Source organism: Paenibacillus fonticola DSM 21315, from assembly GCF_000381905.1.
Lineage (GTDB): Bacteria > Bacillota > Bacilli > Paenibacillales > Paenibacillaceae > Fontibacillus > Fontibacillus fonticola.
On the sequence record NZ_KB907267.1, the window covers coordinates 57407 to 109703 of the forward strand.

The 52297-nt window shown below is 46.4% G+C and carries 48 protein-coding genes and 1 pseudogene (1 of these 49 only partly in view); 40 read left to right on the top strand and 9 right to left on the bottom strand.

The window, feature by feature from the left end; all coding sequences use genetic code 11:
• The 5 genes from G358_RS0120985 to G358_RS0121005 form a co-directional block, all read left to right on the top strand.
• Positions 1–42 carry the final stretch of an ATP-binding protein gene (locus G358_RS0120985; protein ID WP_019639225.1) on the top strand. The gene continues 1254 nt to the left of window position 1, outside the view, so only the last 42 of its 1296 coding nucleotides appear in the window; its start codon lies off the left edge, out of view; the stop codon is at positions 40–42.
• 122 nt (positions 43–164) lie between these two features.
• Entirely contained in the window at positions 165–2216 is a 2052-nt protein-coding gene (locus G358_RS0120990) for a serine hydrolase domain-containing protein (protein WP_026342392.1), read from the top strand.
• Between the two features lie 338 nt (positions 2217–2554).
• Positions 2555–5926 carry an S-layer homology domain-containing protein gene (locus G358_RS31860; protein WP_019639227.1) on the top strand — a complete coding sequence of 1124 codons (3372 nt, stop codon included), beginning with the start codon at positions 2555–2557 and terminating at the stop codon, positions 5924–5926.
• A gap of 174 nt (positions 5927–6100) precedes the next feature.
• Entirely contained in the window at positions 6101–6919 is an 819-nt protein-coding gene (locus G358_RS0121000) for an alpha/beta hydrolase (protein WP_019639228.1), read from the top strand.
• Between the two features lie 136 nt (positions 6920–7055).
• Positions 7056–7553, top strand: a complete 498-nt coding sequence (locus tag G358_RS0121005) for a GNAT family N-acetyltransferase (protein WP_026342393.1) — start codon at positions 7056–7058, stop codon at positions 7551–7553.
• A gap of 177 nt (positions 7554–7730) precedes the next feature.
• On the opposite strand, the gene G358_RS0121010 is transcribed toward G358_RS0121005, so the two are convergent.
• Together G358_RS0121010 and G358_RS0121015 are read right to left on the bottom strand one after the other, a co-directional pair.
• Positions 7731–8165: a MarR family winged helix-turn-helix transcriptional regulator gene (locus G358_RS0121010; RefSeq protein ID WP_019639230.1), complete on the bottom strand. Its 435-nt coding sequence runs from the start codon at positions 8163–8165 to the stop codon at positions 7731–7733.
• Between the two features lie 5 nt (positions 8166–8170).
• On the bottom strand, positions 8171–9127 hold the full coding sequence (locus G358_RS0121015; protein WP_019639231.1) for a quinone oxidoreductase family protein: 957 nt from the start codon (positions 9125–9127) through the stop codon (positions 8171–8173).
• Between the two features lie 208 nt (positions 9128–9335).
• Here G358_RS0121015 and G358_RS0121020 point away from each other — a divergent pair, with 208 nt between their 5' ends.
• The 6 genes from G358_RS0121020 (at position 9336) to G358_RS30625 (ending at position 12873) form a co-directional block, all read left to right on the top strand.
• The gene (locus G358_RS0121020) at positions 9336–9818 is read left to right on the top strand and encodes a DUF2975 domain-containing protein (protein WP_019639232.1); all 483 of its coding nucleotides are present in this window, start codon (positions 9336–9338) and stop codon (positions 9816–9818) included.
• Positions 9819–9828: 10 nt separating this feature from the next.
• A complete protein-coding gene (locus G358_RS0121025; protein WP_019639233.1) occupies positions 9829–10050 on the top strand; it encodes a helix-turn-helix domain-containing protein in 222 nt (73 codons plus the stop codon).
• Positions 10051–10349: 299 nt separating this feature from the next.
• Positions 10350–11378 (top strand): serine hydrolase domain-containing protein, encoded by a 1029-nt coding sequence (locus G358_RS0121030; RefSeq protein ID WP_019639234.1) that lies wholly within the window; start codon positions 10350–10352, stop codon positions 11376–11378.
• Positions 11379–11470: 92 nt separating this feature from the next.
• On the top strand, positions 11471–11740 hold the full coding sequence (locus G358_RS0121035) for a hypothetical protein (protein WP_019639235.1): 270 nt from the start codon (positions 11471–11473) through the stop codon (positions 11738–11740).
• Between the two features lie 13 nt (positions 11741–11753).
• Positions 11754–12263 (top strand): hypothetical protein, encoded by a 510-nt coding sequence (locus G358_RS0121040; protein WP_019639236.1) that lies wholly within the window; start codon positions 11754–11756, stop codon positions 12261–12263.
• Between the two features lie 61 nt (positions 12264–12324).
• Positions 12325–12873: a GNAT family N-acetyltransferase gene (locus tag G358_RS30625; RefSeq protein WP_019639237.1), complete on the top strand. Its 549-nt coding sequence runs from the start codon at positions 12325–12327 to the stop codon at positions 12871–12873.
• A 94-nt stretch (positions 12874–12967) separates the two neighbouring features.
• Here the strand turns inward: G358_RS30625 and G358_RS0121050 are convergent, their stop codons facing one another.
• Both G358_RS0121050 and G358_RS0121055 read right to left on the bottom strand, forming a co-directional pair.
• Positions 12968–13702 carry a GTP cyclohydrolase II gene (locus tag G358_RS0121050; RefSeq protein ID WP_019639238.1) on the bottom strand — a complete coding sequence of 245 codons (735 nt, stop codon included), beginning with the start codon at positions 13700–13702 and terminating at the stop codon, positions 12968–12970.
• Positions 13703–13734: 32 nt separating this feature from the next.
• Positions 13735–14829, bottom strand: a complete 1095-nt coding sequence (locus G358_RS0121055; RefSeq protein ID WP_019639239.1) for an LLM class flavin-dependent oxidoreductase — start codon at positions 14827–14829, stop codon at positions 13735–13737.
• A gap of 353 nt (positions 14830–15182) precedes the next feature.
• On the opposite strand from G358_RS0121055, the gene G358_RS0121060 reads away from it, so the two are divergent.
• The 8 genes from G358_RS0121060 (at position 15183) to G358_RS0121095 (ending at position 22934) form a co-directional block, all read left to right on the top strand.
• On the top strand, positions 15183–15857 hold the full coding sequence (locus G358_RS0121060) for a response regulator transcription factor (protein WP_019639240.1): 675 nt from the start codon (positions 15183–15185) through the stop codon (positions 15855–15857).
• The gene (locus G358_RS0121065; RefSeq protein ID WP_019639241.1) at positions 15854–17680 is read left to right on the top strand and encodes a sensor histidine kinase; all 1827 of its coding nucleotides are present in this window, start codon (positions 15854–15856) and stop codon (positions 17678–17680) included. Before G358_RS0121060 ends, G358_RS0121065 begins: the two co-directional genes overlap by 4 nt.
• Before the next feature lie 120 nt (positions 17681–17800).
• Positions 17801–18487: a GDSL-type esterase/lipase family protein gene (locus G358_RS0121070; RefSeq protein WP_019639242.1), complete on the top strand. Its 687-nt coding sequence runs from the start codon at positions 17801–17803 to the stop codon at positions 18485–18487.
• Between the two features lie 19 nt (positions 18488–18506).
• Positions 18507–19913 (top strand): MBOAT family O-acyltransferase, encoded by a 1407-nt coding sequence (locus tag G358_RS0121075; protein WP_019639243.1) that lies wholly within the window; start codon positions 18507–18509, stop codon positions 19911–19913.
• Between the two features lie 13 nt (positions 19914–19926).
• Positions 19927–21075: a DHHW family protein gene (locus G358_RS0121080; protein ID WP_019639244.1), complete on the top strand. Its 1149-nt coding sequence runs from the start codon at positions 19927–19929 to the stop codon at positions 21073–21075.
• On the top strand, positions 21072–21545 hold the full coding sequence (locus G358_RS0121085) for a DUF4358 domain-containing protein (RefSeq protein ID WP_019639245.1): 474 nt from the start codon (positions 21072–21074) through the stop codon (positions 21543–21545). Before G358_RS0121080 ends, G358_RS0121085 begins: the two co-directional genes overlap by 4 nt.
• A 328-nt stretch (positions 21546–21873) precedes the next feature.
• Positions 21874–22194 carry a hypothetical protein gene (locus tag G358_RS0121090; RefSeq protein ID WP_019639246.1) on the top strand — a complete coding sequence of 107 codons (321 nt, stop codon included), beginning with the start codon at positions 21874–21876 and terminating at the stop codon, positions 22192–22194.
• The gene (locus tag G358_RS0121095) at positions 22191–22934 is read left to right on the top strand and encodes an ATP-grasp domain-containing protein (RefSeq protein ID WP_019639247.1); all 744 of its coding nucleotides are present in this window, start codon (positions 22191–22193) and stop codon (positions 22932–22934) included. Before G358_RS0121090 ends, G358_RS0121095 begins: the two co-directional genes overlap by 4 nt.
• 96 nt (positions 22935–23030) lie before the next feature.
• On the opposite strand, the pseudogene G358_RS0121100 reads toward G358_RS0121095, so the two are convergent.
• Positions 23031–23402 (bottom strand): annotated as a pseudogene (locus G358_RS0121100) (glycosyl hydrolase family 8); the annotation flags it as partial.
• A gap of 614 nt (positions 23403–24016) precedes the next feature.
• Between G358_RS0121100 and G358_RS0121105 the strand changes: the two are divergent.
• Positions 24017–24709, top strand: a complete 693-nt coding sequence (locus G358_RS0121105) for a hypothetical protein (protein WP_019639249.1) — start codon at positions 24017–24019, stop codon at positions 24707–24709.
• Positions 24710–24777: 68 nt separating this feature from the next.
• Here G358_RS0121105 and G358_RS0121110 read toward each other — a convergent pair whose 3' ends face one another.
• Positions 24778–25920, bottom strand: coding sequence for a family 8 glycosyl hydrolase (locus G358_RS0121110; RefSeq protein ID WP_019639250.1), 1143 nt, complete (start codon positions 25918–25920; stop codon positions 24778–24780).
• Between the two features lie 289 nt (positions 25921–26209).
• On the opposite strand from G358_RS0121110, the gene G358_RS34065 reads away from it, so the two are divergent.
• The 3 genes from G358_RS34065 (at position 26210) to G358_RS30630 (ending at position 27786) form a co-directional block, all read left to right on the top strand.
• A complete protein-coding gene (locus G358_RS34065) occupies positions 26210–26305 on the top strand; it encodes a putative holin-like toxin (RefSeq protein ID WP_019639251.1) in 96 nt (31 codons plus the stop codon).
• 223 nt (positions 26306–26528) lie between these two features.
• Positions 26529–27335, top strand: a complete 807-nt coding sequence (locus G358_RS0121120) for a hypothetical protein (protein WP_019639252.1) — start codon at positions 26529–26531, stop codon at positions 27333–27335.
• Between the two features lie 28 nt (positions 27336–27363).
• Positions 27364–27786 carry an SMI1/KNR4 family protein gene (locus G358_RS30630; protein WP_157274439.1) on the top strand — a complete coding sequence of 141 codons (423 nt, stop codon included), beginning with the start codon at positions 27364–27366 and terminating at the stop codon, positions 27784–27786.
• 46 nt (positions 27787–27832) lie between these two features.
• On the opposite strand, the gene G358_RS0121130 is transcribed toward G358_RS30630, so the two are convergent.
• Positions 27833–28312: a hypothetical protein gene (locus G358_RS0121130; protein WP_019639254.1), complete on the bottom strand. Its 480-nt coding sequence runs from the start codon at positions 28310–28312 to the stop codon at positions 27833–27835.
• A gap of 329 nt (positions 28313–28641) precedes the next feature.
• Between G358_RS0121130 and G358_RS0121135 the strand changes: the two genes are divergently transcribed.
• The 4 genes from G358_RS0121135 (at position 28642) to G358_RS0121150 (ending at position 33583) form a co-directional block, all read left to right on the top strand.
• Complete coding sequence (locus G358_RS0121135) at positions 28642–29184, top strand: DinB family protein (protein WP_019639255.1); 543 nt, start codon at positions 28642–28644, stop codon at positions 29182–29184.
• Positions 29185–29611: 427 nt separating this feature from the next.
• Positions 29612–31153, top strand: a complete 1542-nt coding sequence (locus G358_RS34070) for a hypothetical protein (RefSeq protein WP_019639256.1) — start codon at positions 29612–29614, stop codon at positions 31151–31153.
• Positions 31154–31171: 18 nt separating this feature from the next.
• Positions 31172–32335, top strand: coding sequence for an ankyrin repeat domain-containing protein (locus G358_RS0121145; protein ID WP_019639257.1), 1164 nt, complete (start codon positions 31172–31174; stop codon positions 32333–32335).
• 6 nt (positions 32336–32341) lie between these two features.
• Positions 32342–33583, top strand: coding sequence for a Zn-dependent hydrolase (locus G358_RS0121150; RefSeq protein WP_019639258.1), 1242 nt, complete (start codon positions 32342–32344; stop codon positions 33581–33583).
• Positions 33584–33657: 74 nt separating this feature from the next.
• Here the strand turns inward: G358_RS0121150 and G358_RS0121155 are convergent, their stop codons facing one another.
• Both G358_RS0121155 and G358_RS0121160 read right to left on the bottom strand, forming a co-directional pair.
• On the bottom strand, positions 33658–35268 hold the full coding sequence (locus tag G358_RS0121155; RefSeq protein ID WP_019639259.1) for a response regulator: 1611 nt from the start codon (positions 35266–35268) through the stop codon (positions 33658–33660).
• A gap of 39 nt (positions 35269–35307) precedes the next feature.
• A complete protein-coding gene (locus G358_RS0121160) occupies positions 35308–37131 on the bottom strand; it encodes a sensor histidine kinase (protein WP_033404296.1) in 1824 nt (607 codons plus the stop codon).
• Positions 37132–37381: 250 nt separating this feature from the next.
• Here G358_RS0121160 and G358_RS0121165 point away from each other — a divergent pair, with 250 nt between their 5' ends.
• From G358_RS0121165 to G358_RS0121225, 13 genes are all read left to right on the top strand, one after another.
• Positions 37382–38722, top strand: a complete 1341-nt coding sequence (locus G358_RS0121165; protein WP_019639261.1) for an ABC transporter substrate-binding protein — start codon at positions 37382–37384, stop codon at positions 38720–38722.
• A 137-nt stretch (positions 38723–38859) separates the two neighbouring features.
• A complete protein-coding gene (locus G358_RS0121170) occupies positions 38860–39798 on the top strand; it encodes a carbohydrate ABC transporter permease (protein ID WP_019639262.1) in 939 nt (312 codons plus the stop codon).
• 13 nt (positions 39799–39811) lie between these two features.
• Positions 39812–40651: a carbohydrate ABC transporter permease gene (locus tag G358_RS0121175; RefSeq protein WP_019639263.1), complete on the top strand. Its 840-nt coding sequence runs from the start codon at positions 39812–39814 to the stop codon at positions 40649–40651.
• A gap of 176 nt (positions 40652–40827) precedes the next feature.
• On the top strand, positions 40828–42687 hold the full coding sequence (locus G358_RS0121180; protein ID WP_019639264.1) for a DUF2264 domain-containing protein: 1860 nt from the start codon (positions 40828–40830) through the stop codon (positions 42685–42687).
• Between the two features lie 119 nt (positions 42688–42806).
• Positions 42807–44642 (top strand): heparinase II/III family protein, encoded by a 1836-nt coding sequence (locus G358_RS0121185; RefSeq protein ID WP_019639265.1) that lies wholly within the window; start codon positions 42807–42809, stop codon positions 44640–44642.
• 82 nt (positions 44643–44724) lie between these two features.
• The gene (locus G358_RS0121190) at positions 44725–45855 is read left to right on the top strand and encodes a glycoside hydrolase family 88 protein (protein WP_019639266.1); all 1131 of its coding nucleotides are present in this window, start codon (positions 44725–44727) and stop codon (positions 45853–45855) included.
• Between the two features lie 768 nt (positions 45856–46623).
• Positions 46624–46830: a hypothetical protein gene (locus tag G358_RS0121195; RefSeq protein ID WP_019639267.1), complete on the top strand. Its 207-nt coding sequence runs from the start codon at positions 46624–46626 to the stop codon at positions 46828–46830.
• Between the two features lie 28 nt (positions 46831–46858).
• A complete protein-coding gene (locus tag G358_RS31865; protein ID WP_019639268.1) occupies positions 46859–47644 on the top strand; it encodes a hypothetical protein in 786 nt (261 codons plus the stop codon).
• A gap of 265 nt (positions 47645–47909) precedes the next feature.
• Positions 47910–48560: a hypothetical protein gene (locus tag G358_RS0121205; RefSeq protein WP_019639269.1), complete on the top strand. Its 651-nt coding sequence runs from the start codon at positions 47910–47912 to the stop codon at positions 48558–48560.
• 25 nt (positions 48561–48585) lie between these two features.
• On the top strand, positions 48586–49341 hold the full coding sequence (locus G358_RS0121210) for a class I SAM-dependent methyltransferase (RefSeq protein ID WP_019639270.1): 756 nt from the start codon (positions 48586–48588) through the stop codon (positions 49339–49341).
• Positions 49342–49435: 94 nt separating this feature from the next.
• On the top strand, positions 49436–50035 hold the full coding sequence (locus G358_RS0121215) for a M24 family metallopeptidase (protein ID WP_276203571.1): 600 nt from the start codon (positions 49436–49438) through the stop codon (positions 50033–50035).
• A 56-nt stretch (positions 50036–50091) separates the two neighbouring features.
• Positions 50092–50553 (top strand): GNAT family N-acetyltransferase, encoded by a 462-nt coding sequence (locus G358_RS0121220; RefSeq protein ID WP_019639272.1) that lies wholly within the window; start codon positions 50092–50094, stop codon positions 50551–50553.
• Between the two features lie 34 nt (positions 50554–50587).
• Entirely contained in the window at positions 50588–51583 is a 996-nt protein-coding gene (locus G358_RS0121225) for a hypothetical protein (protein ID WP_019639273.1), read from the top strand.
• The last annotated feature ends 714 nt before the right edge of the window (positions 51584–52297 follow it).

Below are 52297 nucleotides of genomic sequence, written 5' to 3' on the forward strand. Positions count from 1 at the left end.
CATAATATGGTTTTCATCCCATTTGAGAAGAACAATCCTTAAACTACATGTTGTTTAGGGATTGTTTTTTTCGTTTCAGGGTGTTTTTCTGTATGAACTCCTTTGCCGTAGTACGATTCATTCAGTAATACAATCTGATCATGGAAGAGGGGAGCTAAGGGATGATGAAAAAAATAATTACCGTATGCCTTGCCGCTATGCTTTTTGTAATACCAAGTCCCCATACGTTGGCACAAAATAATAAAGTTTCACTGAAGGAAAAGGCTCACAGCCTAGCTTCTGAGCTCGTGGCCAGTTATGGTGTAAGTGGGTTGCAGTATGCCATCATGGATCATGGATCCATTGTTTTATCCGATAGTGCTGGTGTATATGATAAAGCTACCAATTCACCAGTAACCAAAGATACGATGTTCGGTATAGGCTCGATAAGCAAGATTTATGTAACTGCAGCAACGATGATGCTCGTGGATTCGGGGCAAGTTGATATTGATCAGCCGCTTACCGTCTATATCAAGGATTTTAAAATGGCAGATGAAAGATATAAAGAAATTACGCCACGTATGTTGATGAATCATTCTTCAGGACTTTACGGTAGTCACTATGGAAATAGTATGCTGTTTGATGACAATGATACACAAAATCATGATGAATTATTGAGAAGATTGCAGTCTGAAAATTTGAAATCAGACCCAGGTGAATATTCCGTCTATTGTAATGATGGTTTTCAACTGCTTGAAATATTGATTGAACGAGTGAGCGGCGTAAGCTATAGTGAATTCCTTGAAAAATACATTAGCACCCCATTGAATTTAAGCTCTACCAAAACTCCGCTCGATGATTTTGATCGGCAAAAACTCGCAAAAACTTATTTTCCTACGATGGATCATGCTTTGCCCGTTGAGAATGCGAATATTTTTGGGGCAGGAGGCCTATACTCCACTGCGGAAGAATTAACTAAGTTTGCAGATGTATTAATAGGTAACCGAACAGATATTTTATCTGAACAATCCGTAAAGTCCATGCAAAATCATGAGTATAAAAAAGGATTGTGGGTTGCTGAAGAGGCGAACATCTTTAACTACGGTTTAGGGTGGGACGCCGTTCGTTTGACACCGTTTAATGAATATGGAATTACGGCATTAAACAAAGGTGGGGATACCGTTTCATATCACTCTGACTTAACTACAATACCGGAATATAATATCTCAATAGCTGTGCTTTCATCCGGTGGAGCTTCAATTTACAACAGCGCTTTTACAAATAATATCTTATTGGAGTACTTAAAAGATAAAGGGATTATTAAAGACATCCTGCCGAATAAAACATTTGAAGCCCCTGTTAAAGTGGAAATGCCATCTGATTTACTCGCACACTCTGGGCTATACGGTATGGTAGGTGAAACTATCCATGTCGAAATTAAGAACGGCGAAATCGACTTGCCTGCATTCATAGGAGGGCTTGTTCCACCGCAACAATATGTGTATACGGGCGATGGGCAATTCAAAAGTAAAGATGGTAGTGCAGTCATAAGTTTTGAGCAGCAAAAGAATGGAGTTACCTACATTAAGCTCAGCACATACTTGAATTTTCCAGGAGTAGGCCAGTTGCTTATGGTGACCTATGAATATCAAAAGCTGGACCCTAACCCGCTCCAGGAGGCCACGAGAAAGGCCTGGGAAAATAGGAACGGAAAAAAATACTACGCTCTGGATGAAAAGATCACTTCTATGTTCTATCTGTCACAAGAGATATTAACAAAGAATATATCCGTTGATTTGGAATATGGATACGCCACAGGCACGAAAATTATGGATGAGAACAAAGCAGTCAATGTGGTCAAGATTCCTATTATGAATGGAAGAGATGCATTTGATTTAAATTTCTATAAAGAGGGACACGCGGAATATTTAGTGATCGAAGGATTCTCCTATATTAGCGAGGATGCTGTAAAACCCATCTATGGAGGGAAATCGTCCACTTGCACCATACCATCTAATGGCCGTGCCGTATGGTTTAAGATCGATGAACAATCAGCCAATAAGACAATGACCGTGGATATTCCAGAAGGAGGAGGCTTTGCCGTTTATGATGCAAAGGGTATCCCCGTCAATTTCTCTATTGCCAGCATGAGCAATTCAGTCGTACTGCCAGAAGGTGGGCTAATCGTTTTTGGCGGAAATGCAGGGGAAGTATTTAAAATCAATTTATCGCTGTAAAGTTAGTCTATAGTGGAAAAGGTGACGAAAAACGTCTAAAACAACCCGACCTAAGATTAAGAACGATCTTAGGTCGGGTTTTTTTTGTAAGTACGGTCAAAAGGGGGAGTGGGATACAAGATCGATCCCGATCAAATTTATATTTTCTATCTCCGATCAGCGGAGCTGCTTAGGTTCTATCTTCAATCGCCTAAATGCTCACCCCCATAAATGCCTCCACCCCCCATCTCAACCCCTTAGCTCCAGTCGACAGGCAGGGTTGATCACGAAATCGCAGGAAATGTGTATAATCGCCTGGAAGGTGCTATTAAAAAATAAAAGAGGAGGATCTGTATGAGATGAATTTGAGGGATAACAAGGTCTGGATTTTGACGTTGGCGATCTGGCTCGGCTTTACGGGACTGCTCCCTGCCACGATCATAAAGGCCGCCGAATTGCCGTTCGCTCAAGGAACGGGTTATGGGCCAGGAGCTTATGATTACGAGGCGGCGCAGCCGACAGCTTTTAATTGGGCGAGGCAGTCCAGGTTTGTGGGAAGCCCGGATCACGATGTGAAGTGGTCGTTTGCAGCAGAGGGAGAAGTATATTCAACCCCTGCCATCGGGGCAGACGGTACGCTGTATGTCGGGTCGTATGATGGAAAGCTGTATGCGCTGAATTCGAAAACGGGCAAGCTAAAATGGGCCTTTGAGACAGCTTGGGCCATCGCCTCATCGCCTGCAATCGGAGCAGACGGCACGATCTATATCGGTTCTGGGGATGGAAAGCTGTATGCACTGGATCCGAATGCGCCAAATGATGACGAACGTGAGAAGTGGTCGTTTGCCACAGGGAATCGGATATATTCTTCTCCTGCGATTGGACAGGACGGCACCATTTATATTAGTTCATATGATGGGAAATTGTACGCGTTAGATCCTGATGCTGACGATGATAAACGGGAGTTGTGGTCTTATGAAATTGGTGGCCAATTAGATTCTTCACCTGCGGTCGGAGCAGATGGCACGATCTATGTTGGCTCCGGGGATGGAATCTTCTATGCGTTGGACCCCGGTGCGGAGGATGACACCCAGAGGTTGAAGTGGTCGTTTGAACCAGAGACGGCAGAGGATTGTTTGTGGATGATGGATGGACCGTGTTCGTTCTACTCATCGCCCGCGATCGGAGCAAACGGCGACGTGATCTATGTCGGTTCGGATGATGGATACGTGTATGCATTGGATCCAAATGCCGATGATGATGAAGATCGGTTGAAGTGGTCCTATGAAACATGGGGATCGATATCCTCATCGCCTGCGATTGGGAAAGACGGTACGGTTTATGTGGGTTCATCGGATGGATTGTTATATGCGCTGGATCCTGATGCTGTGGATGATAACAACCGGGAAAAATGGTCGTTCGATACATCGGTGAAGAATTGGAATATGATCGTCTCATCACCTGTAGTGGGAGCAGACGGCACGGTCTATATTGCTTCGATAGGCTGGTATGGGGATGGAACGTTATTTGCGCTGGATTCGCATGCTCAGGGTGAGAACGAACGGGTGAAATGGTCTTTTGCCACAACCCGAGAAATACGTTCATCCCCTGTGATCGGCCCGGATGGCACGGTTTATATCGGTTCTGATGATGATAAGCTCTATGCCCTTGGAACGCGGCTGCCGATTGCTGCTCCAGATGGGGTTGCCGCCGATGCCGGCGAGAATGAAGTAAAGCTGACATGGGAAGCAGTTGACGGGGCTGTCGGCTATAGGCTCTATTACTACCAGGGAACAGCCGCTCCTGTTCAGTCCGATCAATGGGAGCTTGTCAACGAGGACGAGCTTATTACCGGAACCGATTATTCTGTGAAAAACCTGACAGCGGGTCAGTTGTACTGGTTTACAGTACAGGCAATTGACAAGGATGGAACGGAAAGCGACCGGTCGGAGCAGGCCTCTGGAACACCTTACGCGAACATAGCGGAAGTAATAGCCCTCGCGCCAGTTCAGGTTGCCAAAGGTACACAGCTTGCGGAATTGTATTGGCCTGCTGAGGTGCAGGTTCGGCTGACTGATGGTTCTGAGGCCGATGTGCCTGTCAGCTGGGATTTGGTGAACACAGACTATGACCCAGGACAGGTTGGAGCTTATCCCATCATAGGAGAGCTGCGGCTCCCAAGGCACATTCGTAATCCAAATAACTTGAATGCGGAGCTGACGGTGAGCGTGATGCCGGGCAACGATGCGAAGCTGCGCAATCTGCAAATCAACGGGGAGCCGCTGCAAGGTTTCAAATCTGAAATTTATACCTATAACCTGCGTTTTCCTTATCCGACAGAGCAGATTACGGTGACGGCCGCAACATACGAACTGGAAGCGGCTGTTGAGATCGTCGGAGGAAATCTACAGTGGTTGCAGGTGGGAGGCAACCTGATTGAAATTATCGTCACTGCGGAAAATGGAGACACACAACGATACACGCTCTCTGTAATCAGAGAACCGGATGCGGCAGCCCCCGTCTGGCCGCCAGGCAGCGAGCTGATCGTCTCGGACATTACACAGACAAGCGTGAAACTAACGTGGCCTGCGGCACAGGATCATTTCGAAGTTGTCGGATATCGTCTGTACCTGAATGACGGGATACAGGCGGATCAAGTAAGCAGCAAATATAAATACTCGGTAACGGAAAGCGTCTATACGTATACGATGACAGGTCTTGCCCCAGATACGAGCTATCGCTTTACCGTCAAAGCTTATGATGCTGCGGGGAATGATAGTGAGCCTGGATTAAGCAAGACAGCCGTAACACTTCGGCATTCCTCCTCCGGCGACGGAGATTCGTATAGGGGTTCGGGAGGAGGCAGCTCGTATTTATCCCGGAACGCCAACTTGAAGTCGCTGGAAGTATGGGTGGACGATAAGCGCCTCTCCTTAACACCGGCATTTAGAGCAGATATATTGTCTTATACAATTAAGACGGAAGCGAAGCAAATCGAGTTGAAAATCTCCGCCGAGTACTCTAAGACTAAAGTGACATGGCAGGATCAAACGTTAGGTGATGGTATTAAAATTGACTTGCAGGAAGGGGAGAACGTCATTCCGCTGCAAGTCAAGGCAGAGGACGGGACCCTCAAGACGTATACACTTACTATTGAGCGAAAATCACCCCAATCCGCTGAACCTGAAACGTCGCCAATATCGTTTAACGACATCGCCGGACACTGGGCGGAAAGCTATATCCAACGTGCAGCGTCGAAAGGCATCGTTAGCGGTTATCCAGACGGCTCGTTCGAACCAAACCGCCCGCTTACCCGCGTCGAGTTTGCAGTTATGCTGGCAGGTGCCTTGAAATTGGAAGGCGAAGCAGCTGCACTGGCATTCACCGATCATGATCAAATCGGCGAATGGGCGAATCAAGGCGTTGCGCAGGTGCTGCAGGCAGGCATCATCAAAGGTTATGAAGATGGCAGCTTCCGTCCGAACACTCACATCACCCGTGCGGAAATGGCGGCGATGATCACACGAGCACTCCAACTGCAGCCTGACACAGATGTGTCAACAAGCTTTGCTGATGACGGTGCGATTCCTCAGTGGGCGAAAGGCGCGGTAGAAGCAATCCGTGAACTTGGCCTCGTGGCCGGCCGCGGCGAGAACCATTTTGTACCGAACGACACGGCGACCCGTGTGGAAGCGACGGTGATCGTGCTCAAAATGCTGGAGCTGCAATAAAATGTATATGGATAATTCCTCCTTTATTGGGTGTTGTCCCCGCTCGATTATTAGATGTATAATCATGGAAGAAGCTTAATCATCAAATGACCTAGCCTAAGATAAAAGTTATCTAGGCTAGGTCATTTTCGTACTTTCCCTTTTGTAATCGTGACGAGGAAGAGTAGGGGAGATATGAATAATGATAACGATCACCTAAAAGGAATGATGCTGCGAATGGAAGAGGTACTTGTTCTTACATATAAAAAATCAGAAGTCTATAACAATCTTAGACTATATGTGCGGAAGCCAAAGCTGCCCAAAAGCGATGCTTCCTGTATCATTTTTTTTCACGGAGCAGGGTTCAGTAATAATAAAGTAAATGCTGGTCAATTTCAGCACCATGCTGCTCATTTTTCATCCTTGGGCATATTGACCATTCGTGCGGAATATCGTCCTTTAGAACTTGAAGGGTTGTTTTCCCCTATAGAAAGTTTGAAGAACGCCAAATCGGCAATTCGATGGGTTAGGGAGAATTCGGAACTTCTAGGTATTGACCGAAACAAGGTCATAGCTGCGGGTGCTTCAGCCGGGGGATATCTATGTCTGTGCACTGCCATGATTTCCGGGTTTAACGATCCAGCCGACAATTTATTTACGGATCCCGCGCCCAATGCGATGATTGTATTCAATGGCGGAGTGAACTCTGAAGCGCTAATTGATCTTTTTCCAAATGAGAAAGAACAGTTGATCCAGGCTTCACCAATTGAAGTGGTGAGAGAAGGATTACCTCCTAGCTTATTTTTTCATGGAGCGGAGGATAGGAACATTCCCTATGAAGATATAAAGAGCTTTAATAATAAGATGAAATCGAAGGGGAATTTCTCGCGGCTGATAAAATTTGAGGGGTTAGGACATGGCTTTTTTAACTATGGGAACTATGATAATGAACCCTATCAAAAAACATTGCTGGATACAGAAGAATTTCTAAGAGAAGTTAACTTTTGGAGATGACTGCTGAACTGCCTTAATTAATAAAAACCTGATCGTAATGTAGAGAGGGATCACATGAAAAAATTTAGATTTAATCATAGATAGGGAATAAATGCAAAAATTTCTTTAATGTGATTAGGAGGGGACCTATATTTTAATCCTTAGAGAAATTGTTCTTGAAGATAGTATTTCATTTCTGGAATTAAATAAACAACTGGATTGGGAAAGTACTTACTTGCTGTTTGAACCGAACGAAAGGATGACAACAGCCGAACAGCAGGAAAATATGGTTTCCCATTTCATTCGTTCTGAAAATTCTACTATAATTTTGGCTGAAGTAGATGACCAATTAGTCGGGCATATCACCGTCGTAGGAGGCAATACGAATCGTATAAAGCATCGGGCGCACATTGTAGTTGGTATTTTGGAGAGATTTAGCGGGCAAGGGATTGGCCGCAAGCTGTTTGAGCAAGTGGAACGTTGGAGAGAAACAACATGTGTTACGAGACTGGAACTGACTGTAATGGCTAATAATGAACGTGCTATTGGTCTTTATAAGAAGGTGGGGTTCCAGGTCGAAGGAATTAAGGAGCACTCCATCAAAATAAATAATGAATATATAGATGAATCCTACATGGCAAAGGTCTACAAATGAGGGATTATCCTTAATGAAGAGATTTATTCTTTCAGCATGAATATAGCGCCAGCTTTCAGTTCACGCTCTGGTAGCGGGTTCGAAAGTATGGCGCTTTTTTTTGTTTAGTGATTTTAATATAGATTATTTATTGTTTAAGCCCCACAGGCTCGACTTAGGGTTAGGGTCAACATACCATTAGTCGAATTTGCTCAATGAATCAAACAAGCGCTTTAAATTATTTAATAAGTGAGTTTTTTCCTCTGGTGTCCAATCGGCCAATGCTTCTCGCATGATGCGTTGACGGGTGAGGTTAATAACGGAGTTGACCTCCTTTCCATAATTCGTCAATTCAGATACACGAATGCGAGAGTCTTCATTGGATGGATAAGTACGAACCAACCCGGCTGTCTCCAACTTATCAATTTGGCGGCTTACACTGGAGTAGTTTTTCCCTAGCATTGCAGCCAAATCGCCAACACTAGTCGATTCGAGATGCCCGATGCCAACGAAAACACGAAACGCAGCAGCCTCCAAATTAACGCCGGCATTAGCAATCATTTTCTTATCACGATCAGGCCGATTGATAATAGAAACCAAATCAATTACCGCTTTAAATATTTTATCTTCCATGCATATTATTTTACCATTACAACGGGCCGAGGTGTCAATGGAGCTTGCCAAGCAGCTTCGATATCTTCTAACGCAAACTTCATCGTGGCAATTTTTAACTTCCCCTTGGAGGCCAGTTCAAGAACGTTTTTAGCAGATGACAACATATCAGACATTGAAACACTTCTGCCACCGCTGCCTAGAAGTTCGATTGTGGATGCGCGAAGTATGGATGAGGGGATAGCGATGGATTCTTGCCCGGACGAAGTTCCAATACTTACAAAGCGAGTTGTCCGACCTGCACTACTGTGAGGGATCGCTGACATGATAGCGAGGGCGCTATCGCCCCAAAGGTAATCCAATATAACATCAACACCTCCGGCAATAACTGGCTTTAAAGCGTCCTCAAACACTTTCTTTCCGTTGTGGGCTGTCATATCAAAGGCAATGATTTCATCCGCTCCAAGGGCTTGCAATTTTGACTCGTTGCGTCCAGTCGCAATGATCTTCTTTGCTCCTAAATACTTGGCGATCTGAACGGCCAAGCTGCCGGATGCTCCAGTGGCGCCATTTATCAACACAGTTTGGCCGGATTCAAAGTGAGCCCGATATACCAATGCAGCCCATGATGACATGGCTGGGTTGGCGATTGCGGCGGCTGTTGCATTATCGATATTTTCCGGTAAAGGGATTATCATATTTTTGTTCGCAATAGTTTGTTCAGCTAAGCTGCCATATGGCGCAGTGGGAAGTGCAAAGTAAACGCGAGATCCATCCTCCAAAGTGCCAACACCGTCTATACCGGCTATGATCGGGAAATTAATGTCTGATGAGTAGTGCATGCCCATCGAACGGAACTTACTGAGTTTACTCAATGCTACTGCCGAAACGTTAATGATAACATCTCCGTCCGATGCAGCTGGTGGATCAAATTGGCCAAATACGGGGGTGGCCCCCATTTCCTTTACGATTGCTGCTTTCATAGTAAGTAACCTCTCCTCCATAAAAATAATGTGTGCATATTGCACATAATACAGTATAGCATGGATATGTGCAAAATGCACATAATTTACGGGGTTATAGTTAGTGTGCATATAACAATAAAAAGATCACCCAAAATAATAAAAAATTATTGTAAAACGATAAATAATGTGTTAAATTCAAAAAGAATAATTAAGTGAGGTGCTTTTTATGGAACGAGGATCAACACTCTTTTTAAAAATTGCTGTTATACTTATTGGAATCCCAGTTCTTGCTTTGTTCATATTTTTGGTGCCGGAGATAGCGAATTTTGCAGCAGAATTGTATCCGGATATTGCTTATATGAAATATTTCGTTTTCGTGGATTTGTATGCAACGGCGATACCTTTTTACTTTGCTCTGTATCAAGCTTTTAAACTTCTAAGCTATATTGACAAAAACAAAGCATTCTCGAAATTATCCGTTAAGGCTTTAATGAACATAAAGTACTGTGCAATCACAATTAGCAGCTTGTTTGTGCTAGGCATGCCGCTCTTCTATATCATGGCGGAGATAGACGACGCCCCAGGGATCATACTCATCGGATTGGTGTTGATTTTTGCTTCATTGGTGATTGCCGTTTTTGCTGCTGTTCTCCAAAGACTTTTACAAGAAGCTATTCATATAAAATCAGAAAATGATTTAACGGTCTGAGGTGGATAACATGGCAATTATAATCAATATTGATGTGATGCTGGCGAAAAGGAAAATGAGCGTAACAGAACTTTCAGAGAGGGTTGGAATCACAATGGCTAATCTTTCTATATTGAAAAATGGAAAGGCAAAAGCAATCAGGTTTTCCACTTTAGAGGCGATTTGCAAAGCATTAGAATGCCAGCCTGGAGACATTTTAGAATACAAAAGTGACGGAGACACTCAAGAATAACATTGTATTTCACGCAGCGGGCTATCGCCTTTTGGTTTCAGGATGTATAATCGTGGAAGAAGCTCAGACAACCAACGCTCCAGCCTAAGATTAGAGCTATCTAAGGCTGGGGCGTTTTGTGTTTAAGAAGGGCATAGTTTAAGGAGGTTTTATACAGAGAGGAATTGAATGACCCGACCTAAGATAGGAGCTAGCTAAGTTACGGCGCGTCATAGATGCGGGCACGTTACCTAAAAGCAGTGCGAATTAAAGGGTCAACTCATCTGCTATTATATAAGCAAAGAAAGGAAGTGCAGTAAATGAAAGTCTTTCCAGCAATTGAAAATACAATACGAGAGCATAATGAATCACAGCCTTTTTCCGGAGCGGTTTTAGTCCAAAAAGAAGGGAATACTTTTGCACAAGGGTATGGATATGCAAATCGTTCCGAACGAATACAAAATAGTTCTTATACAAGGTTTGGAATAGCATCTGGCTGTAAAATTTTCACTTCTATTGCTATATGTCAGTTGGTCCAAGAAGGCGTATTGTCTTTTGATTCCTATTTAAAAGACTGTTTAGATATTTCATTTCCTAATTTTGATGCCGGAATTACAATACATCATTTATTAACCCATACTTCGGGAATACCAGATTATTTTGATGAGGAGTTCATGCATGATTTTGAGCAACTTTGGGAGGACCTGCCCATGTACTCCATTCAATCACCAAAAGATTTCCTGCCTTTGTTTCAGAATAATCCAATGAAGTTTTCTCCTGGGGAAAGATTCTCATACAATAATGCAGGTTTCATTGTCCTAGGATTAGTAGTGGAGCAGAAAACAGGATTGGAATTTACAGAATACGTTGAGAAAAATATATTTCAACGCTGCAGAATGCGGGATTCAGGTTATTTTAGAATGGATCAACTACCTGAGCGAACAGCTGTCGGGTATATAGACAATGAGGATAACACTTGGAAGAGTAATATATATTCAGTTCCAATCAAAGGCGGACCTGACGGAGGAGCATTTACGACAGTGCATGATTTGGGCCGGTTTTGGGAGGCTTTGTTGAATCATCAATTGTTGTCCCCAGAATATACTAAAATATTGTTGACTCCACATGCACAGGTTTACGATCAGACATACTATGGGTACGGTGTTTGGATGTTGATGCAAAGTGATACCATTTTTAAATACTATGTAGTGGGCAGTGACCCGGGGGTCCTTATGGAATCATCCGTATATCCCGAAAACAATATACATGCACATATTATCGGTAATATGAATCATGGTGCTAGTACCATCGCGCGTAAAATTGATGAAATAATTCATAAGGAAGCATGAAAAGTATAGATGCCGCCTAAGATAAGCGCTATCTATGGTGGGCGTCTTTCGTCAAACTTAAATAGAGACTATATAAGGAGTGGGAGCTGTAAATGTTTGAAATTGAAGTTAATGATACTTTTAAAATAACCGGAAGAGGATTTGTTGTTGTAGGGGAAATCATAAAAAATGAAACCACATTAAAAAACGGAGATATTCTAATTAATAGAGAAGATAACGAACAAAAGATATATGTAAATGCAGTTGAAATGACAAGTTACGGAGCAAGATTAAGAAAGGATTTAAGAAGCATGGGATTTTTAACGGAAATTTCCGAAGAAGCAGCAAAATCATTGATCGGAAAAAGACTCTATAAGGAATAGGAACGAATTGAAAATGAAATTTAAAAATCAACATCGAATGCTGGTAAGCTTTGGTGCGTACTTTTTAGTCGTATGTCCAAATTGTAGCGGGAAAGCCAAGGTCATTTCATTAGGAGCACCATCTCCATACATAACCGGTATAACCAGAAGGTTTTTTTGTTCGGAATGCGGATCGCATAAAGAATTTGTTCCTAGGAAAAATTGCTATAACGAAGCCGTAATTCGTTACAGTAAAAATTGGGAAGAGGGCTATATAAATATTGGCGGTCCATTTGATTGGTTTTTTGGTTATTCGCTATATTTGCAAATCCCCTGCTGTGGTCAAACTTTATGGGCTTACAACCTTGAGCATTTAGAGTATGTGGAAAGTTATGTTGCAGCGGAATTAAGAGAAGATCATCCCTATTATTTGAGCGTGGAAAGCAGACTGCCGGCCTGGATGAAATCTGCCAAAAATCGTCATGATGTTCTTAAAGCTATTGGGAAATTAAAAATAAAAGAATCTGGACTAATAAAGTCATAAACTGTGAGGGAATGTAGAAATATTTTGGCGTTCAAAATTGTAGAGGAAAGGTGTGGAAAATATGGAGGCTGCTATTTTTTTGAGATCAGAAAGGCTGACATACAGACAAACCACCGTTAGTGATTTAGAGCAGATTGTAGCGGTAGAGAACGATGCGGAGAACATTGCCTATATTATTCCTTGGTCAAAAGAACAACATGCAGCAGTGTTAAGCGATTCCGATAAGAAACATATTGTCATAGAGGATGAACATATGAGCTGGGTTGGGTATGTCATCTTGGCAGGCTTGGATAGTCCGCATCATAGTGTTGAACTGGTCCGGATTGTGATATCAAAGAAAAATAAAGGTTATGGAAGAGAAGCAATCAAGGCGATGTTGAAATATATCATTGAAGACCTCCAGGCTCATCGCATCTGGCTGGATGTAAAGGAATATAACGAGAGAGCGAAACAGCTTTATTTATCCCTTGGATTTAAACAGGAGGGAATATTAAGAGAATGCATTAAGAACGGTGATAAGTACGAGTCTCTGATCGTGATGTCGTTGTTGCAGCAGGAGGTTACACATGCACTTGGAAATAAGAAGACCAGTGCTGGAAGATCGCACTAGTGTATCTTACACGCTCAGTGCAAAATAAGCAGCACGCCCTTTACGAGGCGTGCTGCTTGTTTATAGTTATGGTTGCAGCAGGAATAATCTATCCCTATTCCTCCAAATGTCCTGAGCGCTGCACCTTGGTCTGTAAATAGAACTCGTTGAATGCTGACTCGCCACCCCAAATCGGTTCTCTTCCAGATAAGGTTAGGCCAGCTTTTTGCAGGGCTTCGAGCTTCTTCGGATTATTCGTCATGAGCGTCACTGGCTTGGTGCGAAGAGTCCGCAGCACGCTTAGCGCATCGGTGTAGTTTCTGGAATCGTCGACGAATCCGAGACTCAAGTTAGCTTCAACCGTGTCGTATCCGTTCTCTTGCAGCACGTAGGCCATTGCTTTGCTGAACAATCCAATGCCGCGCCCTTCATGGTTGGCCAAGTAGAATAGTGCACCTGTACCGTGCTCCACGATATTTTTCATCGATTTTTTCAGCTGGTAGCCGCAATCGCATTTTTGACTGCCGAAGATATCGCCTGTGTGGCAGATCGAATGCATGCGAATCAGCGCTTCGTCAGCGTTTTTGAAGTCGCCGTACACGAGCACGCTCGATTGCTGATATTCGGCTAAGCTTGCGGATGACAGCTGGTCGATAATTTCTTGAAAGTTATCTGTAACTTGGCAACGGCTTAGCCAGCAGTACCATTGGAAAATGACCGTTTCCCCGTCCAGGTCGACGGGCAGCTTGATCGGTCCAACGAGGTAAATGCCGCCTTCCTCGGTTTGGATTAATTGAATTTTATCTTTTAAAATATCCAATGCTTTAGGTTCTAGCTTCGTATCCGACATCGAATCATTCCTTTATCGCATAATGTTATAGGTCAGACGCTTGGCTCTGCGGCTGCTTTGCTTGTTTGTCGGCGAACGACCGGGGCAACCTTTGTCGCAAGCAATTCTATGCTTCGTGCAACATTAGAAAAGGGGATGCCGCCCACGTCAAGTTGCAACATGAACCGTTGATGGCCAAACAGCTCGTATTGGTGCATAATTTTGTCGATGATTAATTGCGGATCACCTACGAATAGGGCCGTTTCCGGGCTGGTCATTTGTTCGAAATCCTTGCGAGACAGCGTTACGCTGGTTCTTCCAAGCTGACGATCTACATATTGCCGATAATTGGCGTAGTAGGGGAAATACTCGTCTTTGGCCTGCTGCGTTGTAGTGGAAATGTAACCATGCCCTGTAATGGCGACCTTCAGATCGGATGGCTTGTGGCCTGCTGTGTTTCCAGCTGCGCGGTATGCTTCCACCAAAGCTTGAAAACGATTTGGAGCACCGCCAAGGATCGCCAGAGCCATGCCCGTTCCCAGTTTTCCTGCTCGTTCTGCGCTGACAAGGGAGCCTCCTGAACCAATCCACATAGGAATTTGCGGTTGGACGGGGCGTGGGGCAATTTCCGCTTCCTGGAGGGGAGCACGAAACTTGCCTTGCCAAGAGACATTCTTCTGTTGATTTAATTTCTGGAACAGTTGAAAGTTCTCCATGAACAGCTCATCATAGTCATTCAGGTCATAGCCGAACAGAGGAAAAGACTCCAGGAAAGCGCCGCGCCCAGCTATAATTTCAGCCCGTCCATTCGATAATAAGTCTAGCGTGGAGTACTCTTCAAATAGGCGCACAGGGTCCGTTGTCGTCAGGACCGTCGTAGCGCTAGTTAATTTGATTTGCTTTGTAGCTTGCGCAATGGCTGCCAAAATAACCGATGTTGCCGATGCGGCATAATCCAGACGATGGTGTTCACCGACTCCAAATATATCTAGTCCCGCCTCATCGGCCAGCTTCGCCGCCTGGATTATGTCCTGCAGCCGCTGCCGGCTGCTAATGATTTCACCATGATGTGGATCAGGAACAAGATCGCCGAGGGTATAAACTCCAATTTCCATTCCTTGATGTTTATTCTGCATGCTGTCGTTCATTGCTGAAACTCCTTCATTAAGGATTACCGTGTATTCGAATTGTTTGCAATCCATGGTTTGTTAATGCAAAAACTTATAATTCTATAATAATATAAAGAGCTTAATATAGGAACTAACAATTATAAAGTGACATTCCATGCGTAATTTAAGGAATGAGATGTATAATTGTGGAAGGGGATTTAATTGAAATAGGGAATATGGAAGAGTTGCAATTAGCGCTCAAATCCGTGAGCGAATAGAAGCCTGGTTGGAAAATTTAGATTTTACGGTAAAAGGAGCCTTGTATAGAATAAGGTTGTAGTTCAACTTACATTTTAAAGACAATCTAGAGAGATGGATAAGAGGTAGTTAAAATGCCGAAAAGGATACTTATCGTAGAGGATCATCAGATATTAAGGGAAATTACGAAGGAATATTTGACGGATGAAGGTTATGAAGTGCTGGAGGCGAGCGACGGCCATCAAGCGATGGCGTTGTTCCAAGAGCATGAGGTGCATTTGGTTATCCTGGATATTATGCTGCCGGAATTGGACGGATGGTCAGTATGCCGGCGAATTCGCAAAGCCTCGAATGTGCCGATTCTGATGCTGACGGCCCGTTCGGACGAGGAGGATACGCTGCTTGGATTCGAGCTTGGGGCGGACGATTATGTGATTAAACCATGCAGTCCTCCCATCCTGCTGGCCCGCTCCAAGCGGCTGCTAGAGAATCGGAGAACGCCCGGGCAGGGGGAGACGTTATCCGGCGGCGGGATTACGATCGAATTGCCGTCCCGGACCGTTTTGGCGGGGGGAGAGTACTGCAGTCTAACACACACGGAATTCGAAATATTAACTTACTTAATGAAAAATAAAAGCATCATCCTCACCCGGGAGCAGCTCATCACCAAAATTTGGGGCTACGATTTCGATGGCGACGATCGTACGCTTAGCAGTCATATCCGCAATTTGCGCTCCAAGCTTGGAGGGCATGCCAAGCACATCGTCACCGTTGTTCGCTCAGGGTATAAATTCGAGGAACAGCCATGAGAAGCCGCATTGTATTCAAGCTGTTTCTGCTTACGACGGGGCTGTGCCTGATTGTGATCGCGAGTTTGATTTTCGGACAAACCGTGTTCTTCAAGCAGTTTTACGTGCAACAAAAGACGGAAAAGGTGCAGGAAGCTCTTCGCTCCTACCGGCAGGATGCGCTGGTCCAGGCTGGGGATCCCCACTCCGAAGTCAGGAAGGAGCAGGAGTTCTATGCAAATACGAACGCTTGGCTCGCTGTATTGGACCATCGGGGCTACTTGAAATATGCAGATGATTATGAGATGGAGGTCCGGTTGGAGCACTCGGATGCTAACCCCGATCTGTCGGGCAAAACGCTCCTCGTGCCATTGTATACGGTGATGGATGTGGAGGATGCCAGTGCTGATAACCCGTTGTTCCCCGATTCATTTATCAAAGAGGGGCAGCAGATTGCCATGGAAGGGATCATGTTTGAGGGCCAATTGTATCCGCAGCGGATCGGGAGAAGCACATCCAACCTCAGAGAGGAGGGCCGACTGGAGAATCGGCAGCTAGTCGCCAAAGAATATGAGGTTGTTCCGAGATTTGCCAGCCCGACGGAGTATCATGAGCACTACCCCAGTGAGCTCGTTCGCGGAACCATTACGCAGGTCCGGATGCCGCAAGGCGAGCAAGTATCCCGCTATACGAACCGTCTATTACTTAACCGGGTGAAGGATTTTCAGGCGGATCTGCTGTATGGGGACCTCACGGAGCAGACGAGTACCGTAATGGATTACGTGGAGAACGAAATTCATTACAAAATATTTGTAGAGCGCATAGTCGACCAGGCGGGCAATCCTGCCTACCTGTTTGCAGTAACATCGCTGCAGCCCGTGAGTGAAGCCGCAGGCGTCTTAAGACATTATTATGGCTATATTGTAGTTGGCACCTTGCTGCTCGTTGTACTGGCCTCCCTTTATTTTTCCCGTAGAATCGCCGCTCCCTTGCTTCGAATGGATGCGATGACGCAAAAAATGGCCAGGCTGGACTTCTCGGAGAAGATCCCTGTCCGGACCGAGGACGAGATCGGCAGCCTGTCGCGGAATATCAATCGGCTCTCGGATATGCTGCACGAGCATATAGACCGGCTGGAGCAGGATATTGAGCGGGAAAAACGGTTGGAGCAAACACGAAAGGAATTCATAGCGGGAGTGTCGCATGAGCTGAAAACTCCGCTTAGCGTAATGGAAGGCTGCCTTTATATTTTGAAGGACAAAGTGGATAGTCCGAGGCGGGACTATTATTTTGCGGCGATGGAAGATGAAGTGCAGAAGATGAACCTGCTGGTCAACGATATGCTGGAGCTGGCGAGATATGAATCCGGTACGTATAAGATGACGATGGATTCATTCCGGATGGATGAGGCTCTGGAACGGATTTGCGCGAAGCTGGCGCCGGATATCGGAGCCAGGCAGATCCGTCTGCACACCCATCTTGCCCCCGTTGAAGTCGTGGCCAATCGGCATCGGATTGAGCAGGTGATCGTCAATTTCCTGACGAATGCCATACGCTATACACCGGAGGCGGGAGAGATCATGATCTCTGCGGCCGAAGAGGAGAATACCGTTAAGGTCTTCGTTGAAAACAATGGTGTTCATATTCCCCCTGAACAGTTGGAGAGGATATGGGATCGATTCTATCGTGGCGAGCAGTCCCGTCATCGTTCAACGGGCGGAACAGGATTGGGCCTTGCAATCTCCAGACAGATTCTCGAATTGCATGGTGCACCGTACGGGGTAAGGAATACGGAGCAGGGCGTCTTGTTTTATTTTGAATTGAAGAAAGCAAAGAAAGCGTAGAACTTGGATTCTGCGCTTTTTTTTATGGATGTATACTTCATCTGCATCTCATCTGCATTTGATCTTGATCTCTCACTATTATTCTAAATAAAAAACAGGATATAGGAGAGGAATTCAAACATGTCAAAAAATAAAATGATAATCATGCTGATCGGAATCATTACATTGCTCTTAGCGGCGTGCGGGAACCAGAACGGTAGTCGGAACATCGCTTCTTTAACGCTTAATGAAGGGGATAACCCCACAGCCTCACAGCAGGATTCATACAAAAACCTGTTCCAACGGAGCGTTTTTCTCGGAGATTCGATTACGGAAGGCTTGTCCTACCATGATGTACTGAACGAGGAGAATGTGCTTGCCGGAGCAGGGAAGACGGCTCAATTCGCGCTGGAGGATGTGGAGGAGCTGGTGAAGCGAAAGCCGGAGCATATTTTTATTCAGCTAGGCTCAGATGATATTTTGTGGCCAACCGACAACCCGAAGGAATATTCGCTATCGTATTACGCTCAATTGATCGATGAGATCGCGGGTAAACTTCCAGACGCGGCGATTACGTTATTATCGGTGACCCCAGTCACAGCGGAAGCGGAGAGCTCCGAGCCCCGTTACCTGAATATTGGCGAGTACAATGAGGGAGTGAAAGAACTGGCTGCTGAGAAACAGGTCGGCTTCGTCGATCTGTCACCGATTGTGGCCGATCATACCGAGCTGTACGATACGGACGGCATTCATTTCCAGGCAGAGTATTATCCGATCCTGCTCGATTTTTTGAAGGATAAGCTGGTTCATGGGATAAACACAAAGTAATGGTGTAGGGGGAGAAGCGTTGGTATTCAGCAGTCTGATTTTTTTGTTCCAATTTCTACCCACTGCGTTATTGGTTTATTATTTGTCGCCCAAGAAGTTAAGAAATGCCGTTCTGTTCACCGCTAGTCTTATCTTTTACGCGTGGGGAGAACCGGTCTATGTCGTCATCATGCTCTTCTCAACCGTCTTCGACTACGCTAACGGGATCCTGATTGGCAAGTACAGACATCGCAAATCATTGGCCAAGGTAATTTTCATCAGCTCGATCTGCGGCAATTTGGCCATTCTCGGCTTCTTCAAGTATGCCGGGTTTGTCGTTGAGAATATAAATGCTCTGTTCGGCCTGCATTTGCAGGCCCTGGATCTGCCGCTGCCGCTTGGCATTTCCTTTTATACGTTCCAGACGATGTCTTATGTGGTGGACGTATATCTTGGGAAAGTGAAGGCCCAAAGAAACTTCATCGCCTTTGGCGCCTACGTTGCCATGTTTCCGCAGCTGGTTGCCGGCCCAATTGTCAAATACGGCGATATAGCGGGACAACTGGTCTCCCGAGAAGTAACACTGGAGCGGTTTGGGGAAGGAGCGGAGTGGTTCATCCGGGGATTGGCTAAAAAGGTGCTGCTCGCCAACAACATTGGCCTGCTGTGGACGAGCGTGAAGTCAACGCCGCTGGAGGAATTGACCGTCCTTTCCGCCTGGCTTGGAATTCTGGCGTTTACGCTGCAAATTTACTTTGATTTCAGCGGGTATTCGGATATGGCGCGGGGCCTCGGCAAGATGTTTGGCTTCGACTTTCCGGAGAATTTCAAGTACCCCTATATCTCTAAAAGCATTACAGAATTTTGGCGCAGATGGCATATATCGCTAGGCTCCTGGTTCCGGGAATATGTCTATATTCCGCTTGGCGGCAATCGGCTGGGCTTGCGCAAGCAGCTCCGAAATCTCTTGATTGTGTGGTTCTTAACTGGTTTGTGGCATGGAGCGAGCTGGAGCTTCATTGTATGGGGGCTGTATTTTGGCTGCTTCGTAACAGCTGAGAAGCTGTTTCTTCTCAAGTGGCTGACGCGCGGGCCAAGCTGGGCAGGGCATCTCTACACGCTGCTGATCGTCGTGGTAGGGTGGGTCCTGTTCGAATTTGAACAATTGTCCGCGGCAGTGGCGTTTATCGGAACGATGTTCGGTTTCGGAGGGCAGGGGCTGGCGAATGGTCAAGCGCTGTATGACCTGTCTGCAAACGGAGGCTTGATCGTTCTCCTGGTTGTATTCGCGACGCCGCTTCCAATGAAAATGGCTGAGCGCATCAAAGACCGCTGGAATCAGGGAGGCGTGATCGGTGTGCTGGCGTGTTATTTCATCAGCCTGGTTTTGTCGACGGCTTATTTAGTCAACGAGTCTTATAATCCGTTTTTATATTTCCGCTTTTGAGGAGGGAGTGATCTTGATCGGACATGACAAACAAATTCGTACCATGACAGCCTGGATGCTGCTGCTGTTTATCGGGGCGATGGTCGTTATAAACATTTTGACGACCGACAAGGCATTCTCGGAAGCGGAGAACCGGGTGCTCGAGGGGCGGCCTGCTTTTGAACTGCGTTCCCTCATATCAGGAACGTTCACGACCAATTATGAGAGGTATGTTTCCGACCAATTTGCATTCCGCGGCGTTTGGGTCGGAATCAAAACCGATGCGGATCGCCTTGTGGGCAAGAAGGACAGCAACGGTGTATACCTGGGCGAAGACGGCTATCTTTTTCAGCAATTTACATTGCCGAATGCTGCGGAAGTGGAGGAGAGGAGCGCAGCCATCCATTCGTTTCACCGGGCGACGCAAGGCTTAAATAAGTATGTCATGCTGGTGCCGACCTCGGCCGCGCTGCTTGCGGATAAGCTGCCGGCGAATGCGCAGATTGGTGACGAGCGTGCTGCTATAAATCAAGTTCGGGAATTGCTTCGCTCCGATATTCGCTTTGTTGAGGTGTACCCCGCATTGCATGACCGCCGGGAGGAGTCCATCTATTACAAGACGGATCATCACTGGACGAGTACAGGCGCTTATTACGGCTATCAGGCGTTGTGCAGGCGGATGGGCATCGTTCCGAACAGTGAGGCGGAGTTCGATATCCGACTAGCAACGGATAAATTTTACGGATCACTCTATTCGAAGAGTGGCTTTCGCCATCTTCAGCCCGACCGAATCGATCTCTATCTGCCACGGGAGGAAAACCAGATCAAGGTGGAATATGTAGATGAAGGCCGTACCACAAATTCCTTGTATGAATTGGAGCAGTTAAACAAGAAGGATAAATATGCGGTCTTCCTGAACGGCAACCACCCGCTGATTCGAATTACGACGGCGAATCCCAACGGGAAGAGGCTGTTGGTGGTCAAGGATTCGTACGCCAATAGTCTGATACCTTTTCTTGCGGAGCATTTCGCCGAGATCGATGTGGTCGATCTTCGGTACTACGACGAATCACTGCTGAAGCTCGTACAAGATCGGCAGTTTCAAGACATGGTCATCCTTTACAATGTTCACACGTTTTTTGAAGACATATCTATTCTGAATCTATCGGAGGTAGCGAAATGAAGCGACTATGGATCATACTGCTTGTGCTTTCCGCTATAGCGGGAATATTGGCGGGATGCACCGGGGACGAGGAGGCTCCGGCATCGCTGACGGCTGCAGAAGTAGGGGAACGTATCCTGCAAGCAGCAGATCTTCCCGGCATGAAGCCGGGGGACCAGGAGAAGCTGCAAAAATTGTATCACATCGAACCAAGCATAGTGGAGGATTTCATACTGTATACGGCTTCCTCCAATGTGAAGGCGGAGGAACTGGCCGTCATCCAGGTCAAGGATGCGAGTGAAGTCGATCATGTCCTGGAAAAAGTACAGGAGCGAATCCAAGCCCAATCCGTCAAATTTAAAGATTATCGCCCAGAGGAGTATTATTTGCTGGATAAGCATATTTTGAAGGCCAAAGGACGGTTTGTTCTATTCGCGTTGTCGAAAGAGGCTGGTCAAATGGAACGCGCGTTTGACGATGCTTTGAAATAAGGCACTTCAAGCATAATTCTGCAATCCTTGTAGCTGAAAGGTTAGATCATGTTTCGTTTCGTGTATCATGATGTTTTTAAGGGTCTATGATCTCATGGAGAAGCCGTAATCGCGCTTTTGACAGCAAAGGATGTATAATCATGTAAGAGGCAGCGAATTGTGAGGTAAAGAAGAATGAAGTCTAGTATGTTTTTGAACTCTGAAAGGCTGACTTATAGGCCAACCATGACTCTGATTTAGAGATGGTATTAACGATTGAAAATGACCATGAGAACATTTCATATATTAGTGGAGAACTATTAGAACTTGTAATATGAAGAGGGATCGCATGAAAAAATTTAGATTTAATAAGGCGACTGAAATAGGGCTCTTATTTATTGTTCTAGGATCATGTATTAAGTTTGCTAATCATTTGTATGCTGTATTAGTGAGTATTGGATTCACAGAAGGTGTCATCACAAATGTAGAATTCAATATATATCGTTTTAAAATCTTTACAACAATAGAGCAGTATGAGGTACATATTTCACCAACATATTCAATTTCGGTGCTTCTGATTATATATCTTACAAAACTAGTAATAGATTATTTAAAACATCGTAAGCAAGAAAATAGGTTTTATGGAGATGAGGAGAGGGAAGGGTCATGAGAGCGTATATACAGGCCGATAAGAATGGGGACTTCTTCAATGTAAATGCATTTGTAGCTAATGAAGGTTTCGTATCATTAGGATGGGAAACAATTAAGTATCATGACATTAGAGAAATCAAAGATAATTACCCAGAGGATTTAGTGGTTGGCGGAATTGGTAACGTAAGAAAACGTCTTGAAATATTGGGAATAGAGAGAGGTCAAGGAGAAATAGATTATCCTGCCTCGCTGTCTCATTATTTTGGCAGAAAAATATGGTCTACAACGATTCGCGAACTTTTCGAACATAACCAGAACAATTGGAATGTTTTTATAAAGCCAAGGGATATTACGAAAAAGTTTGCTGGAAAGGTCGTCAAAGAATATAAGGATTTTATAGGATTAATGGAGGAAAATAAGGATACGAATATTTGGTGTTCGGAAGTAGTTGATTTCGTAACAGAATGGCGCTGCTTTATACGGTATGGGCAAGTACTTGATATTAGGCCTTATAAAGGTGCTTGGGATTCAAAATTAGATTTAAGAGTTATAGAAAATGCGGTTAGGGACTTTGTTGATGCGCCAATGGCATATGGTATGGATTTTGGAATTGATCATGAAGGAAATATGAAGCTCGTGGAAATTAATGATGGCCATTCTCTAGGAACTTACGGAACTAGCCCCTTGAACTATGCAAAATTTCTTTCAGCTAGATGGGCAGAGTTAACTGGGACTACAGACTATTTAAGAAACTTATGAACGTATTATTAAAGGCAGGACAACGCGAAGTTGTCCTGCCTTTTCATGCTTGCGCGCGCTACCACCAGTCATCGCAATCAGTAAATCCGGTAATTTCCGCTCGTCGGCCAGCAGGGCGAACAAATCATAAAAATGAGGGAGATGGTATGACGGATCGCTAAAAGGAGATTCCGGTATAAATTTGATCAGCTTCGTTTCCGGGTCCCACATCGGATCACCGCCATTTTCGTCCTGATGCAAGCATGCGCTCAATATCGCTCGGGCTTGCCCGGAATAGTTATAGGGTTCCGGCCCGTCTCCCCAACGGTTGGCCGCGAAGAAAAGGGCCATCGCGAAAAATTCCTCTCCGTCCGGCGCAGTTCCTTGGGAAATGAGGGTAGCGTCCGGTTTGCAATGCCAGGCGAAGTAATCGGCGCAGCGGCCCTCTATATGTTGCATGAACGTCTTCGAGAAGTTCCATAACTTTTCTTTTTCGGTTTCCTCACTTGAACATTTGGACTCAGAAGAAAGCTTCAACTATATGTGTAATATACCTGCACTTCGGCTTTTTGATGTATAATTGTGGAAAAAGCATCGGCGATTAATGATTTTTTAAAGAGAATCATTGTTATTATTCTTTAAACGGATCAAATCATCAAGAAACAGGGAGTTGGTGATTCATTATTAAGCAAATCATTAGAATAAATATTGTCAAAGGATTAGCAGATTAACCGGTTGGGATATCAACACAACTAATACAATTAACTTCATAACTATATTGGCTGATATTATATTAGGTACAATGATCATTTATTTACTAACAAAAAAGTGGCTGGATAGAAGAAAATTGAACTATACCACTGCCATACTCTGGGCGCCTTATTTTATTTTGTTTGCATATATCTTTACCTTACTATTTCCAATCACAGATGGCGGAGATGATCCAAATCCAGTTACAGGTTTAATAGTCATAGGAATGTTATTTGTATATCCGATTTATATTCTATTTATAAACTTGATCAGCGAGAGTCGTATTAAAAATCCATTATCTTAGATTACTCCGTGCTAGTTTTGAAAAACGGCAAGTTTAAGGCGGGAAGTGAGTGAGCAGCGTGAACAAGGGGATAAACCTCGTACATAGTATAAAAAGTATTGAATCAAATAAGTTAGGAACGAAGCTAAAGATGTTTCGAATATTGCTTTTCCTTATTTTTGGGGCGATATTAGGCCTTTTGGCAAAATTCGCCGATACGGTAGGGATTAACGTAGATAGTACTGCTCTGCTGAAAATTTATCAGTATAGCTTATCCATGATCTCAGACATTACAACCAACTTAGGAATTTGGGTTTTTATTGCTGCAGTAATTGCAGCAAGGAGTCGTTCTCCTAAAGCGGCAGCAATACACGTATTTGTATTTTTCTTTGGAGTTTTGTTAGCGTATTATGTTTACTCCACTATGTTGTTTGGTTTTTTTCCAACATATTATTTTTATAGATGGGGCCTTATCTGTTTGTTATCACCAATAGGAGCGTATGTAGTGTGGTATGCTCGTGGGAAAGGCTGGATTGCAGCTATTTGTTCGTCCCCACCCATTGCATTACTACTAACCATAGGGTTTGGCTTTTTTTATACACACTCGTTACTTCAGGGAATTAATTTATTGTTATCTATACTATTATTAGTCGCTCTTCCAAGTAATAATGTGCAGCGTTTGCGTGTACTGCCTTTTGTTGCGGTTTTGTTTTTCTTAATTAAGAAATTGGAACTGATTTCCCTGCTGTTTGGGGGATTATAAATAAAATGAATTGTGACCATATAAATCAGGCTGGACAACGAAAAGTGTCCAGCCTTTTTCCCTATAATTCAGTAAATCCGGTAATTCCCGCTCAAGGCCAGCAGGCTGAAGAAGTACAGGCAATTGTCGTAATAGCGGCGGACGCCGGTGCGAAGCGGTGTGTTCCAGAACAAGCGAACGAAATGCTCCGCGTCCGGGCCGTCGGCAGCGAGGGATGCCATCGCGTTAGTCGCCAGAAGTCCGACCGGATGCAGCGCTGGCTCATCGAAAGGCTTTCCGTCAATAGTATAACGGCGGTAGTCGGAAACCTCGATGTCCCGGAAAAACGCCTGAATCCGGTTGGATTGCTCGACCTGCCATGGGTCCTGATGGAACCATACCCAATCTAAGCCGATATTCGCGGCCACCCGGTATGAATCGCTGAAGAAATGACGGAAATCGCCATGCCGCTGCGGCTCTGCAGGGGTTCCGTCAAAGTTTGCGTATTCCGGAGCAAGGCCGGTTTCCGGGTGGCATGCCGTATGTAGGTAAGCGCGGCTGGCTTTAGCAGCCTCTCGCCAAAACGCTGCGTCCCGGTCGTCGGCTAGCAGAGCAAATAAATCGTAAAAATGCGGGAGATGGTATGACGGATCGCTAAAAGGAGATTCCGGTATGAATTTGATCAGCTTTGTTTCCGGGTCCCACATCGGATCACCCTCGCCGTCTTCACCCTGATGCAAGCATGCGCTCAAAATCGTTCGAGCCTGCTCAGAATAATTATAGGGTTCATGCCCGTCCCCCCAACGGCTTGCGGCGAAGAACAGAGCCATGGCAAAAAACTCCTCCCCATCCGGCGCAGGTCCTTGGGAAATACGGGTACCGTCCGGCTTGCAATGCCAAGCAAAGTAATTGGCGTAGCGGCCTCCTGTATGCTGCATGAACGTCTTCGAGAAGTTCCATAACCGGTCGAACTCTTCCTTTTTGTTCATTTGCACAGCCATCATCATCCCGTAAGACATGCCTTCCGACCTTACGTCCAGGTTGCCGGTATCGAGAATATAGCCTTTATCGCCGCCCATCGGGGAATAGATCCGCACATCCGGTTCTCCATAAAACAAATCGGTCCATGCCTGTTCCAGCTTGGCATTAATTTCTGCCTCGGAATAACCAAGCTCCTTGAACAGGTTCCTGTATTTTTGCGTATAAAAAGCACCAAGCTGGCTCGTAGACATATAAACAACCTCCATTTTTCATGAGTTTGTTATATCATAGCACAGCAGCAGGTGTACAAATTAAAGCGTTTTCCTAAAAAATATTAGTATTTCTCTTTAAATGAAAGGACAATGTGTATTTAAGGTCGGTGTACAAGCTAAGGAACACAACTTGTTTTGAGGGGAGCATCGCATCTATTAAATAATACGCGAACGAATGTTCTTCACCTTGATGGTATAACATGGTAGAATAATAAAAGACAATTGAATTTTGGGTGGGCATAGTATCCCTCCGAAAGGAGGTGATACTATGGAGGTCAGGGATGCAATTACAATCATGATTCTATTTTCTACTTTTGTCGTTGCACTTTTATCATACATTTCAAATAACAACAAGAAGAAGTAAGAACCCACCCCTAAGGTTAGCGCCAAGGGTGGGTTCTTATCCATTCAAGACTCAAGAAGGGATAACCCCATCCAAGCCAATTGTTAGCCGAGTGTTAGCGCACTCGGCTTCTCTATAAATATGATAACATAATTGGAAAAAGAAGTGAACTGAAAGTGATTTCCCCGTATTACATATCATTTCAACATCATTTCCATAAACGATACAAGAGGTGAACGGGAGTATGATCTTACCTTCTCAAAAATTGATTTTACAGATGGAGCAGTCAGAGAAAGATTATATGAAAGACAGGATGGAAGCCATTCAGAATCGACAGGGGAATCCTGAAGGAGTTGAAATTGCTTACTTCGGCAACGCCATGTGTTTATACAGCAAAACGATGCCTTGGCCTGGCTTCAACACCGTTAAAGGGCTAGCTGCGGAAGACCTTGAGTACCTTGATCCAATTATGGATTTTTACGCCAGGAGAGAACGAAAGGTCCAATTTGAAATTGTTCCATCCAAAGTTGACCAGCAAGTACTATCGGAGTTAAGTAAGCGGGGCTTGTATCAATCAGGATTTCATGTATCGACATATTGCGCACCTCATGATGAATTAATGGATATCCCTGATCATGTGCAGCTTAAGGAAGTGGAAGAAGAAGACTTTGCAGTATATGCTGCAATCCATTGCCGCGGGACAGGGTTGCCGGACAGTGGAATCCCCCACGTGGCAGAAAACAACCGAGTGCTATGGCAGCGTCCTGGTTGGAAGTACTACATGGCATTTGTAGCAGGACAACCTGCTGCGGCTGGTGTGATGTACACAAAGGAGGGGATATCCTCACTGACATTTGCAGCGACTTTACCGGAGTATAGAGGGCAAGGATTACACTTATATTTACTGAATGCCAGATTAAATGAGTCAGCCCGGCAAAGCAGCGAATTGGCCGTCGGACAGTGCGCATTTTTGTCTCAAAGTCATAGGAATATGGAACGAATCGGGATGAAAATAGGATATGTAAGAACTTCGTGGACAGCTTTTTCATAGAGAGGAATTTGAAGCCGAAAGTCGGCAATTGGATGTTAGCAGTATATTTGCTGGGGGCTTTTCATGGAGTTTGAAGGACCTCCCAAGCGTAGAGCTAGATAGAAAAGGATGGGAGCTTGAAGTTTTTTCAAATGTTAATGATGAGTATGATTGTGTTTGGCATAATAAGCTAGGTTTTATGGAGGTTGGCAACGGGGACTACATTGCGTTTGACCTGCTAGTTCCAAATGATCCCCCGGTAGTGTATTTATCACATGACGATGGGCAAGGACATGGCTATATTTTAGGTCATAACTTTATAGACTTTATGAACAGATGGACCAGAATCGGGTGTGTAGGCCGTGAAGGCTGGCAGATGTTTCCCTTTCTGGAAGGGCCAAATACAGGCATTATGCCCGATAGTGAAAATGCGATTAAATGGAGGGATTATTTGAAAGTTTCCTTGGGTTAGCTTCGAAGCGGATATTTCCTGACACTTTCTGTTCGGCAGCATTATCTCAATCCCTATTTAATGGCGGTGATTTTTTTCGGGCCTCGTCATCCTGTTTTTTAATTTGATCACCTAATTTTGCAAGAAGAGTAATGATCCCGTATAAAAAAAGGGCCAACAGCAATTCCGTTTGAAGATTACCGATCTCTACACCGTCAATCCATTGATCGATCCAGTAAATCATTCCTCCAAAAATAGCGACTAGTATCATCTCCTGAATCACCAGGCTTACAAGCTTGAAGCTGTTTTGAAATACATGCTTTCGCAAACCGTCTAACATGGAGCCGATGATGCTTAATACGCCTACAGCAAGAATCAGAAGCCCCATGAAGGCAAACGCTGAAGCAATGGAGGAAATCCGAAGATGAATAAAATCAAGGCTAAGCAGAGCATAGGTGGCGAAGACGAGAATAGCCACAAGGATAAGAGTTATCCCGGCTAGTACAAGCATAAGCTGAAATCGTTCCTTCTGATTACTTTTGTTCAACGGTATGAGCCTCCTATTCAATAGAAAGAAAAAAGGGATTTTTGGGAATAATAGGACGATGTTTTATAATTATATCAAATTTTTAGGGTTTTTACATTTGCATAGCTTGTTTAAAAAGGAGCATAGACATTTGCCAAATGACGAATTTAGAATTATAAATGCCTTGATTTTGCAATCAGCTATAGATCAGATAAGATCATTAAGTTTCTTGAGGAATATAAATGAATAATGCCCGAAGAAAAATTTGATTACAAAGGCACTTGGCTATATTTCTTAATGGCGTTAACTTAATTGCATATTGTAAAACCATACAAGCTGGAGGCGAAAGCATGCTGAACATGGATCATATTTATCTCATTACAGATATACCGGGTTATTCACCTCAAATTAGTCGCTTACTGTCGATGATGAATTACGCAAGGTATACCACACTCGAATCAGTAAAAAATTTATCTATTGACCAATTAGACTTCCTGTTGGATTCGGAGAGTAATTCAATAGGCGCTTTATTACTGCACTTTGCAGCAGTTGAATATGCCTATCAATTGGAAACTTTCGAGAAAAGAGAGTTGAATGAGCAGGAAATGCTGATCTGGGGACCCGCATTGAATCTCGGTAAAGAAGGACGGGAAACGATTAGGGGAAATGATCTTAGTTATTATATAGATAAATTAAATGAGGTCAGAAACAGAACATATGAATGGTTTAAAACGGTTAATGATGACTGGTTATATAAAGAAGAAGAGTTTTGGCATAAGAAACAAGCAAACCATTATTTTATGTGGTTTCACGTTTTTGAAGACGAAATCAACCATAGAGGTCAGATCAGGTTAATAAAAAAGAGACTCAGTAGGGCCTCGAATGTACATTAGAAAAGCTCTGCATGGACCCCAATTGGGGTCCTTTTTGTATTTCGATATTTCGGCATTTTTTAGAGGAGGATGTTGAATAGTTATTTAATAAAAAAATCGTTATTTCATCATTGTTATTGTATCCTCCGTTCAATAAGATAAATCTCGATTTTACCTTGCTCACCATTACTTCAATAGTTCAAATTATATACTTCATACATATTTTACTCTCATCCAAGAAATCCTATATCAAGCGTTCAAGTACACATTGAGATTAGCTTAGTCACATTAAAAAAGCGGTTAGCGATCAAGTTGCTTTCAAGCTGCGGACAAACAAGGCAAACCGCAAACCGTGGTTGTGCTGACGACGTACTGGCTTGTGGAACATCCCAAGCCGAGTACATATTTCGTTACTGTGTACTGAATTACATCTTAGGGGTGAACGAAATTGGATAAAGTAAAAACGGATCTTTGGCGGAAGGGCGACTGGGCTGCATACTTCGGCCTGCTGGCCAACAACTTGACGAACCTGTTAACCATGAGCTCGCTGCTGCTGTTTGTGGTTGGATTTCCTAAAGAGATGGTATATGGTAGAATCGTTCCCGCTTTCGGACTATCCATCTTTATCGCCAGCGTATGTTATTTCTGGTTTGCAATCCAGCTTGCCAAGAAAACGGGAAGAAGCGATGTGACCGCCCTTCCATCGGGCCCCAGCGCGCCTTCTATATTCACAGTTACCTTCCTCGTTATCTTGCCTGTCTTTAAAATGACGAACAATGCCGAGTTCGCATTTCAAATCGGGCTGGTGTGGTGTTTGTTTGAAGCGGCCATTCTCATCGTGGGAGCATTCCTCGGCGACACGATCCGCCGTTTGGTGCCAAGAACCGTTCTGCTGTCCACCCTGGGGGGCTTGGGTCTCTTATTGCTTGCAATGAACCCGATGCTGCAGACGTTTGAAACGCCGATTGTCGCATTTGTGGTGCTGATCATTATCTTCATTAACTGGTTCGGTAAATCGCCTGTTTTCAAAAAAATCCCTACCGGATTCCTGCTGCTCCTCGTGGGTACTGCCTTAGCCTGGATCTTCGGCTTGCAGAACCCTGAAGCTGTAGCCGCCGGGCTGGGCGCAATAGGCTTCAACCCGCCGGAGGTGCATGTAACCAGCTTGATCCAAGGCATTCCGAATGCGGTGCCATACCTGGCATCTGCGGTGCCGCTCGGTTTGGCCAACTATGTGTTCGATCTGGAGAATATCGAAGCCGCGCATGCAGCGGGAGATCCCTACAGAACACGCCGTGTCATGCTGGCCAACGGGATCTCCTCCAGTATCGGTGCTTTCTGCGGAAATCCGTATCCGGTAACGGTCTACATCGGGCACACCGGTTGGAAGTCGATGGGGGCGGGTATCGGTTATTCGATCGCCACGGGGGGTTCGATGCTGATCATCGCCTTGTTCGGGCTAGGAGCATTGCTGCTATCCGTTATACCGGTCGTGGCAATCGTACCGATCCTGGTCTATGTCGGTGTTGTATCCGCGAATCAGGCCGTAAGGGAAACGCCGAAAATGGAGGTGCCCGTCGTCTTCATTGCCATGTTCCCATGGATTGCCAACTGGGCATTAACGATGGTCAACAATATTTTTAGTGCGGCAGGCACAGACGCAGCGAGCGTCGGAATCGATGTGCTTCTCTCGAAGGGCGTGTATTACAACGGTTTGTTCCATCTAGGCAATGGCGCGCCACTGAGCAGCTTGCTCTGGGGCATGCTGACCATATTCGCTATACAGAACAGACCGCTGAGCGGCCTGATTGCCGCATGCATCGCCTCCGTGCTATCCTTGTTCGGTATTATCCATTCGGCCATGGTCGAATTCGCGAATCCCGGGATAATGCCGTTCGTATGGTCGTATCTTATGATTGCTGCGATCTTTGCATATAAGTATTTTACGGATCGCAATCCGAAGCTCGGAGAACCGGCGAATGCGAAGTAAAAAAGGAGTGATTACGACATGAATCAACCACTGAATGAAAAGCTTATTGAAGCCAGTGAACAAGGCGATTTGTCCGCCGTCGAACAGCTTTTAAAAGAAGGGGCGAGCGTGGAATATAAAGACGCGGGCGGCCGGACTGCATTGATGGCAGCTGTGCAAAAAAACCGCATCTCCGTCGCAAAACAGCTGATTGAAGCGAACAGCGATGTCAACGCCAGAGACGTCACTCAGTTGACCCCGTATTTATGTGCGGGCGCCAACGGGTTTCATGAAATCCTGAAGCTGACGATAGCGGCAGGGGCCGATATCAGCAGCGTAAACCGCTTTGGAGGAATCGCCCTGCTGCCCTCCAGTGAGAAGGGCTACTTAAGAACCGTCCGGGTTTGCCTGGATAGCGGCATCGCGGTGAATCACGTGAACGACCTAGGCTGGTCGGCCTTGCTGGAGGCCGTCATTCTCGGCAACGGCGGCCGCTTGTACTCCGATATCATTGAATTGCTGATCGCAGCGGGAGCCGACCCTCATCTAAAGGACCGGGATGGAAAATCCTCACTGGAGCATGCGCAAGCTATGGACCAGACGGAAGTCATCAAGATCCTGAAGAACGAAAACAGAGGGCAGCACGAGGCGATTTTGCGGGCAAAAAAGCTTATCAGCACGGATAACTACGAGGAAGCGCTCGGTATCATGGATGAGGTTCTCGGCAAGGAGAGCAGCAATGCCGATTTAATTTATTACAAAGCCTATTTCCTAAGTGAACTGGAGCGTTACGCCGAAGCGCTTGAACAGTATCGCAAAGGGCTTGCGCTAAATCCGCACGATCTCGATTTTTATTTCTACACCGCAAATACGCTCCGGTTGATGAGGAAGCCGGAAGAAGCGCTCGCCGAATACGATAAAGCTGTGGAGCTCGCTCCGGAGGAAACTTTCTACAGATACCACAAATCCAATTACTTAAGAGAATTAGGGAGACACGAAGCTGCTGTCGCAGAAATGGACAAACTGCTGGCACAGCAGCCGCACCGCTACGATTTCTCTTTTCATAAAGCAAACAGCCTGCGTTCCCTGGGCAGACATCAAGAAGCGATCGAGGCGATCGAGAATGCGATCAAGCACGATCCAGAAAATCCGCTGTATCACAAGCATAAAGCCCAGTCGCAAGAGCTGCTGGACGAGGCCTGAAGCAATATGGCTAACATTCAAAGGCTGATGGCCGCTTTGTCCAGAATCAACCAGTTTGGCGCCGACCCGAAGGGAGAGGGAATCACCAGGCTGGCCTATTCCAAAACTTACATGGAAGCGTTGGAGGATTTCAAGGAGATATGCGAGGCGGAACAGATGGCCGTACGCGTGGACGCGTTCGGCAATCTGATTGCCAGGCGGGAAGGCAAGGACCCCAAACTTCCGGCTGTGGCGCTTGGTTCTCATATGGATACCGTCAATCACGGCGGGGAATATGATGGCACATTAGGCGTAGCCGCAGCCCTGGAAGTGATAAGGAGTCTGAACGAGGAGCGGATAGAGACCGTTCATCCCATTGAACTCATCGTGTTCGCCTGCGAGGAATCGGCCCGATTCGGCTCTTCTACGCTCGGAAGCAAAGCAATGACGGGCCTCCTCGATACTTATGCCGTCTCTAATTTACGGGACAAGAACGGAATTACCATTCAGCAGGCATTCCGGGAATGCTCCCTGGATTTTCAAAATATCGGTGAAGCCATAAGAAGACGCGAGGAGTTGAAGGTGTTCCTCGAACTCCATATTGAGCAGGGTCCTCTGTTGGAATCCCTACGCAAGCAAATAGGCATTGTTACCGGTATTGCATCTCCTACCCGCATCCAAGTGCATGTGAGTGGGAAAGCATCGCATTCCGGTACAACGCCGATGAACGATAGACAGGATGCGTTGGCGGCTGCCGCAGAAATTATTCTGAAGGTGGAGAGTGAGGCGAAGAAGGAAAGCGAGTTTGGAACCGTGGGCACGGTTGGAGTATGCATGGTTCAGCCCGGAGCAATGAATGTCATTCCCGATTCCGTTACGCTTCAACTGGAGGTGCGCGGCACGTCGGAGCAATCGAAAAATAACGTGCTGGATTCCCTGTTCCGATTGTTCCGCGAACTGGAGGATCAGCGCGGGGTCATCATCAACCCGGCGGTAATCAGCGTCGAGCGTCCCGTGCTTCTTTCCAAAGAGGTTGTCGCGAAGTTAACGGAATGCTCGGAAGCTATGGACTTAAGCTATATTCGAATGACTAGTGGCGCGGGTCATGATGCGATGAGCATGGCGCATATTTGCCCGACAGGACTCATATTTATTCCTTGCAGGGAGGGTTTGAGCCATCATCCCGATGAATTTGCAGCAGTTGAGGATATCGAAGCGGGACTGAGATTGTTAAAAGAAGCAGTATTGACTTATGCTATCCCCTCCTAAATCTCCTCCTAAATGAAACAAGCCGAGCGGTATTCGGGTGCTTACCAGATCCCCCGAAGGGCCGCTCGTTTTGTTTATCTGGATTCGATCCGCTGCATAAATTCACGAGGAGATATTCCTTCGACTTTTTTGAACACTTTGCTGAAATAGAAGGCGCTGTCATAACCGAGCTTCTGGGAAATTTCATTAATCCGTCCTTCTCCGCGCAGCATCAATTCCTTGGCCGCTGCAATTTTAGTATCAGTTACATACTTAACGAAGTTGACCTTGGCCGTTTTGGAAAACAGATGGCTTAAATAATTAGGACTGAAGTTGAAAATATCAGCGACCTGATTCAAGGACAGTTTGCTGTCCAGATTGCGTTTGATGTAATCCTGGACATTCGAGATGACCTGCTCCTTGTAGCTCTGCTTTCTGGAGGAGAGAATATCGCAGCAGCCGTCCCGGAACTGTACCAGCCAATCAACAACGCCTTCCATCGAGTTTTTCTGATAAATGGCCCGGTAGCCCTCCGGCTCGTCCTCAAAAATCTGCTCCACCATATTTTCGCCGTCAGAAAGCAGGGAGGCAGCCATATAAAGCACATTGCAGGCCGCATCTGTAGCCGCGACAAGCAAATCCGGCTGCCCCTCAAATGCAGCAATCATATTGGTAATAATGCTGTAAAGGGCGTCGGTGTCCATTTCCTCGAACGCGCGGCGAATTTCGGAGCGGGAGGCCGAGTAATCGAACAGGGGCTGCTCGGGAGTGCCCTTTTTACCGGTGGAATAGAATACAAAAGATTGCTGCTCCAGTGCGGCAGGCAAGGCCCGGCGTGCGGCAAGATAGCTCTCATGCATCATATAAGGATCCTCCACGGCATTGCCGATCCCGCCAACAATCGTCACATTGAAATAATTGTGCAGAACTTCTGCCATCCCGGCTAACAGATTCTCTATGTCCGGCTTCCAATGCGGCGGATGAACCTCTTCGACCGGCAAAATGACCGCAAAGTTGCGTAAATCAAGGCTGGTCACATAACAGGGCTTGACGGAGGCCAGCTGGTCCTTCGCCATCTGTACGGTGCTTGTGCATAGGGTGACCAGCTTGTCGCCTCTCGGCGGAACGGTGCCCGGCACCATGATCCGGCAAGTGCATATAACATAGGCGGGAGCGGACAACTGCAGCTCCAGATCCTCTTTATGCAGCAGGTATTGGTTTTTGCTCTCAAAGAGATTGTTAAACAGCCGGATGAAAAATTTCTCCCTTAGCTCCTGCAAATTGCTGCGATGGACGAGCTCCGGGAAGCTTTCCACCGTTTTATAGTCTTCCAGCAGCTTAATCGCCCTTTTGATCGAGGCTTCCAGCGCTTCGGGCGTCAGCTCCAGCTTCACCAAATAATCGACAGCCTGCATCTCAATGGCCGCCCGCGCAAATTCAAACTCCTCATAACTTGTCAAAATGATAAAGAGAGGGATTCGCCCGTACTTGCTCCGGGCAGATTCGGCAACCTGCAGGCCGGTTTTGACCGGCATTTTGATATCGGTAATGACAATGTCCGGATGACAGGCATCGATCAATTCCTCGGCCTGGGCGCCATTATGAGCGATGCCGGCCACTTCAATTCCGTATTGTTCCCATTTCAGCATAGACTGCAAGCCGATGCAAACCAGCGCCTCATCATCGGCAATCAGCAATTTGATCAATACTATCACTTCCTTGCAAATTTGCGGATCTCAGACGCTTTACAGAACGCTTGATGATTCCGTTTTTCGATAAGGCAGAAGAATAAACATTTTTGTATATTGCCCCTCTTTGCTGTCAATAGATAACCCGTATTGCTCCCCGAAGGCCAGGCGCAGCCGTTCATGGACACTGCGCAGCCCCATGCCTTCCAGCAGCCCCTTTGAGCTTGGCTCCTGGCAGGCAAAAATACCGGCAATCTGCTCCTCACTAATACCGACTCCGTTATCTTCCAGCGTAATCAGAATATCATTCAATCCGCTTCGTTGGATGCTCAGCACAATATGGCCTCTTCCCTTCGGTTCAATGCCGTGGAAAATGGCGTTCTCCAACAGAGGCTGCAGGGTGAACCTGGGGATGAGCCCTGTGAGCAGCTGCTCATCGTAGGTGAGGGTCTCCATCGTAATATTGCTGCCATAGCGGTATTTCTGGATCAGGAAATAATCATCCAGCAGACTTAATTCCTCCTGCAGCGGCACCAGCCTGCGCATATCTTTGGCAATGCTTCGCAGCAGCCTTGACAGGGAGGTGGTCATTTCGGCAATGCCGGTCGCATTTTGGATGGTGGCCATCCATTTGATCGAATTCAGCGTGTTATACAGAAAATGCGGATTAATCTGGCTCTGCAGCATCCGGTATTCCAGCTCCTGCCTTTGCTTCTCGTCGGCCACTCTCGTCTCCATCAAAGCTACGATGTCCTGGGATAATCGGTTGATACCGCGTCCCACATCACCCAGCTCGCTGTTCCACTCCATATTGCGGTCGATCAGGAAGTTGCCCTGGGCAATTTTGTCGATGCGCTTTTTTAACTTTTCTACAGGAAGGCTGATCGTCTTGGTCAAATAGAGCGTAATAAATCCGCTGGATGTAATGACGAGCACGCAAACGCCCAGCATGAGCAGCAGCCAAATGTTGAACTGGGGAGCAAACTGCTTCTCTGACAACGTCTGCGACAGCGTCACCCCTTTGCGCACCGGATATGCCACGGAGATCAGCTTTTCCCCCTCCTCCGTTTCCAGCCATGACAACGACGTTACACTGCCGCTAGTGATGTTCTGTTCATAAGGAGTGACCTTATATGGAGTCGAGATGGGGACGATTTTGTCCCCCTGGATTTCGTATTTATGCTCACCGAGCGTCAGCAGCAGCTTGGAATCCTCGGGCAGCCCATAACCCTTCAGCTTATCGGTGATTACCGCTGTGTTGGCAAGCAGATATACGGTTCCAATCCGGTTGGCATTATCGCCGTAAATCGGCATGATAAACGGAATAGTGTAGGTTAAGGACAACGGATCCTTGATCACCCGTTCCCACTCTTCTCTGGAATCTAAGGAGAGACCGGGCAACTGATTAATATTATGAATGCTTAAAGGAACCGAAGTGCTAACGGAGTTATCCACCTGAAAAAATTTATCCTTGTTATCGGTCACAATCAGCCGGCGGACATAACCGTTGGAGCGGTTCATCCGAAACTCCTCCTGCAGGGAGGAGAACACATTGATGGCCTCCATTGGCTGCCGATCCCTGGATTTGAAATACTCTTTCAGCATGCTGTTTGTTGAGGAATTGGTGCTGCAAGTCATCGCTAAAACCGACAGGTTCAATAAATCCTGCTCAATAATATGAGACACAAGCTGCAGGTTGAATTCGGTAGCCTGGATTGTTGTTCTCTTCTGGAAATATGAAATCAGCTCATAACTGAAAAAAGACAACAGAGTCGCAATCAGCAGGGCAAATACCGTCATAATCATAATGATCCGGCTTTTAATGGTAGCTTTTCGTTTCGTACAAATCACCTCTTCCAGCAAGGCGTTAAGCGCTTTCATCCGTTGCGGTATCCCTACCATAACATGAACGCCTGTTCACAGATAGCCGGATAAACAGGAACAACGAATTTTACATGTTTATATTATAATTTTACAGCTTTTAATGGGATGTTTGAACAAGTGAATAGAATATTGAAGGTTCTGTGATAAAAAATGTATGCCCTTTCATTTTAAAATCCTCTAGGATAAATGTAGAGGTTCGGGATTGCCGGACCGGCATCAAATACAGGAGGAAAAGGGGACACAAGACATGAGATTAAAAAAATGGTTAGGCATCACCCTGGCTGCAGTGCTTTCGCTCAGCCTGCTTGCCGGATGCTCAGGCAACAAAGGGAATAACGCTTCTTCGTCAGAGCCGCCTGCTTCGAGCAATACTGGAACCGCTTCCAATGATGCGGCGGCAGACCCGGTGACATTGAAGTGGGCGCTGTGGGATTGGGAAGCGACGGCTTACTATCAACCCTTGATTGATGCTTACAAGGAGAAAAATCCGCATGTGTCGATCGAGTACGTAGACCTTGGCTCAACCGATTACATGACGATGCTCAGCACGCAGCTCTCGGGCGGAGCAGACTTGGATATTCTCACGGTGAAGGATATCCCGGGCTATGCCAACCTTGTGAAGCAAAATCACTTGGAACCGCTCAAAAAATTCATGAGCGAGCAAAGTATTGATGCTTCGCTTTATGGCGGTACGGTTGAACAGATCCAAATGAACGATGAAGTGTATGCGCTTCCCTTTCGCAGTGATTTTTGGCTGATTTATTACAACAAGGATTTATTCGATCAAGCCGGCGTTTCTTATCCGACCAATGACATGACATTGGAGCAGTACGATGAGTTGGCCAGAAAAATGACGTCCGGCAGCGGCTCCGGCAAAGTGTACGGCGCCCACTATCACACCTGGCGCAGTGCGGTACAGCTGTTTGGCATTCTGGATGGTCAGCATACCGTTGTGGATGGCGAGTATGATTTTCTGAAGCCGACCTATGAGCGCATCCTGAAACAACAGGAGGACGGCATCGTAATGGATTACGCTACCCTGAAAACTTCGAGTACACACTACTCCGGCGTGTTCTACAACAATTCAGTAGCGATGATGAATATGGGAAGCTGGTTTATTGCTACTCAAATAGAGAAGGTAAAGAGCGGCGAATCGCAAGCAGTCAACTGGGGGATCGTGAAATATCCTCATCCGGAGGGTGTTGAAGCGGGGACAACGCTGGGAACGATTACTTCGCTCGCTGTAAACCAGAAATCTGCTCACAAGGAAGCGGCACTGGACTTCCTGAAATTCGTAACCGGTGAAGAAGGTGCGGCTGTTATCGCATCGACAGGTACTATTCCGGCGATCAAAAACGATGAAGTAGTTAACTCCATCGCTTCCGTTGACGGCTTCCCGGCAGATGACGCTAGCAAAGAGGCGCTGACGACTGCGAAGACTTATTTGGAGATGCCGCTTCATGAAAAGAGTGCAGACATTGAAGTTGTGCTGAACGAAGCGCATGACAGCATTATGACGAAAAATGCGACGATAGATAAAGGCTTGGCTGATATGAATACACGGGTACAGCTCATTTTGAACAATTAGATGAAACGGCATGCTGCATCATAGCTCAGCAAGGGATGTTTGCGGCATGCTTTTAAACCTAAGGATGCCTACGAGGGCGGGCGGATTGCCCGCCCTTTGCCAAATTCCTTTTAGCTAGCAGGTTTGGAGGAGAAACGATGCAGAACGAAACTGTAATAAGGAATAAACCCATGAAGAGGAGCGGCTCTAGGAAAAAGCTCAAGGATCATCTGGTTGCCTACAGCTTTATTGCTCCCAACTTTATCGGCTTTGCCGTGTTCACGCTGGTGCCGATGGTATTTGCCTTTATTCTTGCTTTTGTGAAATGGGATGGGGCCAATCCGATGGAATTCATCGGGATAAATAACTTTGTTCGCCTCTGGAAGGACCCCACCTTCCATAAATCTTTATGGAATACGATTATTTATACCGTTGGTGTCGTACCGCTGACGATGGTATGTGCTCTCGGCCTCGCCATTTTGCTAAATCAGAAAATGTTTGGCCGGAATTTTATGAGGACGGTGTTCTTTTTCCCGTACGTGGCGTCTCTTGTGGCAGTTGCTGCAGTATGGAACTTTATTTTTAGCCCGACCATGGGGCCGGTCAACAATATTTTGCACTGGATGACTGGAATTCCGATTGAAGAGCTTCCACGCTGGGCTGCCGATAAAGATTGGGCTATGTTTACGGTTGTACTGTTTACGGTGTGGAAAAATATGGGTTACTATATGGTCATTTATCTGGCCGGGCTTCAGGGGGTTAACCCTGAGTTGTATGAGGCCGCCGAGCTTGATGGGGCGAATGCCTGGCAGAGATTCCGGAATGTCACCATTCCGCAGCTTGCGCCTACTACCTTCTTTGTGCTGATGATTCTGATCATTAACTCGTTTAAAGTATACGATATTTTTATCAACCTATTTGCCGGCGCCGACAACCAGTTGAACGACTCGACAAGAGTACTTGTATATCAAATTTACAACACGGCGTTCCGCTCCTTGGACTATGGTTATGCAAGCGCGATGGCGATTGTACTATTCCTGCTCGTCCTCGGCATCACGCTGGTTCAATTCCAGGGGGAGAAGAAGTATGGACAATAGGAGGATTTCAGATATGGCCGGAGCAAATAAAGGAGTTAAAATCGGTGCAAAGCTGTTTGCATATATCGTTTTGATTATGGTTGTGTTATGTATGCTTGTTCCTTATTTATGGATGCTGTCATCCTCGCTCAAGCTGAACAAGGACGTGTTCACCTTTCCGATGCAGTGGATTCCGGAGCTTCCGCGTTGGGGCAACTATAAGGAAATTTGGACGCGGATCCCGCTTGCTACGTTTATTTACAATACAGCAAAACTGTCGGTTATCGTAACGATTTTGCAGATTCTCACCTCGAGCTTTGCGGCCTATGCTTTCTCGAAGCTGCATTTCACGGGGAGAAATACGCTGTTTCTTGGTTATATTGCTACGATCGCCATACCTTGGCAGGCTTACATGGTACCGCAGTTCATCATGATGCGCTCGATGGGGCTGAACAATACCCACCTTGCGATTATTCTCCTTCAGGCGTTCTCCGCCTTCGGCGTGTTCCTGATGCGGCAGTTTTATCAGAGCATTCCGGATGAGCTGTGTGAAGCGGCCCGGATTGACGGCCTTAGCGAGTACGGCATTTGGGCGCGGATTATGCTTCCATTGTCAAAGCCGGCCCTGTCGACCCTGACGATTTTCACCTTTGTATCGACATGGAACGACTTCTTAGGACCGATGATTTATTTGACCAAAACCGAACTGAAGACGATTCAAATTGGCCTGCGGATGTTTATTTCCCAGTATTCGGCGGAATACGGCCTGATTATGGCGGCGAGCGTAGTGTCCATTATTCCGGTACTGATCGTATTTCTGGCGCTGCAGAAATATTTTGTACAGGGGGTTGCCTCCTCCGGTATTAAAGGATGATGCGAGGGCGTTAGGTATTAAAGTGAATTCAACGAATTTGAAGGTGACTCAACAAATCGTAGGAGAGTTCAACGAATGTGAAAGTGAACTCAACAAATCGAAGGTGAATTCAACGAGTGCGAAGGTGAACTCAACATCGTAGGTAAACTCAACGAATGTGAAGGAGAATGAAACTGATGGGCAACGAGCATTTGGCATATGAAAGTATTGCGGACAATCCACTAGCAACCCGCGAGGATATGGCAGCCGCGCTGCATCAGCTGCTGGCCCCCCTTCAGCCTTTCTACAGCAAGGGAGGAGCAAGGCTGGAGGTTGGCAAGACCGGAGCCGGCTATCCGGTGGCGATCGCCGGGATGGAAGGCTTCTCCAGGGTGCTATGGGGGCTTGTCCCTTTGCTTGCCGGCGGAGGAACAAGTGAGTTATGGGATATCGTCTTGGAGGGTATAGCTAACGGCACGAATCCGGAGCATGAGGAATACTGGGGCGAGGTTGGCGATTATGATCAGCGTCTAGTTGAGATGGCTGTGTTTGGCTACGCGCTGGCTCTCATCCCCGAGAAAATTTGGGAACCGCTTGAGGGAAGTGCCCGAAACGACCTGTACCTTTGGCTGAAACAAATCAATGCTCATCCTTGTCATGATTGCAATTGGCTGTTCTTCAACGTGCTTGTGAATATCGGCTTCCGGAAAATGGGGCTGCCGTATGATGAGGAACAGCTGGAGAAAAACTTGAACCGGCTCGATGCTTTCTATTTGGAGGACGGCTGGTACAGCGACGGAGAGGGCGGGCATAGCGACTATTATGTCCCGTTTGCTTTCCACTACTATGGCCTGCTCTATGCCAAGCTGATGATGGAGGAGGATCGGGTCCGGTCTAATATATTCAAGGAGCGTGCCCGTAAATTTGCTGCCAGCTTTATCGCCTGGTTCGATGCGGATGGCTCGGCGCTGCCTTATGGGCGCAGTCTGACCTACCGCTTCTCCCAGTCGGCCTTCTGGAGCGCGATGGCTTTTGCCGAGGTGGATGGGCTGCTAACCGGCGTACTGAAAGGATTGGTGCTGCGGAACTTGCGCTGGTGGTTCAGCCAGCCCATCTTTGATGCGAGCGGCCTTCTAACCATAGGCTATACCTATCCGAACCTGGTCATGGCGGAGAACTACAATTCACCCGGTTCGCCGTACTGGGCACTCAAAACGTTTCTGCCGCTGGCGCTGCCCTCTGACCATCCCTTCTGGACGTCCGAGGAGCTTCCACTGCCGGAAATGGAAGCCTTGTCCGTTCAGCAGCCGGCTCATCTTGTACTGGTCCGGGACGACAGCGCCGGACATGTGGCTGCCTTTAACAGCGGCCATCGCGGCACAAATGAACATACTCATACTTCAGCCAAATATGAGAAATTTGTATATTCAACGAAGTTCGGGTTCAGTGTGCCGCGTTCCGAATGGGGATTGTCTCAGGGAGCCTTTGATTCTATGCTGGCATTGAGCGAAGGCGGGGACAACCTGTACCGGGTCAGACGCCGCAATATGGAGACCAGCATTCAGGGCAACGTTCTCCATGCTGTATGGGAGCCCTGGCGGGATGTGGAAGTGAACACCTGGCTCGTTGCCGGGCTTCCGTGGCATATCCGGATTCACCGGATTGCAACGGAGCGTCACCTGGATGCAGCAGAAGGCGGGTTTGCCCTCGGCATCGAAACGCCGCCGCTGCAGAGGATCGGCAGGGAAGAGGCGGCGGCTGGCAGCCCCTGCGGGATCAGCGGTGTGCGAAGCCTGCTTGGCTATAAGTCGGCCCAGCTGATCTGGCCGAATGCCAACACCAATATTATGCGGCCGCGCACGGTCATTCCGACGCTTACTGCTTCGCTGGAGCCCGGTGTTCACTGGCTGGCATCCGCCGTCTACGGTGATCCGCGTCCGGCGCCAGCCCATTCGCTCGATAATTTGCCAGCGATCGGACTGAACGTTAAGATCGAAGAAGAAGTAATTACCATTTACGGCTGCCAGGGGCACGAGATCAAACTTTCCCGAATTTAGCAGCAGATCCTAAGGTTCACTATAAGCGGCAACGGGACCAGGCGTGACCCGCTACGTAATCTGTAACGGATCCGTTATGCTGGGATCCTATACTTGCATGATTGAAAGGGAACGAAGTTATGAAGGAATCGGATGAGATAATAACCAGTCCATTAGCAGAACTAGCAGAAAAGATGCCCCCCGCTAGCCTGTATTTCTATTACCCGGAAGGCAGCGGCTACGCCTTCTGGCAGAAAGTCCGCAGCAGCGGGGAGTATGCGGCTGACGTCGCTGAAATCAGATCGGAAGGGGAGCGGCTGCTCGCTACCACCCAGCCCGAGCTGACTTACTCGCTCTTTTCTTTATTTGCGAAACAGGGCTCCAGACTGGAATATGAACGGGCTTATTTTGAGCGAAGAAGACGGCTGAACACGTTCGCCCTTCTGTCGCTGTTGGAGCCGGAGCAAGAGGCATTTCACACAGCACTGCTGGATTCCGTCTGGGGAATCTGCAGCGAACTGACCTGGTGCCTGCCTGCTCATGTTAGTCCTGAGCGGCCGGTTTCGGAGACGATTGACCTATTCGCGGCGGAAACCGGCTTTACACTGGCAGAGCTGAGACTGCTGCTGGGGGAGCGGCTGCCGGAGCTGCTGCGTACCCGGATATCGGAACTGATTCATGAGCGATTGCTGCTGCCTTTCCTGAAGAAGGGGCCGTATGCCTGGGAGGAGGCGGAGCATAATTGGTCGGCGGTGTGCGCTGGCTCGATCGGCTCTGCGGCTCTTCTGCTGCTTCAAGAAGATGGGGAGAAGAAGATACTAGGGCGGATTTTGGAGCGAACAGAGCGCAGCATGACTTATTATTTGCAAGGCTTTGGCGAAGATGGCGCGTGTCTCGAAGGGATCGGTTACTGGAACTATGGCTTCGGTTATTTTGTTTATTACGCCGATCTGCTGCATAAGCGCAGCAGGGGAGAGCTGGACTGGTTTTCGCAGGAAAAGGTGATGGCAATTGCCGGTTTTCAGCAGAAATGCTTTTTGGGCGGCGACGCAGTGGTCAACTTTTCTGATGCATTGCCTTATAGCAGCGTACACCTTGGACTGTCACGTTATGTCTCTGGTAAATATAAAGGCATTCCATCGCCTCCAACTCGCTTGCGCGCGGATTACCGTGAGGATCACTGCAGCAGATGGGCGCCCGCCCTGCGCAACTTACTCTGGCGTGAACTGGCCGGAGATGCGCAGGACTGGGAACCGGGCGATTTTACGCTGCCTGATGCAGGCTGGCTCATCTCCCGCACGGTCTCGGAGGAGGGAGTGTTTGGCTTTGCCGCCAAGGGAGGGCATAACGATGAGCCGCATAACCATAATGATCTAGGTCAGTTTATGGTGGCGGGAGACGGGGAGTTTTTCCTATCTGATCTTGGCTGCGGGGAATATACGCAGGATTATTTCAGCGCACCTCGCTATACGTATGACTGTAACGGCTCCCAGGGACATTCGGTTCCCGTCATTAACGGCTGTCTTCAGGCAGCCGGAAAGAACAGATTTGCGTCTATTCTGGAGCAATCAAGCAGTGGTTTGGAAAGCCGGTTGACGATAGAGCTGTCGGAAGCTTACGACTGTCCCGAGCTGCAAACGTTTAAGCGCTCCTGGTTATGGCGCAAGGAAAAGCTGCCAAGTCTGGTGCTGAAAGATGAGCTTTCTTTTACGAACAAACCGGACACACTGCTGGAACGCTTTGTTACGCTGATTAAACCGGAAGAGCTTTCGCAGGAGGGGCGTCTGTTGCTGCCCCGCGGCAGCCTTGCTTTGGAGCTTGTTTATGACAACCAGCAGGTTCGGGCCGAAGTGACAGAGCGAACTTATCGCGATCATTTTGGGAAAAATCAGGTGTGGTATACGCTGGATTTTCATGTGCTGCAGTTGGAGACGTTCCTTGATTTGAGCTTCTTATTCCACCTTATACGAATGTAAGACTGCTTGGCAGACTTTCTGGGGAAGCAATAACGGCATTTTGTCATAGTAATCAGGATCAAACGATAAAGGAGTGGGACCGATGAATAATGAACGCGTTTGGGTGGACGAGGCTTGGCGGCATTCGCTGGAAAAAACGGTACGCAATTCAGCCAGAATCGGATCGGGGTTTCCGCATGCGAGTCAAGGCGGCGTATATCAGTTGGCTGAGCCGTCCTGGTGGACGGCGGGCTTCTGGCCAGGAATGCTGTGGCTCCTGTATGGCGAAAGTGGCAAGGAAGAGCTGAAGTTGCTGGCCGAGGAATGCGAGGCTAGATTGGATGACGTACTGGATGCGTATGTGAAACTGGATCATGATATGGGATTTATATGGACCATGACCAGCGTGGCCAACTACACGCTGACCGGCAATGAGACATCGCGAATCAGGGCTATGAAGGCCGCCAACTATCTTGCCGCTCGTTTTAATCTAAAGGGGCAATACATACGGGCATGGAATCCCTGGTCAGAGGGGGAGCGGAATGAAGGGCAGGCAATCATTGACTGCTGTATGAATATGCCGCTTCTGTTCTGGGCTTCCCGCATCAGCGGCGATCCGCGTTATGCTCACATTGCCGAGGCGCACATGGATACCGTGCTGAAATACTTCATCCGGGCAGACGGCTCGGTTTATCATATCGTCAACTTCGATCCGCATACGGGAGAAATGCTGGAGGGGCTGGGCGGCCAAGGTTATGCGCCGGAGTCGGCCTGGTCGCGGGGAGCTGCCTGGGCCATCTATGGACTGACGCTGGCCTATCACCATACCGGCAAGAACGATTATTATCAGGCCGCCAAACGTGTGGCGAACTTCTTCCTCAGCAGGCTGCCAGAGGACAGTGTACCGGCATGGGACTTCCGGGCGCCGGATGAGCTGCGCAGCCTGCGTGACACCTCGGCCGGCTCCTGTGCGGCAAGCGGTCTTCTGCTGCTCGCTGCCAAAAGCGAAGGTGGAGATGCCGACGTCTACCGTGCAGGAGGTGAGCGGATCCTGAAGTCACTGTATGAAAATTACGGTGCCTGGGATGATCCTGCAGAGGAAGGGCTGCTGCTGCATGGCACCAGCAACTATCCGCAGGGTACGAATATTGATGTTCCGCTGATTTATGGCGACTTCTTCTTTGTGGAAGGTCTAGCGAGACTAAAAGGCTGCGGGCCGTTTTACTGGGAGTAATCCCCTCTATTTCATACCTAATACGAACTGGCCATTATGAATAAAAACGTGACCACACCGCATTTTTCGCTAAAAGGGCTTCCGTCCCTTGTTTTTCAAATGTATAATCATGGAAGAAGCTCGCACAGCAACGGGGCTGTCCAGAAAGTCAGTAAAAACTGACTTTTTGGATAACCCCTTGATTTCTTCATAGGGTGGTTTGGGGTTTAGTGGAATTGGTGAGAGTGATGGAATTTGGCTGTACTCGTGGGACTGTTCACCCTCTAACGGACAGGAGATCCGCTATTTGTTGAAAATGGGCTCCTTTGCTCTGCTTGCGGACACTGGTTCCGCTATTCGACCAAATTGACGGCAGTAAACAGGGTTTCGGGATCAATAGCGGAACGTAGGTCCGTTAGCTCTCAAGATTCCTCGTTATTTCACAAATAACGTCCCCTGTGTCCGTTTGGGCTTGAATATATCCAGTTGCCCACTCAGCAATCCAAGCCAGCTGCACAGCCACTCAGCAATCCAGGCCAGCTACACGCTATGCAGCAATCCAAGCCAGCCCGCCTCCCAAGCCATACAGCCGGCAATCAACTCCTCACACCAGCAAAGACAGATGTGTAAAAAAGTTAGACGGAGAGATGCGGTGTTTTCCGTCTAACTTTTTTCGGGACAGCCCCATTCTTTTGCAACTTATCCATACTGCAGGTTATACATACAGGAGGGAATGAACTGGTTAACATTAACATTCTCAAGGGACTTTCCTTTTCGGGGGCGGCAGAATTGCTGCTCGAAGAAGGATATTGTGAAGAAAACGCCATGGAGCAGGAAAGTGAGGAGTGCGATAAGATATTTCTTTATCCTTATACGCTCTACGGCAGCGGCAACAACATCGTCGACCAAATCTTCTATGCTGAGTATTGTATGAGAGATGAGGACGGTGAGTATGAGGACTACAAAAGCTTTTGGACAAGAATGTTGAAAAAATAACGAAAAAATCATTAAAAAGGAACAGCAGATGAAGAAGACTATATATGTTATCGTATTATTCTTCTTAGGAATTTTAACAGCATGTGATCATGAACAGCTAGAAAATAACAAAACAGTTACTCCCAAAACGACCAATCCCAACACAGCTAACTACCAATCTGAGGCATCTAACGAAAAAAATCAGGTGGAGGATTCACCGCAAACTGCTAATGGCCCGTTATCGTTCCTACCGGAAGGGTGGGGCACTTTGGAAGATACAGAGGGATATGCCGCTCATGCTGAGGGAGACTTAAATAAGGATGGCATTAATGATATGGCCGCTGTAATAGAGAGGCTGCAGGAAGGTCAAGAGGAAGGCCAAGAGGAAGGTCAAGAGGAAGGCGAAGAGGCGCCGCCACGCGCACTTCTGATTGCCTTTGGAAATGGGGACGGGACATATACCTTATCGATTATTGCCGAGAATGTCATATTAAACCGGGACGAGGGCGGCATTTGGGGTGACCCCTTTGAAAGTTTATCTATAGAAAGAGGATCAGTACTGGTTAGCCACTATGGCGGCAGCAACTGGCGATGGTATAACAAATACAGATTTAGATTTCAAGAGAATGACTGGTATTTAATAGGCGCAACATGGGGCTCATATTACACAGGCAATGCAGCTAAGGATAATGCCGAAGAAGAAGATTATAATTTGCTGACCGGCGAGTTCATCATTAAACAAAGTGATGAAAATGGAAAAGAAACCAGAACTAAAGGAAATCGAGGCAGGAGAAAACTGGTGAAATTAAGCGAATTCCATCTTGAAGATATGTAATTAAACATTTAGATCTGATATAACCTTGATCTGATATAACCTTGATGTCCCAAAGAGTCAACCATCCGAATGACCTGAGCCTTTATCGCTTATGATACGGATGGGAGCAATGGATGGTCTTTAGAATGGGAGTTCGGCGATCGGATACTTCATGACCATATTCAAGTGCAGGCTTTAGGAAGTGATGGGACTACGCAAGCTAATGAGACGATCAATGTAACGGCTGATGTTCCCTAGGAGGGGTTAATTATTGGGGAGGGCGAGTATGGAAGAGGAATTAAAACGTCTACAGCATAGTCAATCTAATATGATATTTTATTTCATGCTGACGATCGGAACGGTTAGTTCAGTGACCATATTACTGATAAATATATTTCGCTGGGTATTAATGGATACGCTGACCCCTTTTATTGCCCCATTTATTGAGATCATCGGATATATTGTTTTCTGCTTAAGCACATTAGTTGTATTTGTGTATTTTGTTGTAAGCAAACCCAGCCGAAGAGCGAGAAATGGAATCCCTTTTTTACTGAATATCATTATTTTGATATTGGTATTAGTTGTCCCTATTAATTCGATCGTGTTGAATTTTGATTTTCGTTCCAGCCAACATAAACGGGAAAAGGTAGTTGATATGGTGATGGCAGGGGGACTGCTGCCCAATGTTTTTCATAATCCCACTTTAATCCGCTTACCTGACGACTATAAAGAGTTGTCTAAAGGCGGCGGAGAAATTGTTGTTCTAGGGGATGGAACAGATACGCAAATTTTATTTTTCACTTATCGTGGTGTTACGGATCAATTTGCTGGATTTGTATATTCCGCCGATGGGCAGGAGCCGGATGAAAATCGATTTGGGAAATGGGTTGAGGTTAAGCGGTTGGACGAGAAATGGTTTTGGATTAGCGTAACGTAGCCTTGTTGATACTGGGGAGGTATGAATGCAAAATTTATATGACAACGAAACGTTTTTCAACATGTATAAAAAATTAAGAGAAACTAGAGTAACCCATAATGATTTTATTGAACAACCTGCGATGAAAAGGCTGCTTCCAGAACTCAAGGGACTAAAAGTTCTTGACCTGGGCTGTGGCTTCGGCGAAATGGCCCACTACTGCATAGAGAAGGGAGCAGCGCAGGTAACGGGTATAGATATTTCGGAGAAAATGCTGTCTGCCGCACGTCCTCACCCACAAATTCGTTACTTGCATTGTCCGATGGAAGAGGTTGAATGTAACCGCCATGAATTTGATATTGTAATCAGTTCCTTAGCTTTTCATTATATTAAAGACTATGAATTACTAATCCGTAGAATTGCTAATTGGATTAAACCAAGGGGGTACTTGGTATTCTCGACAGAGCACCCCGTCATTTTAGCCCATCAAAGCCAAAAGGGCTGGATTCGTGATTCGGATAGCAGCATCCTTCATTGGCCGATCGATAATTATGGTGAAGAAGGCAGCAGAGCCCAATTTTGGGGGATTGACGGAGTCATAAAATATCATCGGAAACTTTCTACCTTAATCAACGTCCTGATCCAAAATGGACTGACTGTTCAGGAAGTGGATGAACCGGAATCGATAGCAGAGGGCCTTGCCAAAAAGCCCACACTGCTAAATGAAAAGCGCAGGCCGTCATTTATTCTTATAAAGGCAAGAAAGCAAGAGGAAGAGTGGGGCGGCCCCGAGCGGACTTGAGGTTTCCCGGCTTCGTAAATAGAGGCACGTAAAAGGGAGATAGAACAAATAGAACAAATGATGAAAAGGACTGATCCTTATAGACGCGCAGCAATTGGCTATGACGGCCTGTCAGCAATCCAAACTGTTTTTAAAGCCAGGAATCTCGGAGAAGGAATTCGCGCTCAAATGTGAAGAAATTATGTATTCCTTAGGGGCAGAAGCACTGTGGTATCCAATGCTTGTAAACTTTAATAAGAATTCGATCTATTGTACCCGCGGAGATCATCTGCCCTCTGAAGATGTGATTTTGTTAGAGAACGATATTGTTCTAGTGGATTATAGTCCAATGCTTGATGGCAAGTGGGGAGATTACTCGGAGACGATCCTGATCGGGCATGATCCGAAATTTGACCAGCTAATTAAGGATGCCAAGCAAATTTTTGAATTGACTTATGCTTATTCCACACAAGCCGCGACGATTGGAGATTTATTCAAGTTTTGTGAAGAGCTCATCCATGCCAGAGGGTACCGCTTGCTCGATCCATACGGAAATATTGGGCATTCAATTGAGGATGGCAGCAACCAGGACAAGCGTATATATATAAGTCCTGACAATGCACACATTCATTTGAAGGGGAGAAAATGGGCCATTGAGCCGCATATCGGCAAAGGGGAATATGGGGCGAAATTTGAGAATGTGACAGCTCTTTAGAACTGGAAGCTAATTGGAATAACTGCATGCACGTTTAGATAGGAGCGCAGAACAAGATGACATTAACAATAAAAAAATTATCCCCGGAGGATGCTGTACCCTATGATTTGCTGCTGCTTGCCGATCCTTCCAAGGAAATCGTGGATGATTACTTATTAAGAGGCCAGTGCTACATCGCCGCCAGGTCAGGTCAAATGATCGTGGGAGTTTTTGTTTTATTAAGAACCCGGCCGTATACGATGGAGATTATAAACATAGCGGTGCGGGAGGATTTTCAAGGGAAAGGGATCGGCAAGAAATTAATGCTTCAAGCCATTGCAAAAGCAAAAGAGCAGCAGGTTAAAACGATAGAAATTGGAACGGGGAACTCAAGCCTTGCTCAACTAGCTTTATATCAGAAGTGCGGGTTCCGGATTGTGGGAGTTGATCAGGATTTTTTTTCGCATCATTATCGGGAGGAAATTTTTGAGAACGGCATACGATGCAGAGATATGATCAGGCTGAGATTAGAAATATAAGCTAACGTACATAGTGTATTTGGAGATGAGAGAAATGAGTTGGACGAAATGGATTATTGTATTACTGTTGTCTCTTGTGACAACTGCTTGCGGAACTGTGTCAATGGAAGAGGCGATGGAGAACAATACTAGAATCCAGGAAGAAAGCACGAATTTGCTTGAGGTTCCGGCTAATGCAGAGGAAACACCAAAGGAAGAAATTGCAGCTGAAACAGATTCTATTTCGCCCGAAGAGGAGATGGCCATAGCAGAAGAGCTTGCTTTAACGTATATTCATGACTTTCTTAATAATGAGGATGTTAAGGGCAAGGAACGTTTTGTGGAACAGCATGTTATTGAAAGCCGGCAATCCTTTTTTTTGAGTTATACTCCATTTATTACGGAGGAAGAGTTAAGGATTTACCATCCCAAGGTGATCGAAACGCAGCTGTTTGAATATCATGGTAACAGTGTCGCGCTTGTCTTCATTCAATACAGCTCCTCCCCTAAAGAGGAATCTGGTACGAAGGAAGTTATTTATTTATTTGAAAATTCCAAAATGGTTTCAGGGTATCTCCCGTCTAAAACTGCTGCCCATAGCGATCTTGCTTTTCGTGTTATTAGGGAAGGATTCAATAAAACATCTACTCCGCCTAAAGCTGTATCAAAAGCAAAGGACTTTTCGGGTGATGAGGAGATCGCTAAAAACTTTTTTAGAAAATTTTTGAATCCTAAAAATGATGACGAACAATTGAAGTATTATGAGGAGCATATCGAGGAGTCGATGCAATATATGTATGGCACGTTTCCTCAGATTTTTATTAATAAACTCAGGAAATATAACAATCTTGAAGTGGTAGAGTCAGTTACATACCGATTTGCGGATCAGAGCGAGGGCTCGCTTATTCTTTTTAACTCGTCAGGAACAGAAATCGTTGTTGTTTTGAAACAATCCAAATTTGTTATGGCCTACTTGGAGTCAGAACAGACGCATGATTCCATTGTTTTTCAAAAGCTTAGAGAGAAGTTTCAAACTCCGCAGCCAGCTTAAGGCATTGATTGATAGTGAAAAAGAAAGTTGATAGTAAAAAAGAGAACACCGATCGCGCAATATAGTTACCGAGGCTTTCTACTGTACATTTGGTGGGAATCCAGGCCAAATCATGACCACCCGTTGGGCGGGTGGTTTGCTGTTGGGGTATAACCCCCTGTTGCCAAACTGCGCCTAAAGACTAGCCTGATCACAAATCTGTTCAGGCTCAGTGTTATTTGTCACTTTCACTTACCAGTTAAACTGGTTTATTTCTTTCTTGATCGAAAATGTGGCTCAGAACGTGAACGAAATTTTATAACGAAGCTTATGAGCGCTATCTGTGTAAAAATAACGCTCCTTAAAATGTAACGAAGCTGGGCAACGTTATTTCAGTCTTTACTGCTCCAAACCGAGGATAAACGGCAAAATAGAGTGTCTGAGATTTGTTGCTATGAACGTTTTTGTCAAACCCTCTATTTTTTCTGCCTGAGCACGTGGCGCGAGAGCAAAAATGCGAGCGACGGTCGGCACGCTGCTATCCGTGGGTTGGGTACCACATGTTATGCCTTCGTCAAGGAGAGCTTTTGCAAGCTAGAAACGCACGTTCAGTTCTTGGCAAACCTAGTGCAAACGAATCACGCATATTCTCTCCCGAACCTTCGTTTGCTCCCGGGCCTCGTGCTCCGGCGTGAGCTTGTCAAGTGCCTTTCTTGACAAGCGAGTGTTCAGATC

Excerpts from the sequence above, each read along its gene's own strand:
- G358_RS0121070 (WP_019639242.1), top strand. The coding sequence starts at position 17,801 with ATGTCAAAAAATAAAATGATAATCATGCTGATCGGAATCATTACATTG.
- G358_RS0121150 (WP_019639258.1), top strand. The coding sequence starts at position 32,342 with ATGGCTAACATTCAAAGGCTGATGGCCGCTTTGTCCAGAATCAACCAG.
- G358_RS0121090 (WP_019639246.1), top strand. The coding sequence starts at position 21,874 with ATGAAAAAATTTAGATTTAATAAGGCGACTGAAATAGGGCTCTTATTT.
- G358_RS0121145 (WP_019639257.1), top strand. The coding sequence starts at position 31,172 with ATGAATCAACCACTGAATGAAAAGCTTATTGAAGCCAGTGAACAAGGC.
- G358_RS0121180 (WP_019639264.1), top strand. The coding sequence starts at position 40,828 with ATGGGCAACGAGCATTTGGCATATGAAAGTATTGCGGACAATCCACTA.
- G358_RS34065 (WP_019639251.1), top strand. The coding sequence starts at position 26,210 with ATGGAGGTCAGGGATGCAATTACAATCATGATTCTATTTTCTACTTTT.
- G358_RS0121185 (WP_019639265.1), top strand. The coding sequence starts at position 42,807 with ATGAAGGAATCGGATGAGATAATAACCAGTCCATTAGCAGAACTAGCA.
- G358_RS0121170 (WP_019639262.1), top strand. The coding sequence starts at position 38,860 with ATGCAGAACGAAACTGTAATAAGGAATAAACCCATGAAGAGGAGCGGC.
- G358_RS0121030 (WP_019639234.1), top strand. The coding sequence starts at position 10,350 with ATGAAAGTCTTTCCAGCAATTGAAAATACAATACGAGAGCATAATGAA.
- G358_RS0121165 (WP_019639261.1), top strand. The coding sequence starts at position 37,382 with ATGAGATTAAAAAAATGGTTAGGCATCACCCTGGCTGCAGTGCTTTCG.
- G358_RS31860 (WP_019639227.1), top strand. The coding sequence starts at position 2,555 with ATGAATTTGAGGGATAACAAGGTCTGGATTTTGACGTTGGCGATCTGG.
- G358_RS0121055 (WP_019639239.1), bottom strand. The coding sequence starts at position 14,829 with ATGAACGACAGCATGCAGAATAAACATCAAGGAATGGAAATTGGAGTT.
- G358_RS0121035 (WP_019639235.1), top strand. The coding sequence starts at position 11,471 with ATGTTTGAAATTGAAGTTAATGATACTTTTAAAATAACCGGAAGAGGA.
- G358_RS0121120 (WP_019639252.1), top strand. The coding sequence starts at position 26,529 with ATGATCTTACCTTCTCAAAAATTGATTTTACAGATGGAGCAGTCAGAG.
- G358_RS0121110 (WP_019639250.1), bottom strand. The coding sequence starts at position 25,920 with ATGTCTACGAGCCAGCTTGGTGCTTTTTATACGCAAAAATACAGGAAC.
- G358_RS0121095 (WP_019639247.1), top strand. The coding sequence starts at position 22,191 with ATGAGAGCGTATATACAGGCCGATAAGAATGGGGACTTCTTCAATGTA.
- G358_RS0121220 (WP_019639272.1), top strand. The coding sequence starts at position 50,092 with ATGACATTAACAATAAAAAAATTATCCCCGGAGGATGCTGTACCCTAT.
- G358_RS0121015 (WP_019639231.1), bottom strand. The coding sequence starts at position 9,127 with ATGAAAGCAGCAATCGTAAAGGAAATGGGGGCCACCCCCGTATTTGGC.
- G358_RS0121135 (WP_019639255.1), top strand. The coding sequence starts at position 28,642 with ATGCTGAACATGGATCATATTTATCTCATTACAGATATACCGGGTTAT.
- G358_RS30625 (WP_019639237.1), top strand. The coding sequence starts at position 12,325 with ATGGAGGCTGCTATTTTTTTGAGATCAGAAAGGCTGACATACAGACAA.
- G358_RS0121225 (WP_019639273.1), top strand. The coding sequence starts at position 50,588 with ATGAGTTGGACGAAATGGATTATTGTATTACTGTTGTCTCTTGTGACA.
- G358_RS0121085 (WP_019639245.1), top strand. The coding sequence starts at position 21,072 with ATGAAGCGACTATGGATCATACTGCTTGTGCTTTCCGCTATAGCGGGA.
- G358_RS0121050 (WP_019639238.1), bottom strand. The coding sequence starts at position 13,702 with ATGTCGGATACGAAGCTAGAACCTAAAGCATTGGATATTTTAAAAGAT.
- G358_RS0121025 (WP_019639233.1), top strand. The coding sequence starts at position 9,829 with ATGGCAATTATAATCAATATTGATGTGATGCTGGCGAAAAGGAAAATG.
- G358_RS0121160 (WP_033404296.1), bottom strand. The coding sequence starts at position 37,131 with ATGAAAGCGCTTAACGCCTTGCTGGAAGAGGTGATTTGTACGAAACGA.
- G358_RS0121000 (WP_019639228.1), top strand. The coding sequence starts at position 6,101 with ATGAATAATGATAACGATCACCTAAAAGGAATGATGCTGCGAATGGAA.
- G358_RS0121020 (WP_019639232.1), top strand. The coding sequence starts at position 9,336 with ATGGAACGAGGATCAACACTCTTTTTAAAAATTGCTGTTATACTTATT.
- G358_RS0121210 (WP_019639270.1), top strand. The coding sequence starts at position 48,586 with ATGCAAAATTTATATGACAACGAAACGTTTTTCAACATGTATAAAAAA.
- G358_RS0121205 (WP_019639269.1), top strand. The coding sequence starts at position 47,910 with ATGGAAGAGGAATTAAAACGTCTACAGCATAGTCAATCTAATATGATA.
- G358_RS0121040 (WP_019639236.1), top strand. The coding sequence starts at position 11,754 with ATGAAATTTAAAAATCAACATCGAATGCTGGTAAGCTTTGGTGCGTAC.
- G358_RS0121065 (WP_019639241.1), top strand. The coding sequence starts at position 15,854 with ATGAGAAGCCGCATTGTATTCAAGCTGTTTCTGCTTACGACGGGGCTG.
- G358_RS0120990 (WP_026342392.1), top strand. The coding sequence starts at position 165 with ATGAAAAAAATAATTACCGTATGCCTTGCCGCTATGCTTTTTGTAATA.
- G358_RS0121190 (WP_019639266.1), top strand. The coding sequence starts at position 44,725 with ATGAATAATGAACGCGTTTGGGTGGACGAGGCTTGGCGGCATTCGCTG.
- G358_RS31865 (WP_019639268.1), top strand. The coding sequence starts at position 46,859 with ATGAAGAAGACTATATATGTTATCGTATTATTCTTCTTAGGAATTTTA.
- G358_RS0121010 (WP_019639230.1), bottom strand. The coding sequence starts at position 8,165 with ATGGAAGATAAAATATTTAAAGCGGTAATTGATTTGGTTTCTATTATC.
- G358_RS0121060 (WP_019639240.1), top strand. The coding sequence starts at position 15,183 with ATGCCGAAAAGGATACTTATCGTAGAGGATCATCAGATATTAAGGGAA.
- G358_RS0121175 (WP_019639263.1), top strand. The coding sequence starts at position 39,812 with ATGGCCGGAGCAAATAAAGGAGTTAAAATCGGTGCAAAGCTGTTTGCA.